43 protein-coding genes (2 of these 43 running past the window's edge) are annotated in these 57,671 nt (G+C 47.8%); 41 read left to right on the plus strand and 2 right to left on the minus strand.

Annotation, left to right across the window (positions count from 1 at the left end):
* The 13 genes from AC3WTJ_RS01685 to AC3WTJ_RS01745 form a co-directional block, all read left to right on the plus strand.
* On the plus strand, positions 1–1,427 hold the 3' portion of the coding sequence (locus tag AC3WTJ_RS01685; RefSeq protein ID WP_492520268.1) for a helix-turn-helix domain-containing protein. The gene continues 817 nt to the left of window position 1, outside the view; only the last 1,427 of its 2,244 coding nucleotides appear in the window; the start codon falls outside the window, past its left edge; it ends in the stop codon at positions 1,425–1,427.
* Between the two features lie 222 nt (positions 1,428–1,649).
* Positions 1,650–1,799: a hypothetical protein gene (locus AC3WTJ_RS01690; protein ID WP_492520269.1), complete on the plus strand. Its 150-nt coding sequence runs from the start codon at positions 1,650–1,652 to the stop codon at positions 1,797–1,799.
* 122 nt (positions 1,800–1,921) lie between these two features.
* Positions 1,922–3,361 (plus strand): extracellular solute-binding protein, encoded by a 1,440-nt coding sequence (locus AC3WTJ_RS01695; RefSeq protein ID WP_492520270.1) that lies wholly within the window; start codon positions 1,922–1,924, stop codon positions 3,359–3,361.
* Between the two features lie 86 nt (positions 3,362–3,447).
* A complete protein-coding gene (locus AC3WTJ_RS01700; RefSeq protein ID WP_492520271.1) occupies positions 3,448–4,335 on the plus strand; it encodes a carbohydrate ABC transporter permease in 888 nt (295 codons plus the stop codon).
* Positions 4,336–4,353: 18 nt separating this feature from the next.
* On the plus strand, positions 4,354–5,184 hold the full coding sequence (locus tag AC3WTJ_RS01705; protein WP_492520272.1) for a carbohydrate ABC transporter permease: 831 nt from the start codon (positions 4,354–4,356) through the stop codon (positions 5,182–5,184).
* Between the two features lie 32 nt (positions 5,185–5,216).
* On the plus strand, positions 5,217–6,233 hold the full coding sequence (locus tag AC3WTJ_RS01710; protein ID WP_492520273.1) for a Gfo/Idh/MocA family protein: 1,017 nt from the start codon (positions 5,217–5,219) through the stop codon (positions 6,231–6,233).
* 42 nt (positions 6,234–6,275) lie between these two features.
* Positions 6,276–7,067 (plus strand): phytanoyl-CoA dioxygenase family protein, encoded by a 792-nt coding sequence (locus AC3WTJ_RS01715; RefSeq protein WP_492520274.1) that lies wholly within the window; start codon positions 6,276–6,278, stop codon positions 7,065–7,067.
* 28 nt (positions 7,068–7,095) lie between these two features.
* Complete coding sequence (locus tag AC3WTJ_RS01720; protein ID WP_492520275.1) at positions 7,096–8,055, plus strand: aldo/keto reductase; 960 nt, start codon at positions 7,096–7,098, stop codon at positions 8,053–8,055.
* A 42-nt stretch (positions 8,056–8,097) separates the two neighbouring features.
* Positions 8,098–9,372 carry a histidinol dehydrogenase gene (hisD, locus tag AC3WTJ_RS01725; protein WP_492520276.1) on the plus strand — a complete coding sequence of 425 codons (1,275 nt, stop codon included), beginning with the start codon at positions 8,098–8,100 and terminating at the stop codon, positions 9,370–9,372.
* Positions 9,373–9,951: 579 nt separating this feature from the next.
* A complete protein-coding gene (locus AC3WTJ_RS01730; protein ID WP_492520277.1) occupies positions 9,952–10,152 on the plus strand; it encodes a hypothetical protein in 201 nt (66 codons plus the stop codon).
* Between the two features lie 223 nt (positions 10,153–10,375).
* The gene (locus AC3WTJ_RS01735; protein ID WP_492520278.1) at positions 10,376–10,909 is read left to right on the plus strand and encodes a matrixin family metalloprotease; all 534 of its coding nucleotides are present in this window, start codon (positions 10,376–10,378) and stop codon (positions 10,907–10,909) included.
* Between the two features lie 17 nt (positions 10,910–10,926).
* Complete coding sequence (locus AC3WTJ_RS01740; protein ID WP_492520279.1) at positions 10,927–11,475, plus strand: hypothetical protein; 549 nt, start codon at positions 10,927–10,929, stop codon at positions 11,473–11,475.
* 63 nt (positions 11,476–11,538) lie between these two features.
* Positions 11,539–11,763, plus strand: a complete 225-nt coding sequence (locus tag AC3WTJ_RS01745; RefSeq protein ID WP_492520280.1) for a hypothetical protein — start codon at positions 11,539–11,541, stop codon at positions 11,761–11,763.
* 175 nt (positions 11,764–11,938) lie between these two features.
* Here AC3WTJ_RS01745 and AC3WTJ_RS01750 read toward each other — a convergent pair whose 3' ends face one another.
* On the minus strand, positions 11,939–12,778 hold the full coding sequence (locus tag AC3WTJ_RS01750; protein ID WP_492520281.1) for an AraC family transcriptional regulator: 840 nt from the start codon (positions 12,776–12,778) through the stop codon (positions 11,939–11,941).
* A 193-nt stretch (positions 12,779–12,971) separates the two neighbouring features.
* Between AC3WTJ_RS01750 and AC3WTJ_RS01755 the strand changes: the two genes are divergently transcribed.
* The 18 genes from AC3WTJ_RS01755 (at position 12,972) to AC3WTJ_RS01840 (ending at position 42,898) form a co-directional block, all read left to right on the plus strand.
* On the plus strand, positions 12,972–13,802 hold the full coding sequence (locus tag AC3WTJ_RS01755) for a phytanoyl-CoA dioxygenase family protein (protein WP_492520282.1): 831 nt from the start codon (positions 12,972–12,974) through the stop codon (positions 13,800–13,802).
* A 180-nt stretch (positions 13,803–13,982) separates the two neighbouring features.
* Complete coding sequence (locus tag AC3WTJ_RS01760; protein WP_492520283.1) at positions 13,983–16,235, plus strand: helix-turn-helix domain-containing protein; 2,253 nt, start codon at positions 13,983–13,985, stop codon at positions 16,233–16,235.
* 326 nt (positions 16,236–16,561) lie between these two features.
* Positions 16,562–17,404 (plus strand): ABC transporter permease, encoded by an 843-nt coding sequence (locus tag AC3WTJ_RS01765; RefSeq protein WP_397369573.1) that lies wholly within the window; start codon positions 16,562–16,564, stop codon positions 17,402–17,404.
* Between the two features lie 12 nt (positions 17,405–17,416).
* Complete coding sequence (locus AC3WTJ_RS01770) at positions 17,417–18,289, plus strand: carbohydrate ABC transporter permease (protein WP_492520284.1); 873 nt, start codon at positions 17,417–17,419, stop codon at positions 18,287–18,289.
* A gap of 50 nt (positions 18,290–18,339) precedes the next feature.
* On the plus strand, positions 18,340–19,896 hold the full coding sequence (locus tag AC3WTJ_RS01775) for an extracellular solute-binding protein (RefSeq protein ID WP_492520285.1): 1,557 nt from the start codon (positions 18,340–18,342) through the stop codon (positions 19,894–19,896).
* A gap of 243 nt (positions 19,897–20,139) precedes the next feature.
* The gene (locus AC3WTJ_RS01780) at positions 20,140–23,445 is read left to right on the plus strand and encodes a glycosyl hydrolase (RefSeq protein WP_492520286.1); all 3,306 of its coding nucleotides are present in this window, start codon (positions 20,140–20,142) and stop codon (positions 23,443–23,445) included.
* 7 nt (positions 23,446–23,452) lie between these two features.
* Entirely contained in the window at positions 23,453–24,985 is a 1,533-nt protein-coding gene (locus AC3WTJ_RS01785; RefSeq protein ID WP_492520287.1) for a sulfatase family protein, read from the plus strand.
* A gap of 281 nt (positions 24,986–25,266) precedes the next feature.
* Positions 25,267–26,211, plus strand: a complete 945-nt coding sequence (locus AC3WTJ_RS01790) for an ABC transporter permease (protein ID WP_492520950.1) — start codon at positions 25,267–25,269, stop codon at positions 26,209–26,211.
* Positions 26,212–26,265: 54 nt separating this feature from the next.
* Positions 26,266–27,132 carry a carbohydrate ABC transporter permease gene (locus AC3WTJ_RS01795; RefSeq protein WP_127452493.1) on the plus strand — a complete coding sequence of 289 codons (867 nt, stop codon included), beginning with the start codon at positions 26,266–26,268 and terminating at the stop codon, positions 27,130–27,132.
* A 73-nt stretch (positions 27,133–27,205) separates the two neighbouring features.
* The gene (locus AC3WTJ_RS01800) at positions 27,206–29,569 is read left to right on the plus strand and encodes a helix-turn-helix domain-containing protein (protein ID WP_492520288.1); all 2,364 of its coding nucleotides are present in this window, start codon (positions 27,206–27,208) and stop codon (positions 29,567–29,569) included.
* Positions 29,570–29,741: 172 nt separating this feature from the next.
* Positions 29,742–31,304: a type 2 periplasmic-binding domain-containing protein gene (locus AC3WTJ_RS01805; RefSeq protein ID WP_492520289.1), complete on the plus strand. Its 1,563-nt coding sequence runs from the start codon at positions 29,742–29,744 to the stop codon at positions 31,302–31,304.
* 68 nt (positions 31,305–31,372) lie between these two features.
* On the plus strand, positions 31,373–33,541 hold the full coding sequence (locus AC3WTJ_RS01810; protein ID WP_492520290.1) for a glycoside hydrolase family 88/105 protein: 2,169 nt from the start codon (positions 31,373–31,375) through the stop codon (positions 33,539–33,541).
* Between the two features lie 370 nt (positions 33,542–33,911).
* On the plus strand, positions 33,912–34,799 hold the full coding sequence (locus AC3WTJ_RS01815) for an ABC transporter permease (protein WP_492520951.1): 888 nt from the start codon (positions 33,912–33,914) through the stop codon (positions 34,797–34,799).
* A 17-nt stretch (positions 34,800–34,816) separates the two neighbouring features.
* Entirely contained in the window at positions 34,817–35,692 is an 876-nt protein-coding gene (locus AC3WTJ_RS01820) for a carbohydrate ABC transporter permease (protein WP_492520952.1), read from the plus strand.
* 83 nt (positions 35,693–35,775) lie between these two features.
* The gene (locus AC3WTJ_RS01825) at positions 35,776–37,416 is read left to right on the plus strand and encodes an extracellular solute-binding protein (RefSeq protein WP_492520291.1); all 1,641 of its coding nucleotides are present in this window, start codon (positions 35,776–35,778) and stop codon (positions 37,414–37,416) included.
* A gap of 106 nt (positions 37,417–37,522) precedes the next feature.
* Positions 37,523–39,748, plus strand: a complete 2,226-nt coding sequence (locus AC3WTJ_RS01830; protein WP_492520292.1) for a helix-turn-helix domain-containing protein — start codon at positions 37,523–37,525, stop codon at positions 39,746–39,748.
* 45 nt (positions 39,749–39,793) lie between these two features.
* Positions 39,794–41,986 (plus strand): family 78 glycoside hydrolase catalytic domain, encoded by a 2,193-nt coding sequence (locus AC3WTJ_RS01835; RefSeq protein ID WP_492520293.1) that lies wholly within the window; start codon positions 39,794–39,796, stop codon positions 41,984–41,986.
* Between the two features lie 27 nt (positions 41,987–42,013).
* Positions 42,014–42,898, plus strand: coding sequence for a helix-turn-helix domain-containing protein (locus AC3WTJ_RS01840; RefSeq protein ID WP_492520294.1), 885 nt, complete (start codon positions 42,014–42,016; stop codon positions 42,896–42,898).
* On the opposite strand, the gene AC3WTJ_RS01845 is transcribed toward AC3WTJ_RS01840, so the two are convergent.
* On the minus strand, positions 42,889–43,728 hold the full coding sequence (locus tag AC3WTJ_RS01845; protein WP_492520295.1) for a phytanoyl-CoA dioxygenase family protein: 840 nt from the start codon (positions 43,726–43,728) through the stop codon (positions 42,889–42,891). The two genes, AC3WTJ_RS01840 and AC3WTJ_RS01845, sit on opposite strands and share 10 nt — an antisense overlap.
* Before the next feature lie 267 nt (positions 43,729–43,995).
* On the opposite strand from AC3WTJ_RS01845, the gene AC3WTJ_RS01850 reads away from it, so the two are divergent.
* The 10 genes from AC3WTJ_RS01850 to AC3WTJ_RS01895 all read left to right on the plus strand — a co-directional run.
* Entirely contained in the window at positions 43,996–45,318 is a 1,323-nt protein-coding gene (locus tag AC3WTJ_RS01850) for an extracellular solute-binding protein (RefSeq protein ID WP_492520296.1), read from the plus strand.
* Positions 45,319–45,397: 79 nt separating this feature from the next.
* On the plus strand, positions 45,398–46,273 hold the full coding sequence (locus tag AC3WTJ_RS01855; RefSeq protein ID WP_492520297.1) for a carbohydrate ABC transporter permease: 876 nt from the start codon (positions 45,398–45,400) through the stop codon (positions 46,271–46,273).
* A 21-nt stretch (positions 46,274–46,294) separates the two neighbouring features.
* Complete coding sequence (locus AC3WTJ_RS01860) at positions 46,295–47,125, plus strand: carbohydrate ABC transporter permease (protein ID WP_492520298.1); 831 nt, start codon at positions 46,295–46,297, stop codon at positions 47,123–47,125.
* Positions 47,126–47,176: 51 nt separating this feature from the next.
* Positions 47,177–48,970, plus strand: coding sequence for a cache domain-containing sensor histidine kinase (locus tag AC3WTJ_RS01865; RefSeq protein ID WP_492520299.1), 1,794 nt, complete (start codon positions 47,177–47,179; stop codon positions 48,968–48,970).
* Positions 48,960–50,534, plus strand: coding sequence for a response regulator transcription factor (locus tag AC3WTJ_RS01870; RefSeq protein ID WP_492520300.1), 1,575 nt, complete (start codon positions 48,960–48,962; stop codon positions 50,532–50,534). Before AC3WTJ_RS01865 ends, AC3WTJ_RS01870 begins: the two co-directional genes overlap by 11 nt.
* A gap of 52 nt (positions 50,535–50,586) precedes the next feature.
* The gene (locus tag AC3WTJ_RS01875) at positions 50,587–52,896 is read left to right on the plus strand and encodes a glycoside hydrolase family 3 N-terminal domain-containing protein (RefSeq protein WP_492520301.1); all 2,310 of its coding nucleotides are present in this window, start codon (positions 50,587–50,589) and stop codon (positions 52,894–52,896) included.
* Positions 52,897–53,034: 138 nt separating this feature from the next.
* Positions 53,035–54,051 carry a glycoside hydrolase family 130 protein gene (locus AC3WTJ_RS01880; RefSeq protein ID WP_492520302.1) on the plus strand — a complete coding sequence of 339 codons (1,017 nt, stop codon included), beginning with the start codon at positions 53,035–53,037 and terminating at the stop codon, positions 54,049–54,051.
* Positions 54,052–54,482: 431 nt separating this feature from the next.
* Positions 54,483–56,018 (plus strand): type 2 periplasmic-binding domain-containing protein, encoded by a 1,536-nt coding sequence (locus AC3WTJ_RS01885; RefSeq protein ID WP_492520303.1) that lies wholly within the window; start codon positions 54,483–54,485, stop codon positions 56,016–56,018.
* Positions 56,019–56,044: 26 nt separating this feature from the next.
* Entirely contained in the window at positions 56,045–57,007 is a 963-nt protein-coding gene (locus tag AC3WTJ_RS01890) for an ABC transporter permease (protein ID WP_492520304.1), read from the plus strand.
* A 1-nt stretch (position 57,008) separates the two neighbouring features.
* Positions 57,009–57,671 carry the 5' portion of a carbohydrate ABC transporter permease gene (locus AC3WTJ_RS01895; RefSeq protein WP_492520305.1) on the plus strand. The gene runs 207 nt beyond the window's last position, so only the first 663 of its 870 coding nucleotides appear in the window; it begins with the start codon at positions 57,009–57,011; its stop codon lies off the right edge, out of view.

Below are 57,671 nucleotides of genomic sequence, written 5' to 3' on the forward strand. Positions count from 1 at the left end.
ATCCGTTGACGAACTGGACATTTGTTCATACGATTCCAGAAAGCTTGCTGCTTAAGGATTTGAAGCAAATAAACAATTTATGGATCACTTTTCTAGGCCTATCCCTTGCGCTCATGGTCATTGTTTCTGTGTTTATCTCCAGGACGATTTCCATGCCGATGCGCAAAATGATTCGCATGCTCCGGCATGTCGAACAGGGCAATTTAAATTTGAAATTCCAACCTTTATATAAAGATGAGCTGGGTGATCTTGGCCGTGCGTTCAATCATATGATTGATAAAGTTCGCGAGGGCGAGCCGCTCATGCGGGAGAAGCTGGTCCGTTCCCTCATCGAAGGAAGCATGACGGAGACGGAGGCGCAGATGTTCGAAGAACGGCTCGGTTTCCGCCTCAGCAGCACTTCGTTTCGCGTTGTTCTCTTGCACGTACACGGAGGTAATGAGAAAGAAATGCTGGACCGGGCGGAATCGATCATCCATGAATTCGAAAATTGGCATGAGATGATCAGCATTTATTTGTCGAGCGAACAATATTGTTTAATTTTTAACGGTACCAATGACGAAGTGTTCAATAAAATCAATGTGCTGATTGCCGTGTTGAAAGAAAGGCTTGGCCTGCACATGTATGCGTTCGTCGGCAATCAATATGAACATGTTAATTTGATCAAAACCTCGTTCGAGGAAGCCAAAACACTGCTAAATTATCTGGTTGGCGAAAGCATGGATGAACAGACCAATGTCTTCTTCGCCGGAGATGCCTGGAAGCTGCAGTACCCTGAAGCGTACGAAAATAAGCTCCTATATTACATGGAGCAGCGTGATATCGATAACTGTTCAGCTGTGATGGAAGAGCTGATTGTCTATGCGAGAGCCAGCCATCTTGTGCCGCACGTGCTGTATGCGTTAATGGCCTCGCTCTACAATCACTTATATAAGCTGCTCATTAAATCAGGACAATCTGCGGTACTCAGTAAAAGCTGGTTCGGCGATGTGCAGGAAAAGCTGTTGTCGCAGCCGCTGGAGAAAAACGGCAGGCAGTTCATCGCGTTGGTCAGAGAACACTTAAGCCCGAATGTTCAGGAAGAGAAAAAGCCTAGCAGAAGCATTCTCAAATCACTGCAAATCATTAACGAGCAATACAGCGATGTGGGACTGGGGATTGATTCGGTCGTCGAGCAGATCGGCCTGAACGCCAACTATTTCAGCCAATTATTCAAAAAGGAAGTTGGCGTCGGGTTTACGGACTATGTTGGTCAAGTGCGCATGGAACAAGCCAAACGGCTTTTGGAGGAACCGGCCAACAAAATCAAGGATATCGCGCTGCAGGTCGGATTTATGAATCCGCACTATTTCAGTATTTGGTTCAAAGACAATACCGGACTGTCGCCTTCGCAGTATCGCAAGCAGCTTTTAGGGCAAATCGGGTAATCATACAGCCGCCTATACACCTTTGTTATTTTAAGAAACAGGTCGAATTCCTTATATTTGCTTGTGAGGCTAACGAAATCTAAGGTGATCTAATGAATTTCACCTACGCAAGGTTAGAGGGCCTGTGCTACCTTGTGGGTAGATCACACTATCGATGTTGACAGAGCTGTGCAGATGGATTCACAGAGGGGTTCAACAATCTGATCACACAAGGAGGGCTCTATGAAAGTGATGACGATTTATGCGCACCCCGCCGATACGATTACGAATTGCGGAGGTACGCTGGCGCTTCACGCGAAGCGCGGGGATGAAGTCGTTGCTCAACGAAACGCATTCGCATTTGCCATTAACGGAAGCTGCGCAAAAAAGTGATTTGTTAATGAGGCATCTCTCTTATTCAACCATGAGTATTCGTGAGATGTTTCCCCTTACTTAACATCGTTATCCGCATATCCATCCAAATCGCTTTACATAGGAGAAGGGGGCCGACGGGAATGATCCGTAAAATGAATAAGTATTCATTTAAATCATGGTTTGTAGCAGCAGGTGTATCGCTTCTCATGGCGACGACCGTAGGGTGCAGTACAGATGGGGGTTCCAGCAAACCGTCGCCGACAACGGCTCCCGCAGGCAGCGCGAGTCCGGCGGCGGCAGCGTCGCAAGCCCCGAAGGAAGATCCGAAGATTGAACTGACGGTCTGGGCAGCGCCGAACGGTACCTACAAGCCGGGGCAGAAGGCCGGTGACTGGTTCAAGGAGGATTTGCTTCCGGAATGGAACAAAATCCACCCGAACGTCAAGGTAAACATCGAGCTCATCCCTTTCGACGGCATTAACGAGAAGGTCACGACAGCAATTGCTTCCAAGTCGGCGCCTAACGTCTTCCTGGACTATCCGGGACGTACTTTGGCCTATGGGCAAATGGGTGCGTTAGCTTCCCTGGAGGATATTATTCCTGCAGATGATCTGGCTCAAGTGAAGAAGAGTGCGGATATGATGAAAATGGTTTCGGTAGGCGGCACCGTCGTGACGATGCCCTACTACTCGACTCAGCTCGGATTGATCCTGGATAAATCCTTGTGGAAAGAGGCCGGCGCTGAAAACCTGCTTCCGCAAGATGAGTACAGGACATGGACGCCGGACCAATTCAAAGCGGCATTGAAAGCCGTGGCGAACAAAGAGAAGGGCGTATACGGACTGACGTTGTTCGCTCTGAACGAACAAGGCGATCAGATTTATAACAACATTATCTCCGGCTACGGGGTCAAATTGTTTAATGCGGATTACACGAAATATACGGCAGGGGAAAGCCCGGAGTCGGAAAAAGCGTTAACGTTCTTCAAATCGCTGGTTGATGAAGGGCTTGTCACACCGCATCCGGAAACGTTGACCTCTACGAACGCATTGGACTATTGGAAGCAGCGGAAAAACGGGATGGTCGTTGCATCGGCCGCCCACTCGGATATTATCAAAAACGGTTTGAAAGACGGAAGCGTCAGCGGACCGCATGAGTACATGTACGTCAATTTCCCTTCGACAACCCCAGGGCAAGCGGCGTTAAAGTCGGAAGTCGGTTTCGGAGTCGTGTTCAAAAATGCGGATGCCGTCAAAGAAGAATGGGCGAAAAAATTCCTCTATTGGACGATGAAGGATAATACCGTTTTCCAAACAGCCATGAAGTCCTTCAACCCGCTCGGCAAAGCGCCTGCATGGACCGAAAGCGACCCTGAGCTGCAGTTCCTTGCCAAGCTGGCAACGAAAACGAAGGAATGGCCGGTGATTGATCCAGGTTGGGGAATCAAAGGGTATCCGGAGATGAGAGCCGCGATGTTCCCCGAAATTCAAAAGCTGTTTATCGGTATGTCGACGCCTAAGCAAACGATAGATACCATTTCGAAGAAATTTAACGACACCATCGCCAAATACAATAAGTAAACGATGCGGCAGGATGGCTATAGTCACGTTGTAGTCACCTGCCGTCATTTCCTTATCCTCTTAGCGGTAAAAGGAAGGAGCAGCCAATGAAACCGAGTACATTCAGCAGCATCCGTTTGCGCAGAGAAATCAGCGGTTGGCTATTCGTCCTGCCCATGTTGTTGTTTTTTCTGCTATTTGTTGTGTATCCCATTCTCAAAGCGATCAAAAGCAGCTTTTACGGCTTTGATTATACCAAGTACTATTGGACCGGGCTTGATAATTACCGCACGATTTTCACAGATCCCCTTTTCTGGAAGTCCATTCTTAATACATTGGAATTTGTCTTGTATCTGGTTCCATCCATTACCGTGATTGCCCTGATGATAGCGGTTACATTGCATGCCTATCCGAAGAGAATGCAATCGTTTTTCAAAGCCGCCTTCTATATTCCTGGCGTTACCTCGATCGTCTCCCTGACTTTAGTGTGGCAGTACATCTACAATGGACAGTTCGGCCTTGGCAATTATATCTTGGGCCAAGTCGGCCTGCAGCCGGTGAATTGGCTGGGAGTCCATTCTGCGACACTGGCTTTATCTCTAATTGTGCTTACGATCTCTGTGGGGTCAGCGGTTGTTGTATTTTCTGCTGCACTCGGCGGAATTCCCAAGGATTATTATGAATCTGCTGCACTGGATGGTGCAAAGCCGGGGAAGATGTTCCTCCAGATTACACTTCCAATGCTTAAGCCGACCTTGCTATATGTCGTGGTAACGGGAACAATCGGTGCTTTCCAAGTATTTGCGATTATTTTGATCATGACAGGCGGGGGGCCGGCCTACCGGACAACGACGATTATGATGCTGATTTATCAGCAGGCGTTCGTGAACATGAATTTTGGTATTGCGAATGCGATGGGGATTGTTCTGTGCGTCCTAATCAGCTTGATTGCTTATGTGCAGTTCAAATTTCTTAAATCGGATATTGAATACTAAGGAAGGGGGGAGACGAAGATGCCGAATAAAAAATCACCGCTATGGGGAGGCCATATTTTTCTCTGGCTACTCACTTTGTTCTTCCTCTGGCCCTTTTATTGGATGGTCAGCGGTTCCTTCAAGAATCTGAAGGTTGCCCTGCAAATCCCGCCAGAATGGATACCGGTTCATCCTACTTTTCAAAATTATGCGTCGTTATTCAAGAACAGTCCGGTGTTCACCTGGTTCTATAACAGCATGTTCATCTCGCTAATCGCCACATTGCTAGTTATTGCGGTGAGCTCCTTGTCCGCTTTCGCGTTAGCCAAAATTCCATTTACAGGCTCAAAATGGTTGTTCACGGTGATGATCGCTGCCATGACGATTCCACACACGGTGTTATTTATCCCGCTATTTCAGTTGTTAAATGATTTTAGTCTCATTAATACCCGGTGGGGAGTGTTACTGCCGGTCGTTGGCTGGCCGTACGGCGTGTTCTTGTTGAAGCAGTTCATGGCTTCGCTGCCGACGGAATTGACAGAAGCTGCGAAAATCGACGGCTCCGGCGAGTGGCAGACGTTCTGGCACATCATCCTGCCGCTTGCCAAACCTGGCATTGGGGTGCTTGCCATCTTTACATTTGTGAACACGTGGAACGACTATGTGTGGCAAGTCATCGTGCTGAACGGGGAGAAAATGTTTACCTTGCCGGTAGGCATTAAGGTTGCCCAGAAAATATCGGAGCTCGAAACGAATTATGGCATTGCGATGGCCGGGGCGATGTTCGCTACGCTTCCTGTGCTGATCATTTTTCTCTATTTCCAAAAGTACTTTACGGAAGGCATTACTTTAGGCGCTTTAAAGGGTTGATGGTGGGAGGAGACAGAAAGAGGGGATTCCTGGTGTTTCAGGCAGCCGTGATCGGACTTGGCAAGATTGGATTAACCTTTGACATCCCTTTTCAAGGAAGAGCGTACAGCCATTCCATGGCCTATCTTTTGCATCCGGAGATTGAGCTGGCAGCTGCTGTCGGTAGAAGGTGGGAACAGGCGGAACAACTGGCTAAGGTTGCTCCGAAGACGAAGTTTTATTTGGATTCGGACTTGTCTGCCATGCTGAGTCAGCAACCTTTGGATCTCATCAGCATTTGCACACCGCCTACTGTTCGGTATGAACTGCTGCAAACCGTGCTGGAGCAATCCAGCAGCAGGCTCATCTTTCTTGAAAAGCCCGTTGCGAACAGTAGGGAGGAAGCGGAGCGGATCATGTCCTTGTGCAAGCAGCATAGCGATCGGACGGTCGTTGTCAACTTGTCCAGAAGATGGAGCGAAGGAGCGTTACAGGTCCGAGAATCCGTCGAGAAAGGGACGTACGGGAAGGTGAAAAAGATCCATTTGCGATACAGCCGTGGCATCTACAATACAGGTTCGCATCTGTTCGATATGGTACGGTATTTGGCCGGGGCGATCGAGCACGTGCAAGTGGTTGAGCGGGTTGCGACCAACTTGGATGCTGTGGAGGATTGGACCTATTCCTTCTTTTTTACGGTAGATGCAGGTTCAATTACAGGTTATGCGGAGGCGTTTGATGACCGGCTTTATAACCTTTTTGACATTGTGCTGTACTTGGAAAAAGGGGTTATCGAGATGGTCAAAGGCGGAGATGAAATCCGCTATTCCACGACAGAACCGCATCCCGTGCAACCGGGAATCAAGCAGCTGGTGCATGAACGAACGGAGACGGGCATGCTCAGTAAATCGAGCAACATGCAAAATGCGGTTGACCACCTTGTTCATGTATTAAAAGCAGGCGTGGAGCCGATATGCAGACTTGCGGATGGCATGGACCCGCTTTATGTAGCGGAGGCACTGAATCAATCCTATGCCAGCGGCAAATCGGTGAGAGTGCGTTGTCACTGACGGGGGACCGTTCATTTTTCCTGGGAGAAGGGAGTACTTCGGATGGGATTGAATCAATTAACCGCCGAGCAGCAGCAGTTCTATGAAGTTCACGGGTATTTATTAGGCCTTCCCGTCGTTTTTTCAAGCGAAGAAGTGAAGGAACTGCAAAAGGGGTATGAGCAGCTAACGGCTTTATTGCAGGGGGACGAGAATCCGTCGGACATTATGGGGTGGCATAAGACGAGCCGGTGGCTGTATGACATTTGTGCCCATCCGCAAATTATTCATTATGTTGAAGGTGCGCTGGGCAGCGACTTTTACCTGGCAGCAAGCGAGTTTATTACGAAATCGCCGCATTCGGACAAAGTGGTGCCATGGCATCAGGATTCCTATTATTGGTCTACGGCGCTAAACAACACCGTCACAGTGTGGCTGGCTTTCACAGATGTGGATGAGGCTAACGGCGCTATGAAAGTGATTCCGGGAACGCATACAGCAGGTGTGATTCAGCATAAAATTGCTGGCGATGACGCGATTTTGTCTTTCGAACTCAATCAGGGGACCTTCAGCGAAAAGGATGCGGTCTCGATGATCATTCCCGCAGGCGGTATTTCCATGCATGTCGATACGCTCATACACGGTTCCGGTCCCAACACTTCCGATCGCTGGCGAATCGGCTTCGTTATCCGCTACTCCAAGACGATGGTACAATGGGATCCGCAAACGTATCCTAATTTTGAAATGTATATGATGAGAGGAAAAGACGAATACGGGTACCATCCGCAGGGAAACTTGCCTGTGGAAGCTTTTGGGCGTCCGCCTTATGCGAAACGGATGCGTAAACGAGAATAATAGGAAACATCGCCTAGAAGAAAGCGAGATGAGTCTTATTCGAACCGACAATGAACAGTGGACGGCCGCAATTTCTCCGTTGACGCTTGGAACCGTCCAATTGGGTATGCCCTATGGCATTGCAAACCGGCTGGGGCAGCCGGATGAGGAAATGGCGGGGCGCATTTTGAATGCTGCCATGGACGGAGGCATTACGTGTCTCGACACAGCGAGTGCCTACGGGAGTGCGGAGCAGGTGCTCGGCCGTTATTTTCAACAGCAAACGCGTGCAGCCACGATTATCACGAAGTTCACTTTACAAGTAAATCGTGAAACGACGGTGTCCGACTTGGAAGCGCAAATCGAAGACAGTGTGAACCGTTCCATGGAGCGGCTTCAGACCGATTGTTTGCCTGCTGTCCTGCTGCATCGGCCGAATGTGCTCGGTCAATTCGGCAGCCAAGTGACAGAGCTGCTGTTGAGGCAGGTCAAGCGGGGGAATATCGGCACCCTCGGTGCTTCGCTGCTTTCCTTTGATGCGCAGGAATTCGAGGAGAATTGGCGGGAACTGCAGCATGATTGCTACGAGCTTGTCCAGGTGCCTATCAATGTTATGGATCGCCGAATGTTTGCGAACGGGACTTTTGATCAGCTCACTCGCTCGAATAAAAAGCTGTTTGCAAGAAGCATTTATTTGCAAGGTTTGTTCTTCATGAAGCCGGGGGCGCTGCAAGAGCGGCTGAAGCCGGCAGAGCCATGGCTTGCCCGTTTGCAGGAGTTCGCTGAGCAGGAAGGCATGTCTGTGGCGGAATTTGCTTTTTCCTACATTCACCACATGCCTGGTATTGCGAGCATTGTCTTCGGAGCCGAAACACCGGACCAGGTGAGCGCAAATATTGCGCTTTTGAATACGCCTGCCATCCGTGAGAAGACACTGCATGCGCTGGCGCAAGCATTTGCACAAGTACCTGATTATGTGATCACGCCTAACCTGTGGGAAGGCAAGTGACAGCTGACATTCAATTGAATTCGAAACATGGAGGAGAGCGGCGTGGGTATCTATTTGAAAAAAGGGGATGTCGGCCAGACATCTTATATCGCTAGTGAAGAGGCTGTCTACCGTACCGTGAAAGAAGTTATTCAGGACATTGCGATTGGCCAAGACGAAGCGGTCCGAACCCTATCGGAAAAGTTCGATCATTGGTCGCCTGAGCATTTCCGATTGAGTGCGGAGCAAATTGGGGACATCATCGCCCGCGTACCGGAGCAAGTGCAGGCGGATATTCGATTCGCGCAGCAGCAAATTCGCAATTTTGCCGAAAAGCAATTAGCAACGATGCAGGACCTGGAAGTGGAAACCTTGCCCGGCGTTATTCTTGGTCATAAACACATTCCTGTTGCCAGCGTGGGTTGTTATATCCCCGGTGGACGATATCCGATGGTTGCATCTGCGCATATGAGTATCCTCACGGCTAAAGTGGCCGGAGTCAAGCGAGTTATTGCTTGCACGCCACCGATTAAAGGCGAAATACCGGCAGCAACGATATGCGCGATGGCGTTCGCCGGAGCTGATGAAATCTACGTCCTTGGCGGGATTCAGGCTATGGCAGCAATGGCGCTTGGGACAGAAACGATTCGTCCCGTCGATATGCTTGTAGGGCCTGGGAATGCTTACGTGGCTGAGGCCAAACGCCAGTTGTTCGGGAAAGTCGGCATCGACCTGATTGCCGGTCCGACGGAAGTTCTCGTCATCGCCGACCATACGGCGGATGCGGAAATGGTCGCCGTGGATCTGCTTGGTCAGGCGGAACATGGTCCTACCTCCCCGGCTGCCTTGATCACGACTTCCGAGTCCCTAGCCAGGGAGACACTGCTTGAGATTGAAAGGCAGCTTCAAGTACTCCCTACCGCAGACATCGCAGGTGTCGCATGGCGGGATTACGGTACCGTGCTGGTCGTTGACAGCATAGAGGAAGCGCTCATCGAAGCTGATAAGCTCGCTTACGAGCATGTAGAAGTATTGACGGAACAACCGGACTACTTCCTGGCGAACATGACCAACTTCGGAGCGTTATTTCTCGGTCCCGAAACCAACGTAGCTTATGGGGATAAAGCCATTGGCACGAATCATACGTTACCCACCAAAGGGGCTGCAAGATATACGGGCGGGCTTTGGGTAGGCAAATTTTTGAAAACGTGCACGTATCAACGCTGTACGAAGGACGCCAGCAAATTGGTTGGCGAATATGTCTCCAGGCTGTGTGACATTGAGAACTTCATGGGCCATAAGGAACAGGCGGATCTGCGTGTGCGCCGTTATGGGTGAAGTCCTCTTGAGGAAGGCGCAAGCGTCGAGCCATATTATACGCCTAATGAAGTGCTGCGCAAGTTCAATTTTTTGGTGAAAAGCGAGGCATAGGTTTACGCCGATTATCGCGAGGAGCTCTCACTCAAGTAGATTGTTTCTACTGGGGAGGGCTTTTTTTTGGTTTTATCAGCTGGAAGGGAACTACAGTCCGCTATCGCCTGGAAAAAACGCATTTTCCACGTGGAAGGGGAACTACGGTCCGCTAATTTGCCAGTTTGACCTGAAAAAGGCGTCGTGGAGAACAAATAAGGGCCTGTAGTTCCGCTCGGCGAGGAAATTGCTCGTTTTTCTTCAAATAGAGGACTCTAGTTCCCTTAGAGTGAGCGCTTAGGTGGGTTCCCGCTAATAAGGTTTGGGAGTTCCGATGCTTTTCTGCCGAGTGGAGGGATTATTTCTTAGAGACGCATCCTCATCACTTACCGGTTTCACCAAGGCAGGAAGGGGTGGCTTGGCGCTTGGACGCAGAACTTTTTCGTTGCGCTTATGGAAGTTTGCTCAGCTATCGCCAAGGAGCGAAAGGAACAGTCGACGCGTATCATGCCGATAGATTTTGACCGCAGTCGGTTATCTGATCTAGGCTACTCCGGCTCGGTACAGTTCGAAGACGGTGAAATTTATGTCGTCAACTACATCGTCGAAGATGCGCCAAATGAGCAAATTCGTGGGCATAGTTTAAGGGAAAGGGATTTTATGCTGAGCGGGGAGCAAAAATATTGTTCTTGCTACACGAATTATTAAGAACCGTAAATCCAAATGGATTACGATTCTTTAAGTTCAGGAAAATTACATTTTGATAATCCCCATTAAACCGACAAATTATATAATAGATTTCCAAATGAAAATAATTGTTTACATATATTGTAATTAAATGGTAGATTATTGGTAGGAGTTAGCTGCGCAGCAATCTACTGGTAAAATAATAAATAACTTTTTTATTACTAGTATTTAGGAGGAAAATAGGGTGAACATTAGAAAAATTATTATTTCAACAGCCATATTCATTGTAGCTTTTGGTTCTACTAATGCATTTGCATACACTTATTTAGGTGGAAAACATCCATTTAAAAATTTAGTGGGAGTCGTTAAAACAGGGCTTAAATTCCCTTATAGTTCAATCTTTTTTGACTCCTTGCAGGATTGGAACAATTCAGGTGCAGGTATAAACATTACAATATCCTATGGTGGTGGTGGCGACATTTATATTGGTGGAAGCAATTATGGCAATGTTGGTTGGAATGCTCAAAATACTAACTTCCGTGAATATGTTTGGTGGGGGAACTACACAAGCTCAGCAATTGATGTCAACTATACCAACATGGATGGGCGATTGAGAGAATGGAATAAGTCAACCCTTAGTCATGAACTAGGTCACTCTCTTGGTCTTGATGATATTAATAACCCTGCTACAATAATGCACAATACTGGAAACCCTACACGTACTGTTACAACGCCTCAATCGGATGACGTAACTGGAATTAGTTTATTATATAATTAGAAAAGGAGTGAATAATCATGACTTTATCTCTAAATAAAAATAGAATTACTCTCGGATTAATCATTGCGATCTGCCTATCTGCACTACTAATCTATTTATTAAACATACCCGTTTTAACATTTAACAGTCATGGCGAGTTATCTGAATCATTTTCCACAATAGACGAACTCAAACAGAAGGCTGAGGTCATTGTTGAAGTCAATATATCTGATGCGAAAGCGGAAGTGTATAATGATGTTGTGTTTACTTTCTCGAATGCCGAAGTAAAAAAGATTTATAAAGGGGAATTACAGAATAAAACTTCTTTAAATATACTTGAAACTGGTGGAGTTCATAATAATATAGAGCACACATTCGAAGGGGAAAAAACGTTAAAGAAAAAGGATACTGCTATCTTATTTCTCGAAAAATATAATGGACCGGTCACAAAAGAAGCCTATGTTATACTTGGCATGTATCAAGGTAAGTTCAAACTAGATAAGTCAGGAGCAATCATTGGTAAAAACAAAGAATTACCAACTGATCTAAATGCAATAACAAACAAACAAAATCTTAATCTAGAATAAGAACTGATGAAAATGATAATATAACAGCAAGAGTCTGCTCCAGGTTCTTATCCCTCTCAAATTATGTGGGGGGATATAGTTTATGGTGTATCTACAGAAGCTGTACAATCAAAGGATATCGGTGAAGAAATAGGTGAAATAAGAAAAAAAGTAAGCCCTGTACCTAAAAATAATGGTGAAGCAAACGACACTGAAGTAGGGAGCAAATTATATAAAATAGTTGGTGTTGATCAACAGAAGTCTATTGCTATTAAAAAAAATGATATATATGTAAAAGCGGCAAAATAAAAATGGATTAATAATCTAAAATTTAAACTGATGAAAAATAGTATAACAGTAGAACCAGTCTAACACGTTTTTCGTGTTAAACTGGTTCTTTGTCTTAAAGAGAGAGTAAAACGAAAAGCTTGTTCGCACAAAACAACGTACTTTGGTTGTACAAGTTATATTTTCTTAACTCTAGTCACTCATCAAAATCAATACCCTGCATAAGCTTAGAATCCCCATAATTACTTTTCGCCGGCCGCCCTTTATAACGAAAACTGGACGGAGGAGCGCCATTGTGAGCTTTGAACATTTTGCTGAAATGGTAGACGTCGGTAAAACCAAGTGCGCTTGAAACCTCCGTAATGTTCATCGAGGTCTCGGACAGGAGAAATCGTGCCCGTTCCATGCGGACTCGCGTGATGTACTCCCTTAAGGAAAATCCGGTGTATTTCATGAACAGTTGGCTCAAATAGCGCGGAGAAACATTGACGTTTTCGGCGAGGCTCGCTACGGTGACGGCCTTTTCGCCGATTTGGTCGCGGAGCTCATCCATTACTTTGTGGATGAGCTGTTTGTGCATATGGGAGACCGGCGACGAAGCACCGCTTTTTTGCTGGCGCAGCATATGCAGGAGAACAAGACGCACGAGCAGGTCGAATTCTTCTTGCTGCTGGTCTTCTTCCCGAAGCTGCAATTCAACAATGCGCTGCAGGCATGTTTCCGGTACAATCGTGTCCTCTAATCGCACATGTCTTTCGGGAAGCTCAACTTCCAGACCCGGTTGGATGATAAAATGGATGAAAATGACGGTTAGCCGGTGCTCGAGTTCCTGCGTGGCCTTCACTTGATCGCCGGGTCGGATTAAGAAGCATGAGCCTTTGGAAATTGGGTAGCTTACGCCGTTGATCGTAATTTGCCCTCGTCCTTCTATGGCATACCATAGGTCGTAATCGGGCATGGGGGTTAGACGAGACCATTCCCAACCTGGCTCACAACGAGATTTTCCCACGGAGCCATTGTAAATGAAAGTGATCATCGCAAACCCTCCTTCAAGTGACGTTTGGTTTCCATTTAAACATAAGCGCAGGCTGTTAGCAACGAATTTGTGAATATCTGACACATGCAGATTTGTACAAAAAAGTCGCTCCTTGGTCCATTTTCATTCAGGATGATAAACGTTATTGTTAGTGTAATGGATGTAGATTTATCACTCTTGAAGGAGGGTTTCAATGAGTACAAATGTACAAAATTCAGAAGATATTAACCAACGCATGTACCGTTTTGACAATGTGCATCAGCCATTAGCTTCGATCAATGATTTTACGGACGAGCAAGTCAAACAGTATAAGAAAGCTGGATTCATGGCCATAGAGCAAATATTAACGGACCAAGAAGTCGGGCAGTCGATTGCTGCTGTTATGGATAACATTCATAACCGTAATACCAAGGTCAAGCTGCAATTTACCAAACCGCAGAGTGAGCTAAAGACCGATGAGGAACGAGAGTTTGCGGTAAGAAAACTTTTCAACTTCGTGGAGTTTGATGAGTCGCTGCGATCGATCGCCTATCATCCCGCTATTCTATCCGTGGTGGAACGCCTCTTGGGCGAAGAAGCTAATCTTGTGCAGGACCAGGCTTTGCTCAAGCCACCCTTCGGGGGAGCGGAAAAGCCGTGGCACCAAGATATGGCCTACAACAACTTGACATGGAAAAAGCCGGTGGTTGGCGTTTGGATTGCACTCGACGAGGCGGGACTCGACAACGGCTGCATGCACGTCATCCCACGTTCCCACATGGATGGAGCCACACCGCATTACGCGGTTCGAGATTGGCAAATCTGTGATGCGAACGTGCCGGTAGAGAAGGACGTGGCCGTTCCACTCCAACCGGGCGGAATTCTGTTCTTCCATGGCCTGTTGTATCACGGCACGCCGAATAATCATTCTTCCAAACGCCGGCGGTCGCTGCAATTTCACTATGCCCCTAAATCGGCAGAGAAGATGTCAGCGGGGGAATACAAACGGATTTTTACAAATGAGATGACTTCTGCAGAATGTTAATTGACTCCAAACATCGGATCAACTTCCGGTGTTTTTTTGCGTCTTGTCCATGGTGTTCCAAACAGGATTCGACAACAATTTTCACTCTAATCGACTATGCTAAATAAATGGAAATTGGCGGAAAATTAACGTATTCTGCTTGTTGTCAATCAAGTTATAGGTGCAGGAGGACTGATTTTGATGAAAATGAGCTGGTATCATCGCATGCTGCTGTCTTACGCTCCTCTATTTTTCGTTGTCATTTCCGTCTTAATTTTTTCTTTTTTCTCGATATTAAACAACTCCGCACAAAAACAAATCGCGATGACGGATGACTCTATTGCGAGAAAGGTCATGCAGGCCGTCGACGCGAATCTGAAGGCTTCCGAACAAATGACGATCAAAGAAATTTTTACAGATGAGAAGCTAAAAGATTTCTATACGTATACGACCGGTGATAAAACGCTATTTGATTACTTTGTCATTTCCCATAAGCTGGATGATTTCTCTTCCTTGCTGCCTTTTTCCAGCTCTATTTATATGTACAACGAACAATCTGGGAAAATTTTATCCAGAAACGGGTTATCCGACTTGGATCAGTTTGGGGACCGTGACTTTCTTCTTGCTGCTTATCATTCGAAGACGGCGCCGGCTGGGTGGACGAGTCCGAGAAGCTATCGCGAATTCATTCATGATTCAAGTGAGGAACAAGTGGTGTCATTAGTCAAATTTTTCCCATTAGATGATATCAAACAGGGAGCTGTCGTGGTCAACATCCGCGTTAGGGCATTAGTTGGATTTATCAAAGATTTGACGCGATACGATGCCGGTTTCATTCGATTGCTTACTGCTAACCTGGAGCCTTTTGATCGAAACATGGCGCTGCAGAGCCAAAGCACTTCCGTACAAGAGCTAAAGAGGGAACGGATTTTCTCTGACTATACAGGGTGGCTGTATATGCCAGGCGGACAAAGAGATCAGAAATTATCGTTGATGTCCCAATTTAGTGATCTTTGGATCATAGTGGGCATAGCGACGATCATCATTGGCGTGTTTTGGTTTACATTTATTACCCACCGACATTACAAGCCCATTCAGTCTATCGCGGTAAGGATCAATGATTACACGAAACGAAAAAGCAGCGAGCTGGCAGGGGTCAACGAGCTGAAATTTATCGAATTGGCCATCGATAACTTGTTGGAAAGGACGAGCCAGTACGAAAAACTGCATAAAGATGATCTACTGATTCGTAGAAGGCAGGTGCTGGTCGATTGGTTGGAAGGCCATAGGCTGATGAACGAAACGGAGTGGAGGAAAGAAACAACGAGATTACAGCTCCCCTCCCAGTTCGACAGACTGGCGGTGGCGGTGATGGAAATCGATCGCTATGCTCATTTTATTAGCGACTATAGCTCGAGTGACCAGTATTTGCTTAAATTTGTCGTTAGCAATGTCCTTCAGGAGGTTGCCCAGAACGAAGGGATTTTTGTTTGGAATGAATGGGTGGAGCCACAGCAAATGGCTGTCATGTTTTACTTGAATGATAGCCAGGAACATAATGGCGATAAGGTCTATGATTTCATGAAAAAACTGCAGGATTGGATTCTGGCTAATCTTGAATTTACGGTGTCCGTTGGCATCGGGCCGGAGACCCAGACACTTGGAGGCATACCGCAAAGCTATGCGGAAGCCAAAAAACATTTGTCTTACAAGCCGGTTTTTGGCTTAGGTTCACTGATTGGCAGCAGAGATGTACATGCGAAAACGGAAGGCCGGATTTTCCCTCATCTGCAATCGGTTCGCACCATCGTCAAATCGTTCCGGACGGACGACGGGCAATGGCAGACGCATATGATTTCGCTTTTTCATGCGCTAAAGAAGGGCCGGTTCTCCCAAGGGGATATCAACCATATTTCCAATTATTTAATTTATCATTTGAATAAAGAGCTGATGGAAATGACGGGAGAGGCACAGGAACTGTGGACCACGGAGTATAAGCCGGTGCTCGAAGCCTTAGTGGAGCACTCTGAAAAGCTGGAAGAATGGCATGAGCGGTTGGTTATGCTGCTTTCCGAACTTGAGCCCCGAGTGCGAGCCGCCCGCTACGCAAGGAACAGTCATGAACTCATCTGCCAAGTCAAAGTGTATATCGAAACGAATTATTACGACTGCGATTTATCCTTAAACAGGATAAGCGACCATTTTGAAATGAATCCCCGGTATTTAAGCAAGCTGTTTAAAGAGGAGTTCGGGGAGAAATTTATTGATTATTTGGTGCGGATTCGTTTGGAGGAAGCTCAAAGATTACTCCTTATGACCGATTTACCGGTACAAACGATTGCTGAACGGGTTGGCTATGTTCACGTCATTTCCTTTCACCGGGCTTTCAAAAATGCGCTCGGCATTCCACCAGGGGATTTTCGTAAAAAAACAGAGGTAAACAGCAAGGGATAAGCGGATTGGACACGTTTAAATAGAAAACAGCAAGCGCTTTCACCTTTTTATTCGGAAATGTTAAGGTGTGAGAAAAGGTTAGGACTTAGGAACAATCACTTTTCTTACATTTCGATAAGCGGCGATTCATGTTAATTGAACGTTGTCCAAACTTGGATTATTGTGGGAAGACAATGACGCAAAGGAGGGATCATATGCCTGGTAACGAACCTGCAATGGATAAGACGCTGGTCGCTCAGTACACTATTCGCTCGTCAGTCTTGAAGAAAAGCAAAAGGTTTATCGCGAGTCAGGATTGGCAGTTATACGCGCTGTTATTTTTGCCCATGTTGTATTTCCTGATCTTCAAGTATATCCCGATGTATGGGGTAACGATCGCTTTCAAAGAGTTTAATATGTTCCAGGGAGTATGGAAGAGTCCTTGGGTAGGCCTGGATGCTTTTCGTGAAATATTCCTTATGAAGGATTTCTACAAGGTGCTGCGAAACACGGTGCTGCTTAATCTATTGGATCTGTTAGTATCCTTCCCGGCACCTATCGTTTTGGCTGTGTTATTGAACGAAATTCGCATCAAATGGTTTAAGAAGGGTGCACAAACGATCTTATATCTGCCTCATTTTATCTCATGGGTCATTATCGGAGGGATGGTTTATCAGCTGCTTTCCACGAATACAGGGTTGGTAAACATATTATTGAAGTCCTCAGGAGTGAAAGCGATTCCATTTCTGACGGAGCCTGTCTATTGGGTGATCACTTATGTGGGATCAGGCGTGTGGCAAAATGCCGGTTGGGGAACCATCATTTATTTGGCGGCTCTAGCGGGCATTAATAAAGAGTTGTATGAAGCCGCGGAGGTGGACGGAGCAGGGCGTCTGCGTAAGATATGGAACATCACGCTTCCCGGAATCAAACCAACGATTATGATTTTGCTAATCATCAATATTGGGCACATGGCGAGCATCGGTTTTGAACGTCCCTTTGTTCTGGGAAATCCGCTAGTTACTGACGTGTCGGATGTTATAAGTACCTTTGTGTATAAAGTTGGGGTACAATCCGCCCGTTTCACAATCGCTACGGCCATTGGATTATTTCAGGCTGTCGTCGGACTGATTTTCCTGTTGTCATCAAACTATATTTCCAAAAAAGTGACCGACCAAGGCATTTGGTAAGGAGGGCGTCAAATGAGAGTTAGTGCAAGCGACAAGATTATCGATAGCTTCATCATCCTGCTTGTAACCGTGGCGTCCTTTATTTGCCTTGTTCCTATCCTTCACTTGATTGCCGTCTCGTTAAGTTCCAACGCGGCGATTTTATCGAACAAGGTGACGGTATTCCCGGTAGAGTGGAACACACTGGCTTATGAATCGGTTTTCAAGGATGCCAAGATGATCAGCTCATTATTTTTTACAATTATACTTGTGGTTGTTTTTACAGTAGTGTGCATGATCATGACGATTTGCGCAGCCTATCCGCTGACGAAGAAAAAGCTGAAAGGCCGGGACTTCTTTTTGATTATCATCGTATTTACGATGTTTTTCAGCGGGGGATTAATTCCGGAATATTTGCTTGTAAAATCGTTAAAGCTGACGAACACCATCTGGTCGTTAGTACTGCCCGGCATGATTAACGCTTTTTATCTAATCATTCTGAAGTCCTTCTTCAGCTCCATTCCCGAAGAACTGGAAGAGTCTGCACGGATTGACGGAAGCTCGCATTTCGGAACGTTATTTCGCATTGTGTTACCGCTTTCATTGCCTGTGTTGGCGACATTAAGCTTGTTCTATGCGGTAGGGCGTTGGAACGGGTTCATGGATGCGCTCTTCTATATTACCAATCAAGATTTATATCCGATTCAGCTGAAGTTGTACCAATTGGTCATCAGCAATCAAATGAGCGACGCGACGGCAACGGAAGGGATGAACGCTTTGGCTCCGATTCCCGAGAGTCTGAAAGCGGCAAGCATTATGTTCGCCACGATTCCGATTTTGCTCGTATATCCTTGGCTTCAACGGTACTTTATTTCCGGGATTATGATTGGCGCAGTGAAGGGTTGAAAGATGCTAACGATGAGTCCCATTCCACATGAAAAAGGGAGATGAATGATTTGCGCAATCAAAAATCGCTTATCCGGACAATTAACAGTTCACTCGCGGCCATTTTATTGGCAGGTGTGGTGACGGCTTGCTCCAGCTCAGATGGTGCAAAGGAAAGCGGGGCTAAGGGAGATCCCGTAACGCTGAAAATAGAGCTTTTCGACCGTGGCAATACGCCGCCTGGCGCTCCACCGCTTACGGAAAGTTACTTTGTCAAATACATGCAGGAAAAGTTTGGCGATCCGAATAATATCAAGCTGCAGTTTGTCACCGTTCCGCGAACAGAGGAAGTGCCGAAACTGAACGTGCTGATGTCGGCTAATGAGGCGCCTGATATTATTTTTACCTATAGTGATCCCGCTGTTCAGAATTGGGTGAAGCAAGGAGGGCTGACTGAACTTAGTGATTTGCTCAACCAGCATGGTGCGAATTTGAAAAAGTATCTAGGAGATAAGCTTCTCAGCTATGGTAACTTTGATGGCAAGCAGTACACCATCCCGGCGAAAAGAATTATTATCGCCAGCTCGACGCCAATCATCCGCCAGGACTGGCTGGACAAGCTGGGGATGAAACCACCTGCAACGACCGATGAATTCTACACGGTGTTGAAAGCATTTAAGGAGAAAGATCCGGGCAATACGGGAGGCAAGGTTATTCCTTACGGTATTCGCTATAACAATAACCTTGATCCTCTGGTCCGCACGTTTTGGAAGAAAATGACGGAGGAAGAATATTACTCGCTTCCGGATTTGATGAAACCGGGCAATAAAGAAGGGTATAAGTTTTTGAACAAGCTGTATAACGAAGGTTTGATTAGCCCTGATTTTGCCCTGGATAAGGACGGTAAAAAGTTTCAAGCTGATCTGGTGAACGGATTGATCGGCTTTGCGATCACCAATACGAACGAACCTGTCTATCAGTCTTATTACTCCACCCTGCAGAAGAATGTTCCGAGTGCTACGCTGCTGCCTGTAGATCCGTTCACGAACTATGAAGGCAAACATGTGAAGCAGATTTACCACCCGCTGTCTGCTCATCTCATGATACCGAAAGCTAGCAAAAGATCTGTTGAAGCCATTAAGTTTCTGAACTGGATGTCGGATTATAAGGTGATTTTCGACTTGCAGAACGGAACGGAAGGGGTTACTTACAAGAAGGGCGATGACGGCATTCCGGTTATTTTGGACTCAGATGATGCGAAAAAGGTGATGTACAATTATTTGGATTACAGCATGCTCATCAATGGTAAAGATATGGGCGATCAGGAAAAAACGTTAAAAGCAAACGCGGCTGATCCCAAATATAAGGATTTCACGATGAATAGTATCAAGGTTGGCGATCAGGACGGGCAGCTGCCGGCGCGTTTTGACAGACCGATCGAAGCCCAAATTAAATACAATCAAACCTTGGGTGATAAAGCCATTGAGATTTTTGTGAAGACGGTAACGGCAAAACCGGCGGATTTCGATAAACTTTACGACGATATGGTTGCGGATTATATGAAAACCGGCGGTAAAGAGGTCATGGACGAACAGAAGAAAGTGTATCAGGAAATGAAAAAGAAGTAATTGCTGTGTAAACGAATACAACAAGGCTGCCAGGAATTTTGGCAGCCTTATTACGTATGTTGCAGGTAAGTTTGGCTTGAATTCATTGATTTCGCAAGGATGTGCAAACCGGGCAAGATAGTTGCAGAGCGAATTAGGCACGTCAAAATAGTGCGATTGTTAGGGCAAAGTTACTTCCTTTATAGTGATCAATAGATGGAAGCAATATTTTCATATACGTACATGCCGAGGAGATGAACTTAGATGGCTCAGTTTAATATGCAGTCTTTTGCACAGCCGGAAGCGGAATATCGCATTCATCCGTTTTGGTTTTGGAATGGTGAAATGGACGACGAGCAGATTCGTTATCAGATTGATGAAATGGCGGACAAGGGGTTGGGGGGATTTTTCGTCTGTGCGAGGCAGGGGTTGGAGATTCCTTACTTATCCGATGCCTGGTTTCAAAAAGTACGCGTAGCGGTCGAAGCGGCCGAACGCCGCAATTTGCAGGTGTGGCTCTACGACGAGTACCCGTATCCGAGTGGAATCGCCGGCGGCGAGGTGACGTTGGAGCATCCCGAGGCCAAGCACTATACACTGGAGCATCGGGCCGAGCGGGTGCAGGGCGGAGAGCATGTGTCCATGGAGCTGCCGTGGGCGCGTATTTTGTATGCAAAAGCGATTCCTGTCAACTCGAACGGTGACAAGCTGTGGGACGAGGCGGTGGATGTCCGTTCATCCATCGGGAACTTCCAGGCGGAGCCGATTTTTCAGAAAGCGGGCTTGACGAGTTATAACCAAAAGCGGTTCTTTACGTACCGTACGATTCAGAAGATGGAGTGGACGGCGCCCCCTGGTGATTGGGAAGTACTGATCATGCAGGAGAAGGAAATCGAGGATTTCAAATATTACGGGACGTTCGTCGATCCTTGCCATCATGAGGCAATGGCGACGTTTATTCGATTAACGCACGACAAGTATGCGCAGCACTTGGGCGAATATTTCGGCGGCACGATCAAGGGCATGTTTACCGACGAGATCGGGCTCTTGGGCAAGCTGCCGTGGTCGCCGCAGCTGCCGGCTTTTTTCATGGAGCAGAACGGATATGACTTGCGGGAACATCTGCATGCGCTTCTGTATGAAGAAGGGGAGCAGTCGGCTCGTATCCGTTATGATTACTATCAAGCGATTCATGAGCTTCTGCTCAGCTCCTATCATAAGCAGGTGCATGATTGGTGTGAACGGTTTGGGCTTCAATACGTAACTGAAGTGCCGTCCGTACGGCATACGACACAGCGGTACAGCCATGTGCCCGGTGGAGATACCGCGCATGAAAAGCTTGGGCGTTCGCTGGACTGGATTTTGAATAATCAGGCGGAAAGCTTTCGTTCCAGCGCCAAAATGGTCAGCTCCATTGCGCGCCAGTTCGGCCGCGAGCGCAACTTGATTGAGTGCTTCCACAGTGTCGGATGGTCCATGACGCTTCAGGACGCGAAGTGGATGATTGATCGTATGGCTGCGCAAGGCACGAACTTTTTTAACTTCCATGCTTTTTTCTATACGCTGGATGCGCTGATGAAGCATGACGCGCCGCCTTCTCAGTTCCTGCAAAATCCATATTGGCCGCATTTCAGGCAGCTCGGCGATTATGTCGGCCGGATCAGTTATGTCATGAGCTGCGGCGAAGCGGACATTCGTACAGCGGTGCTTCAACCGACAACATCGCTGTGGGCCTACATGGGCAATCCCTTCCACCATTTTGATTATGGCGGTAAGAACACGGATGAGAAGCGTAAGCTTGACGACTTGAAGGCCTGGTGGACGCGTATTTGCAACGAACTGACCTACAGCGGCAGAGATTACGATCATTTGGATACAGGGCTGCTCGCGGAAGCGGTGGTGGAGGACGGCAGGATAAGGCTGGGCAATGCCAGCTATACCAATGTGATCGTGCCGCCAATGACGAATCTGGAAAGTGGCGCATGGGCGAAGCTGGAACTGTTCCTTGCACAAGGTGGAACGGTCATCAGCATGGGGCAATTGCCGTATCAAGCGATTGAAACGAATGGCTTGGACGCAGCTTCCGCAGCGAGCGTGTTCGGTTTGCAGCAGCCTAGCGGAGAGCATTTCTGGAACGAAGGCGCCGCATCAGCGCCGGTGTGGTCCAAAGGCGCTGCGAGCGCGTATCATTTGCCATTCGCAGCAACGGCTGACGAAGCTGCAGTGCTGGGCAGTCTGTCTATGCTGCTTGAAGAGCTTCATCCGCTGGCGGTGAAGCTTGAACCGGCATACGGCGGACGGAGTATTCTCCTGCAAACTCGGCAAATCGATGCGGACAGTTTCCTTGTTTTCATAAGCAATCAAGAAGAGGCTGAGCGTGATTTGTCTTTGCAAATTTCAACCGCTCTCTGGGAGGAGAGTGTGGGTCATGCGGCTCTGTTTACAGAGCTATCCTTGGATCGCGGCGACGAGGCGCCTGTGCAGGCTGAACTTGTGGCTAGCGGCTGGACGCTGCCGGTCTTCCTGGGTGGCTACGAGTCCAGACTTTTCTGTATCACGCGGAGTAGAGCTGTGCAAACCTTGCCAGACCAACCTTGGCAGCTCACCGTCGATGCGTCGGAATCGACCTTATGGACCATGCAAACCGATGAGGATAACGCGGTTCGGCTCGATGCGTTTCACCTCTCGATTCCTGGTGTGAACAGCTTGGCATCTGGAGCGGAGGAGGACGCGCCCGTTGTGCAGGTCAAAACGTTCATTGACCAATGTGCGGACTTGACGGCTTCGACGAAACTGCCGGTACAGATGAGCCAATTGTTCGGAACGCCGATGCGCATCAGTATGGCTTATCCGCTTGTGGCCCGGTATTCTACAGCCATCGTCGTGGACAACCAACTGGATCGGGTGTTTCTTGTGATGGATCAAGGAGCGCTTTCCGGAGAAGGCTCGATTTCAATTAACGGCCATCGTCTTCAGAAAGTGGATTTCGCGAGACACGTTTTGTATGACTACATGAACGTAGGTTGCGAAATTACAGCGTATCTGCAGCCTGGTGTCAATGAAATTTCAGTTGAGGTGACGATCGAGCAGGATTGGCATGGTTTGATCGATGCGCTGTATCTAACGGGCAGCTTCCAAGCCGGCTTTGACGCCGAACAGCGTCCTGTCTTGAAACGTCCGGTCGTCCAGGAGCATCCGCTCGCGGCAAGTCCATATGCAGGTTATCCGCATTTTGCCGGAACGATGACCTTCAGCCGTGAGCTTCAGCTTGGCCAATTGCCCGATGGGGATATCTTCGAGCTTACCTTTGAAGGACTGGATCGCGAGTTCCACGACGTGGCGGAAGTGCTGGTGAACAAGGTGTCACTTGGCGCCCGTACTTGGATGCCGTACCGCTTCAGCGGCCCTGCTTCCATACTGACGGAAGGTACGAACCGTATTGAAGTTCGCGTGACCAACACGTTAATCGGCTTGCTGGAAGGGAAATATTTTGATTATGCGAAGCACGAATTGAAGCCGGCTTACACAGCCCAGCGGGTGCAGTCCTACCAGAACCCGGAAGGAGAGTAAGACGTTCATGCCAAACAACACAGAACAAGCAACGAGCAAACCCAATATTATCTTCTTCATGACGGATCAGCAGCGCTGGGATTGTATCGGTGCCTACAACAAGCATATCCATACGCCGAACATCGATAAACTGACGGCGCAGGGAATCACATACAGCCAAGCGGTATGTCAGGCGCCGATGTGCGTGCCTAGCCGCACCTCGATGATGTTCGGCTATTATCCCTCGCAGCTCGGTGTGCGAACCAATCACGGCGGCTTGTACGACGAAGACAAGCTGCCGAGCGATCCGCTTCCGGAATTGATGCGAAAAGCCGGGTACCAAACCGCAGGCTTCGGGAAAACCCACTGGAACCACGGAGTGAATAATCCGGTTCCCTCAGCACGCGGCTTCGAAGTACGGGCTGTCGGACTGTCGCGTGACAGCGGACATTATGAGGATGGCGCTGTCATGATGGGGGATGCCGAGCCGGAGGGGCTCGCCGCTTATTATGAAGAAACGAAAGATTACGGTGGCGGCGAGGAGAATTCTAAAGGGTATATCGGCTGCACGAGTCAAATACCGAATCATTGGCACCGTGACGGATGGGTGGCGGAGCAATGTTTGAATTTTATTGATGAGGGGCTGGACGCGTCGCGCCCGCTGTTTCTCTATCTTTCCTTCTTGAAACCGCATGCCGGCTTCAACGTCCCGAAGGAATTCGAGGATCTATACGATCTCAACGAGATCCCGGATATTGCTCAGCCGCCATGGGAGCTTGAGCAGAATACGCATCTGGCCGCGACCGACGCCGTGAATGAGAGCAGCCAGAGCAACTATTGGGAGAAGCGGCATGTCTGGGAAGCGATGACGCCGGAGGAGCGCAAGCGGACCACGCTTCGCTATTGGGCGAATTGCTCCTGGCTTGACGATTACTTGGGTAAGGCTATGGAGCGGTTGGAGCGGCAAGGGCGGCTGGACAATGCTTTGATCGTCTTCGTCTCCGACCATGGCGAGATGATGGGCGAGAGACAGCATCGCTTCAGCAAATATTGTTTGTATGATAGCAGTGTCCGTGTACCGATGATCTTAGCCGGAAGTTATTTGACACCAAGGGTACGCGGGTCTGTGGATGACCGGCCTGCTGAGTTGGTGGATCTCGTGCCGACCTTATCCAGGGTAGCGGGATTGCCGGTCAATCCGCAGTTGCCCGGGCTTGATCTACTGGGCGAGACGCAGCGTCTTGGGACCTTCTGCGAATTCCATGGCAAAGGAGCGCAGCCGCATCATTCGGCGCCTGCCTTAATGTGGAGAAAACAGGATTATAAATTGATCCTGTACATGCCTGGTAAGCTCGGAGAGGCGATTGGCCGAATCGGCGAGTTTCAAGGAGAGCTGTATGATCTGGCGGCAGATCCTAACGAATGGCATAACGTGTATGACGATGAGCATTATGCGAGAATCCGTGAACGCATGACGGGGGAGCTTCTGATGCATTTGGCATGCGTCTGGTCCCGCGGCCCGGTCTTTTATGACCGGCATGGGCTTGCGGCAATGGTATAACAATGAGGGGCGGCCCATGTGTCATAACTGACCAGGGGCTGCCCCTTTTTGCTCGTATCGGAACGTATATCCCTGTTGTGGCGCGCTTTTCACCCGTTTGCACAAGATTGTCTCAATCGGCAAAATAGTCTCACCTTCCGTTCCGGTTGCGACAAAATTGCCTTAAACCCGAACAATATTGTCTGATTGTAAACGGTAAGATTTTATTCTAAGTTGTTAAGCATACGAGAAACAAATGAGAAAGGGGAATGGAGAGGATGGCACTCATGCAACCGGAATCTATGGCATCTGACCAATTAGTGAAGTCCCGAGAATGGCATAAGAGGGGCATTATAAGAGATCTAAGGCGGGATAAATATTTGTATTTGCTTGGCCTGCCAGGCGCATTGTTTTTTCTAATATTCAAATTTGCCCCGATGTGGGGCGTCGTCATTTCATTTCAAAACTTTTCGCCGTTTGCCGGCATAACGGGCAGCGAATGGGTGGGGTTCGAGCATTTCGAACGATTTTTTACCAATCCGGACTTTATGCTGCTTTTCCGGAATACGATGGCCATTAATTTGCTGAACCTCGTGCTCTTTTTCCCGCTGCCCATAGTGCTTTCATTGCTCTTGAACGAGCTTCGCAGCGTGGTGTATCAGCGGGTCATTCAATCGATCGTCTACATGCCGCACTTTTTGTCATGGGTCATTATTTCCGGCTTGACGTTCCTCATGTTTGCCAAAGGTGAAGGATTGGTCAACAAAGTTCTGGAAGGACTGGGCTTGGCCAGGATTGATTTTTTAACGAATCCGGATACGTTCTGGGGCATGTTGACCTTGCAATCGATCTGGAAGGAATGCGGTTGGGGGACGATTCTGTTTCTGGCCGCGATGGCAAGCATTGACCCAGGGGTCTATGAAGCCGCTAAAATTGATGGGGCAAGCCGACTTCGCCAAATGTGGCATATTACCCTGCCGGCGATCCGCAACGTAATCATTACACTGCTCATTTTGCGCCTCGGGCATATGCTCGATGTTGGCTTTGAGCAGGTATTCCTGATGTACAATGGCGCCGTTTCCCATGTGGCAGAAGTATTCGATACCTATGTGTACCGGGTCGGTATTCAACAAGGCGAGTTTAGCTACAGTACCGCTGCCGGTTTGTTCAAATCGATTGTAGGCTTGGTGTTGGTCGTAGTGGCAAACTGGATTTCGAAAAAAATGGGCGAAGAAGGGGTTTACTAGCGTCCATATCAATAGAGAGACATAGCTATAGCAATGTCCTTAGGAGGGAATTATATGAAAGAAGGATTGGGAAACCGGTTGTTTAACATAGGGAATATCGTATTGCTGGGTCTGGTCGGCATCATCACCTTTTTCCCGCTGTATTATGTGTTTGTCGTTTCCTTTACCGATCCCACGGAATATTTGAAGGAAAGCTTCGTGCTCTTTCCGAAGGTGTGGTCGCTTGAATCGTATAAATTTCTGATGGCGACAGGCGCATTTCCGAAATCGATTGGAGTAAGCGTCTACGTGACTCTAGTCGGTACAGCACTCAGCTTGATATTCACTGCTTCCTTGGCGTATACGTTATCCAGAAAAAGGTTACGCGGTAGACGATTCGCCCTGATCGCGATTCTAATCACCATATTGTTTAATCCTGGTATGATCCCGAACTATATGCTGGTACGTAATTTGCACCTCATCGATAGCCTGTGGTCGCTCATTTTACCGGCACTTGCGAGCGGTTGGAACGTCATTTTGATGAAAGGCTTTTTCGATAGTATCCCCGCCGAGCTGGAAGAATCCGCTTCGATGGACGGGTGCAACGACTTGTCGACCTTTTTTCGGATTATATTGCCGTTGTCGCTTCCTTCGCTGGCTGCATTCGGGTTGTTTTATGCGGTCGCTTACTGGAACCAGTTCTTTAATGCCTTGATTTATATTAACGATGCCAGCAAATGGCCGCTGCAAGTGATGCTGCAAAACATTTTGCTCAATGCGAATAACACGGATCTGCGGATGGATGTTTCCTCGGTACCGCCTCCTTCTGAAACATTAAAAATGGCTGCGGTCATTGTTGCAACGGTTCCCATTTTGGTGGTATATCCTTTCTTGCAAAAGCATTTTGCCAAAGGTGCCATGGTAGGATCAGTCAAAGGGTAACGACCCGAAGGGGAGGGATTCCAGCTCTAGATGTCGAATCGTGTAAAAAAATAGGTATTGGAAGGTGAGCATCTTGACTGGAATTTGGGGCGCGTTACTCGGCTATTTTCAAAAATATAAATATAACAATCGCTTCTTCTGGAAAAGCCTTGCGATGATTCTCATTATGGCAAGCATTCCCGGGCTCATTACCGGCCTCAGTATTTATTGGATCGCCACGAACAATGTGGAGGAAGAGCTTCAGGGACTTCACCAGAATCAGATTAGTAATCGGGCGGCGAATATCGACGACCAGCTTGCTTTTCTCGAAATGACGGTATCGCATTGGGCGTTCGACTCCAAGTTCGACGATAAATTGAAGACGCTTAACTTTGCCTATAATTACGAGACGGTTCAGGATATGTACCGGACCCTGTTGTCTCTTGAGAGCTCGCATCCTTTTCTGCAGAAAGTAGAGCTGTTTCTGGACAAGCCGCGTCCGCTCGTCTTCACAACGGAACGGTATAAATTTCTAAGTGAATCGGTTGATGTCGAGAATTACGAGACCTTGCTTAAGCATGATAAGTCGATGTTCTGGACGTTTCCGAAGATTCAAGGAACGAGCAAGCAGGAGCTTACGATTGTGAATAAAATTCCCGGCGACAGCACCGAACCCTTCGGTGCTCTTGTTGCCACATTGAATCAGGACAACTTGTTAAAGGTGCTAAAAACGCTAACTCCTTATGATGAGGGCGTCACGATGCTGTTCAATGAGGAGGACAATTGGAATTTATCCAGCAGCAGCGGGGCGGAAGGATCGAAACTCGATCAAGCGCTTAAACAAGCCTACATGAAGCATCAAGCGGATTTAGGGGAAGCAGCGGTGAACGACGCGAAGCCTGAATCGTTGTTATTTGATTATCAAAAGGTTTCGTATTCGGTTTCGTACGGCCATTTTAATCGGCTGGGCCAGAAGTGGGTATATATCTCCGCCGCGCCGCTATCGTCCATTACGGCCCCGGTTGTTTCCATTTCCAAGTGGATATTGATTATCAGTTTCTCTGGTCTATTCATAGCGCTGCTGCTCTCTTGGTTCGTCTCCCGCCGCATCTATCATCCCGTACAACGGCTGCTGACCCTGCTGTCCGGTGAAAAGAATGATGAGGTGAAGGACGAATTCGCCATGATCGAGAAGCACTGGCAGCATATGTCCAAGGAAACGGAGACGATGCGGGACAAACTTAAAGAGCAAATGCCGCTTTTGCGCGAGGGCTTTTTCCTCCAGCTGGCGCAAGGCTACTTGATTTCTCTGCAAGAGAGCGACTTGAAGGAGCGGATGAAGCGCTATGGCTGGGAAACGGAGCAGCGTCAATTTGTAGCGCTTGTGATTCAATTGACGGGTTTTGCCAACCTGGAGGGAAGGTTCTCGCAAGGCGATGAAAGTCTCGTGACGTTCGCCGCCGCCAACATTATCGATGAGTTGTTCACCAGCCAATATGAACAAGCGGAAATCATGAATTTCCATAACTTTTCGATTGGGGTTCTGCTATCCTTTCCCGCAGCTCACCCGTTAACCTGGCTAGAGGATGATTTGGAGCAGGCGTGTCAAGAAATCATTCTCGCGATAAACCGAATTCTGAAAATGCAGGTTACGATATCGGTCAGCAAATGGGTTCACAACGTGAAACAAATTCCACATTTGTTCGAGGAAGTGAAGCAAGCGTTGGTATATCGAGATCTGCTTGACGAGAATCAGATTATTAAGACGGAGCAGCTTTCCAAGCTCAATGTCTTCAAGGAAACCGGTTACCCGTTCACCTTGGATAAAGAAATTATTCATACGATTCGTAACGGTCAGGAGTCAGACGCTGTTGATTTGATCGGCCAATTCATGAAGGAATTGGCGGCGAACGGCTCGACCGAATTTATGCTTCAGCAAGGCATGCTGCAGCTCTTGGGCAGCATTCGGTATGCGTCCTTGCAATCCGGGATGAATCCCGTGCAGCTGTTCGGCAGTGTGAACTTGTTCGAGCAGCTTGCGCAAATCAAAGAGCCTGAGCAAATGCTCAAGTGGTTTCAGCACAAAGTGATTGCGGTTTTCGTTCAGGAGATGATCTCCCGGCAGGATTATCATTTCAAGCAGATCATCGAGCAAGTCATCGCTCATTTACGCGAGCAGTACATGACGCAATTATCGCTCGAATCGTGCGCCGATTTATTCGGCACAAGTCCATATACGTTAAGCAGGGCTTTTAAGCAGATAACCGGGATTAATTTTATTGATTTCCTGACGAATATTCGGATTAGCAACGCCAAGTCTTTGCTTGTCGAAACGGATATGAAGATCAACGAAGTCGCCGATGCGATCGGCTATCAGCATAGTTATTTCAATCGGCTTTTCAAAAAGTACGAAGGCATTACACCAAGTCAATTTCGCGAGGTAAACCGCACGGAATAAGGGATTAGAGCCTTCATGCATCGAAGTGCAAGCTGCAAGATAGTCCTAGAATGGCTGAAATGGCGGTACAAAAAAGTCCGATTGTCGATCAAAGTGGAATGTACTATTGTCAACCTTGTGCTCTGTTAAGGCGTTCGATACACAGAAGTTCATAACAAGGGAGGATCACAAAATGAAAGTAAGAAAAAGCAAAAAAGTTGTCTTGGGCTCAATGATACTGATGCTGGCATTATCCAGTGTCGTGGCTGCATGCGGGAACAAAGCGGATACGGGAAAAAGTAATGCCGCAGGCGGGACGGAAGCACCGCTTGAAGTGAACATCATGACGATCTTGCTTACGCCGTCTCCGGCCGCAGATGATAACAAAATCAAACAGGCGATTGAAAAAGCGACAAACTCCAAAATGAAAATTCAATGGGTGTCCGGTAACAACTATACGGATAAGTTGAATGTGACATTGGCATCCGGCGATATTCCTGATTTGATCACGATTAACGATCCGTTCACGTCAGTTTTCCGTAATTCCGTATCGCAAGGCGCTTTCTGGGATTTGACTCCTTACATCAAAGATTATCCGAACTTGAATTCCAAAATCTCCAAAACGGCTTGGGACCTGACGAAAATGCAGGATGGCAAAAACTACGGGATCCCGCGTCCTCGCCCGGCTGAAGCCGACTCCTTCTTCATTATTCGCAAGGATTGGCTCGACAATCTCGGGATGCAGGTGCCAACAACAACCGACGAGCTGTACACAGTTATGAAAGCCTTTGCGGAGAAAGATCCGGATAAAAACGGCAAAAACGATACAACCGCACTCGCGGCCTTCATGACGCCTCCGGCCGATATGGGAACGCTTGCGATGATTGAGAACAGCTTCACAGGCGCGAACGTGAAAAACGATAAATGGAAGCTGGTCGACGGCAAAATCGTCAATACCGCGCTGCTGCCTGAAACTCGCACTTCCATTGAATACTTGACTAAAATGTACAAAGATAAGCTGCTGCCGGAAGATTTCGCTTCCTACAAGCTGTCACAGGCAGCGGACCTGTTCAATGGCGGTAAAGCGGGCATCATTATGGATAAAGCGGGCACGATGAACGATCACTACGAATTGTTGAAAAAAATCGATCCGAACATGAAGCCAACGGATTTCTACCCGTTGACCAATATGAATGGATACAATCCGAAAGGCCCTGGCTTCTCCGGTATGGTTTCTATCCCGAAATCCGTGCCTGAAGCGAAAATGAAACGCATCTTGAAAATGGTCGATACGTGGATGAATGACGATGTATTCGCTATTCAGCAATACGGCATTGAAGGTGTGGATTACACGGTGAAAGATGGCCAAAAGGTGATTAACACCGAGCAGTTGGCCAAAGATAACGGTCCTGACTTTAACCAAATTGTCTATGTAGCCGATCCATATGCGAGCTCTACGAAGGTATACTTCCCGAAAGAAGCAAACGATCTGTTTATGAAAATCCAAGATGATCGTGCCAAAACAAGCGTAGCCGATATCAGTATCGGTCTGTACTCGCCAACAGCGCAAAAGCTGCTGCCTGAGTTTGAGAAAAAAGTACAAGATTTGAAAACAAAAATCATTCTGGGCCGTGAGCCGATTACCGCTTGGGACGATTTCGTGACAAAAGCTAAAACAGATGCTGATTTGGCGAAAATGAGCCAAGAGATGACGGATGCGTACCAAAAACGCAGCGCTGGCGCAGCGGCTAAATAGAAATTAAATCTGGCAGGGGGCGGGGAAACTTCGCCCCTTTCTGCATTGGAATGGGAGAGGAAGAGACCATGGCTGAGCGTTATATTGACATCAATGAGAGCATTTATACGAAATGTGGCGACCGCGTAAGCGAAATATTAGCTACAGTAGCCGACAGATATGTAGGCAACAACCCACCTCATCCGATGGCATACCGAGCTTTTTGTACTAATGGCATATTGAAGAATCACGATTATAGTTATGACTTTCATTTTGTAAATCGGTTTCCCGAGATTCAGAACGGACAGATTGTTTACGCATGGTCGCAATATTGGAGTGACGTGGAGACGCCGCTCAATTTCATCTTGCACTGCTATGGTCCGCTCATTTTGTATGCGAATGGGCAACTCATCTATAAAGCGAATATCGCCGATGAACTGAATCCCAAACGCAGAACAGTCGTGACGATTCAGATGAAGAAAGGCTGGAATCATTTGGTGTTCCAGTTTACCAAGACGGAAGCGGGCTGTGGAGGTTCTCTGGGGCCAGGCTCCTATAAGAGCAACCCGATCCATTTCCTCGCACCTTCACCCGAGCGATTCGGCCACGAAGGCTGGATCTACACCGCTCCGCAGGATCATGTGTGGAGCGAGCTCCCGGGTGAGGGAAGCACGGAAGGAGATCACGGCATTGCTTGGTATCCCAAGCTGGCGTGGAGTGATGCCGAGCAGGCGAAAAATCCGGTAGCCCGCATCTTTGGCGAACTGAACGAGGGGTACGCACTCGCGTGGACGAAGCTTCGTTCCTTTTCGGCTGAACCCCGGCAGGTTGAGTTGAGCGGTCATGCGGAAGGAAGCCTTGCGTTTTATGTGGATGGGAAACTGCAAGCGAGCACTGACAAAGCAGGCGCTTTCCATGCCGTGGTGAAGTTAGCGTACGGTGAGCATAACCTCGTCATTCAATGTTATGGTGCGAACGGGAGCGCAGGCTTTCGTCTGGACCCGCTTTCGGCAGGCATTGAGCTTGTAGAGCCTTATCCCGTACATGGGGCGAAGGACGCGTGGCTGTATCTAGGGCCGTTCGGTGCAGAGGACGTGATGCCTGATGTTGAAGCTTCGCTGTTTGCCTTGGTGGAGACGCAGGAGGGTGGAACGTTCTGGCGTCTGGATCAGCCAAACACGTGGGTGCGGCCGTTCACGGAGAATGCCTTGTTCGGCAAGTGGAACTATCCGCTTGGCGTGACGATGTACGGGATGCTGCAGACCGGTAAACTGCTCGGTCGCGACGATTTGCTGCAATATGTCTACAAGCATATTGAAACATGCACGCGGCTCTACACCTATGCGGGCTGGGATAAAGCCCAGTACGGCGCCTCGGGTGTGCTGAACACGCTGGCGACACTGGACAGCTTGGATGATTGCGGCTCGTTCGGAGCAACGATGCTGCTGGCGCTGCAAGATCAGCCGCTCCAAGGCGCTGAGCGGATTGCCGATGTGATTGCGAATTATATTAGCAATCAGCAGGATCGATTGCCTGATGGATCGCTGTACCGCAAGCCGAAGCATGTGGATTTCCCGAACGCGACGCTGTGGTGTGACGATTTGTACATGAGCGTGCCGTACATGTGCCGCAGCTACCAGCGGACTGGTGAGATCCGTTATCTGGAGGATGCAGCCAATCAATTCATCCAATTTAAGAAAAAGTTGTACATCCCTGAGCTGCAAATCATGTCTCACGTCTATGACTTCGGGATCGACAAACCTACGAAAATCGCTTGGGGCCGCGGTAATGGCTGGGTCATTTTCTCTTTGTCCGAATTATTGGCCGTGTTGCCTGACGACCATGCTCAGCGCAACGAGCTGGTACAATTCTTCAATGAACTGAGCGAAGGTTACTTGCGCCTGCAAGGGGAGAACGGCCTGTGGCACCAAGTGCTGACAGAACCTGCTTCGTATGAGGAAACCTCGTGTACCTCCATGTTCTTGTATGCATTTGCTCGCGGCGTCAGATATGGCTGGCTGACAGAAACGGAGAAATATATCGCAGCGATTCATAAAGGCTGGAATGGGATGGCCCGCATCTCCATCGATAAATTCGGCAACGTGTACGGTGTGTGCCGCGGTTCGGGATATTCGTATAGCGTTGGCTACTATAAAGACGATCTCTCCTGGCTGTTAAATGATACGCACGGCATCGGTATTGTGCTGCTTGCCGGCATTGAAGTGCTGCAGCTGGAGCGTCATTTGGGCTCATCTTGACAGCGTTCTTGAAGCGGTATTATTGCGTTCTTTCCCAGTAACGGGTAGCGTTCTTGAAGCGTTCTCTCATATCAACCCCCCTCCAGACGAGACATGGAGGGGGTTTTTGGTCTTTGCTGCTTTTCCCACATTGAAAAAGTTGAGGTATGTGAAAAAGGTGAGATTGAATGGGGATGTAAGAAATGTGATCTACTCGGAAATGTGTGAATTGTGAGGGCGGAGAACACGAGATAAGATAAATCCAGAGTTTGGCAAGGCGATTCAAGGTTATTGAACGGAACATCAAATGATGAGGAAGGTGAGACAAATAGAAAAGCTGCTCAATACGACAGTATCTGAAAAGCTCAATAGGAGACGGGGATTCGATCGCATGCGTTTCCGGCAAAACGTCCCCATTATGCTTATGTTTTTACCGGCGCTAGCCTTTTTTCTTATCTTTCGATATGCGCCTATCGGAGGCCTGGTTATTGCCTTTAAAGCGTACAATTTTGGCGATGGCGTATTCGGAAGTCCCTGGGTAGGCTTCAAAAACTTCGAGATTCTGTTCTCGCAACCTCAAATGCTGCGAATTATCCGCAACACGATTATTCTAAGCTTCCTACAAATTGTTGTCGGATTTCCGTTCCCCATTATCTTAGCCATTCTTTTGAACGAAGCGAGGAAGTTGTGGTTTAAAAAACTGGTGCAAACCCTTGTGTATTTGCCTCATTTTCTGAACTGGGTCATCATTGGCGGTATTATTGCCCTCGTGTTTGCCCAGGAAAAAGGGTTTCTGAATCACTTTGTTACCCAGTGGTCAGATACACCTTATCCTTTTTTGTACAAAGAGAACAGTTGGATCGCGATATTTGTAGGCAGTGGGATATGGAAAGAAGCAGGTTGGAACGCCATCATTTATTTGGCCGCTCTTGCTGCTGTTGACCCGTCGCTGTATGAAGCGGCCAGCATGGATGGGGCAGGCAAGTTAAGGCAAATTTGGAGCATTACACTACCGGCCATATTACCGACCATTGCGATCATGTTTGTGCTATCGGTTGGCCACTTCATGGAGGTCAGCTTCGACCAAATTTATGTGCTGCAAAATTCAGCGGTATCCGCAGTCTCGGATGTCATCTCAACCTGGAATTTTCGGGTGGGCATTAATGGCGGACAGTTTAGTCTGGCTACGGCAATGGGCTTTTTCGAGTCGATGGTGGCCTTATTGCTCGTCATTGCAGCCAACGTAATTGCCAAACGAACAGGCAACAGTCTTTGGTAGAAAAGGAGGGTATTCTCATTAAAGCTTCGTCTACAGAAAAGATCTTCTACTTGACCAATTATGTCCTTCTTGGGGTTATTGCTGTCAGCTGCTTACTCCCCATGCTGCATATGCTTGCTTTGTCTCTCAGTACCAATGATGCCATCTTATCCGGATTTGTCAGCTTATGGCCGATCGGATGGAATTTCGAGACGTACCATAAGCTTTTTACAGGCACACGCATTTTGCAAGCGGCTCGGAATAGTGTCGAGCTGACAGCGGTCGGAACGTTCCTTAGCATGCTTTTCACCCTATTAGGGGCATACCCCTTATCGAGAAAGTTTATGTACGGCCGAAAGTTTTTCACCATGCTGATCGTGTTTACGATGATTTTCAATGGAGGATTAATTCCCACGTATCTTGTTATCAAATCACTCGGTTTGGTTAATACCTACGGTGCACTTTGGCTGCCTGGACTCATAAGCGTCTATAACATGCTGGTCATGCGTTCATTTTTTAACGGCTTTCCAGAGGAGATTGAAGAGGCCGCCCGCATTGATGGCTGTGGAGAGATCAGGCTAATGCTTCAGATTATTTTGCCGCTTTCCTTGCCGGTACTCGCCGCACTTACGCTTTTCTACGGTGTTGGCTACTGGAACTCCTTTTTCAGTGTCATGATTTACATCAACGATTCCAGTAAGAATACGCTTGCTGTACTTATTCAGCAAATGATTTCCAGCCAGCAATTGCTGCAGGAAATTGCAAATACGTCTTCGGAAGACCTTACATCCATCACACCGGAGTCGATTAAAGCGGCAGGGGTATTTGTCATGATCGTACCCATGCTGATCTTATATCCTTTTCTGCAAAAGTATTTTGTGAAAGGCGTCATGATTGGTTCTGTTAAAGGATAGGCCTGCACATCTTATTTTCTGACAAGTCTGCTCTTCCTAAAAGAAGAATGCTTGTATACAATACTAAACAGGAGGGTTCTTATATGAACAAAAAAGCGCTAGTCATCTCCACGGTTGCGTTGACGCTTGCGGCAACGTCACTGGCAGGCTGCTCCGACAGTAAGACGGGAGAAGCTCAACAAACAACAACGACACCTGCTACTTCGGCATCTGCGCGTGCCATGTCCCTCTCGATGTCGTTTTATGATCGGGGAACGATTGCACCTGATCTCGGGACCGCCGAAAACAACATTTGGACGAAATTCATCCAGGATAAAACCGGAATCAATTTAAAGATATCCCCTGTCCCGCGTGCAGAATCCGTTAACAAGCTGAATACTCTTGTCGCGTCAGGGTCAGCGCCGGATGTTATTTTAGAATACGATGTCGGGTTCCGCAATCAACTGTATTTACAAAAACAGATCATGCCCATCGGAGATTTGATTGAAAAAAATAGCACGACATACAAGCAGCTGCTAAATAAATTTCCTCTGCTCAAAAAGCTGAGCACGAGGGATGACGGGAAAATTTATGATTTGGGCCGTATTCTTGGCTATGTGCCCTATAGTTATACGGTGATTAGGCAGGATTGGCTCGATAAGATGAAACTATCGGCGCCAAAAACGGCGGATGAATTGTTTCAAGTTGCGAAAGCGTTTGCAACGCAAGATCCTGACGGCAACGGCAAAAAGGATACATACGGCTTGAATATGGCCGGAGGCGGCAGCTTAATCGATCCTATGTTCCAGAATGTGACCTGGATTCTCAAAGACGGCAAATGGGTGAAGGATTGGGATCGGGCCGAGGCTGCGAACGCTTTCCGCAAGAAACTTTTCGATGAAGGCATCGTCGATAAAGATTTTCTGACCGATAAGAATGGAAAGAAAGCCGAGCAAGATTTTGTAACAGGTAAAATAGGGATCTATACAGCTGCAGGCTCATACAAAGTGTTTACGTCTCAATATGAAACCTTGCGTAAAAATGTCCCGGATGCCAAGCTGGTGGCCATCGCACTGCCGTCCAGCCAATTTGGCAGCTTTTCGCCAGATTTCAATCCACCGGTGCAGTTGACGGGTGTCTTGAACGCCAAAACGAAAGATCCTGAAGCGGCCATCAAAATGATTGATTATTTGAGCTCACCGGAATGGGTCAAAACGACCTATAGCGGCATTGAAGGCACACATTACAAAGTTGAAAATAACAAAGAAGTTCCGATTAATGCGGAGAAAAATAAGAAGGAGCTTGACTGGTTAGGCGACTTCCGTATGTTAGGCGGCCAATACGTTTATAACGAGTTTGATACGACGATGAAGGGCTTTGATCAAAGCAATCCGCTTCAGAAGGAGTTTTACGATCTCGGCAAGGACGTTTTCAGCTTGAACATTACAAAGGACCGCCCGTTAGCCAGCATCACGCTTGGCGGGTTCATGCCTGCACTTCCTGCTGACATGCAGTTCATCTCCAAGAACTTGCTTGATTCCACCAGCAACCCAATTGGGGACTTATGGAATAAAGCGATTGTAAGCGGTTCTTCGTATACTTCAGCTCAAGCCAAACAGGATGCGATCAATCTATGGAAAAAATCAGATGGCGATAAGCTAGAGGCCTGGTATCAGGACTGGTATACGAAAAATAAGGATACGATGGTTAGCCAAAACGATTTACTTTCCATGAATTTTAACTAAAAGAGTATGGAGAATGCTGTCGGTAGATTTCTGCCGACAGCCTTGTTCGTACCGTCCCTAATAGACGGTTTCGCCGTTTCATTTCGATGCCCGAGGAGAGCATGCCATGTTCAAGAAACATTCTTGGTTTTACCGTTTGGTCACCACCTACCTGCCAATTGTCTATTTGCTTGTATTCATCTTGTTTTTTGTTTTCTTCATGACAATGAATAAGCAGTCCCAAACGCAAACTGTGAGTGCTAATGAAGCATTTACGCGATACACCATGCTTCAGCTTAACTCGATTCTTGGCAACATCGATCAGAATGTGAATGCGGCAACCGTTAATAACAGGGAGTTTAATCAGTACATGTTTCAGCTTCACGATTCTGATGTTAACCCGTATTTGCTGCGCAGCAAGGTGGCGGAACTTTTCAGGCAGGTTCAGGCGGGTTTTCCCTTCATTCAATCCATTTACTTTTATCGCAATATCGATAGGACGGTGCTCGGCACGGAGATGTACCTGCCACTTGCTGAATTTGGGGATCGCGATTTCGTTCAGGAGCAGATGAAGCAGCCGCTTCCAAGCATTTGGACGAATGTAAGAACCTATAAAGTTCTTCCTTCTCAACCTTATGACGCTCAAGTTGTATCCCTCGTGAAAAAGGTCCCTTTTCTGACGGAGCCAAGCGGCATCCTTATCGTGAATATCGATGTTTCGAGTCTGGCCTCTTGGCTGCAAAGCATCTCTGTAAGCTCAATTAGTTCAATTACCTTAGTCGATCAGGCAGGACAATTAATCGGGCAAAGTAAAGTGAAAGCGAATAAGGACATCCTTAACTTGAAGTTTGAGGAGACAGGGTGGACGTTCAACAGCGGAATAAAAGAATCCTACCATTATGGCTTTTTTTCCGAGCTCTATTATAGTTGGATCATTATTGGAGTTGTGATGGTTCTGATTGCTTCAGCCTTAATTATCTACTTGTCCAAACGTTATGCAAGACCGATTGATGCGAGTATGAGCCGAATATCCGATTATTTAAACGTCAGGCAGCCGGGCGGAGAATTGATTTCGGTCGTCGATGCGGCTGTAGACAAAATTATTGATTTCGCTGATCGTTATCAGTCCGAGAGTAATTTAAATTTGCCTTATCGTCAAAAATACTTTTTTCAAGAACTTCTGACAGGAGATCGTCCCATCAGTCAAGACGAATTGACCGAAGAGATGCATAATTTTGGTTACCCTTGTAATTGGCTTTCATTCAATACGGCCAAATTGGAGATTGATAGAATTAGCGATTTTACAGAAAACTACTCCACGCGAGATCAGGTGCTGCTGAAATTCGTCTTGTCGAACGTGTTGAAAGAAACCGCTGAGCAGTATGGGATAGGCATTTGGAGTGAATGGATATCTGTGGATAAAATGAGTATTCTGTTTGGCGCGGACGGCGAACTTTCAATGAGTGATATTAGTGCCATTTGTGAGAGTATGCGGGCGTGGGTCGAAGCCAATCTTGCCTTCACGGTAACGATCGGCGTTGGGAAAATGACGGAGCGTTCGGAGGACATCGGTGAGTCCTACGAGCAGGCTGTTAAGGCTGTACAATACCGCTCCTCATTGGGAAATAATCGGGTTATTCACTATGAGGTCATTGCGCGGCAGACGGAAACCGAGTTGTTTGATATTTTACAGTTAATCCGTACGATCGTTCAGTTGTATAAAAGCGGAAACGAAGAATGGTATAACCAGTTCGATTTCCTGTTCAAAGCGATCAATCGCGAATTGTATACCCGGGATGAGTTGAAGAACCTGCTTTACTATATGACCTTTACTTTCACGCGTGAACTGTCTGAATTTCCCAGTGAGTATACCGAGTCATGGCGGGTGGAGGGACTCGTTCCTATTTCCCAGGCAATTGACCGATTTGAAACGATGGACGATATCAAAAAAGTACTGTCGGAACGGCTCAGCACCGTTGCCGAGTTATGGAAGCAGCTGCGTGAGACTAAAAGTCACAGGCTGCTGATTCACGATGTGAAAGCCTACATTGACGCCCATTACGCAAATGCAGACTTGTCCCTGCAGCTGCTTGCCGAACAATTTTCATTAAGTAAAAATTACGTCAGCCGCTTATTTAAAGAGGAGACAGGTGAAAATTTTATCGATTATTTAACAGCGCTGCGTATCTTTCATTCGAAGCAGCTTCTCGAAGAAACGGGCACGTCGATTCAGGATATCGCCGGACTCGTTGGTTATGAGCATTATTTTTCGTTTAACCGGGCGTTTAAGAAGTTGACCGGCTTCCCTCCGAGCGACTTTCGGAAGAAACGTTTCACTGACAAAATACTGTAATACGGAATATAGCGTGTATCTATAATTGAAGAGGAGAGGGTTCGGTTGTCAGCACAGTGGCAGGCAGATTGGTTGACTGAGGATTCATTTATCAATCTAAATAAGCATTATCTCTACCATAAAGAGCTGGAAGCAGGTGAAGATGAACCCCATCGGATCGATTTGCAGCATCACCATTGGTATGTCAGAAACGTATTTATGCTGGATGAACAGAGCTTGGATGAGAAGGAAATCTGGCTTCATCTCACGGCGGATGATTATTACAAGCTGTATATAAACGGCGAGTTCGTTTGTCAGGGGCCGGCGCAAAGCGATGCGAATCATTACTATTTCAATAGTATCCATGTTGCTTCAAGTTTAAAGGCCGGGGAAAATGTCATTGCCATTCATGTTTATTATCAAGGGTTGTTAAATCGTGCTTATAACAGCGCCGATTACCGGCAAGGTGTGCTGGCAGAACTGTGGGCAGGCGAGAATTTGCTGGTGAAAACAGATCGTACTTGGAAAGCGAAGCGGGTATACGATAATCGGCCCGGTGCGGCTTTTGGATATGACACGCAATTTACCGAGCATTTGGACGCAAGGCAATCGGAGAGAGGGTGGACAGAAGTCGGGTATGACGATTCCGATTGGCTGCAAGCGAAAGCTGCGGAGACAATCGATTATACGTTTGTTCAACAGCCGACTCCGGTGCTTGACGTCTATCGGAAGCAGCCTTCGAGTGTCCGACAATTGGGACCCGGTCACTATCTGATCGATTTCGGAGGAGAACTGACGGGCCAATTCGCGATGATTGCACATGGTAAGGCAGGAGAAGAAGTCCAGATATGGTCCGGGGAAGAACTGCTGCCGGGGGAGCTGGCTGTACGTTACGAAATGCGCTGCAATTGCCTTTACCATGATCAGTGGATCTTATCCGGTGAGATCGACTCCTTCCTAACGTATGATTACAAGGCTTTCCGTTATGTGGAAGTGCAAGGGTCGGAGGAAGCTTTGAACCCGGAATCGTTTCATGCCATCGTCAGACATTATCCCTTTGATGAACAAAGCTGTTTGCTTCATACCTCGGATGAGCGGATGAATCAAATTTTTGACATATGTAAAAATGGTGTCCAATACGGCTCGCAGGAAAATTTCGTGGATTGTCCCAGCAGGGAGAAAGGCCAATACTTGGGCGACAATACGATTATCGGCCACTCGCATATGCTGCTGAGCGGGGATTTACGGTTATATCGCAAGGCGATTGAACAATTTGGACGCAGTTCTTTCGTCTGTGGCGGGCTTATGGCCGTTGTGCCGGGACATTTCATGCAGGAAATAGCTGATTTTTCTTTACAGTGGCCGATGCAAGTCATGACGTATTTCAATTACAGTGGCGATAAAGCCTTTCTTCAAGAGATGTACCCGTATGCGGAAGGGTTGCTGCAGCATTTTGAGAAATTTGAGCGTGAAGATGGATTGCTGGAGGGGGTTGCGGATAAATGGAATCTTGTCGATTGGCCGCAAGGATTGCGAGATAACTATGATTTCGAACTAACCAAGCCGATTGGCCCTGGCTGTCATAATGTCATCAATGCCTTATATATCGGCTGTGTGCGTACGGTGAACGAGATGCGGGATTTACTGGGCGTCACTTATGAGAATCGGCTGCCGAAATTAAAGAAAAGCTTCTTGGACGCCTTCTATGATGAGAAGAAAGCTTTGTTTAAAGATTCCGAGGAAAGTAGGCATCATGCTCTGCACGCCAATGTTCTTCCTTTATTATTCGGCATCGCCCCTGATCAATCCGTCGTGGCTATCGTCGACATGATCCGAACCAAACGATTCGCTTGCGGCGTTTATTTTTCCTACTTCGTCATGAAGGCACTTGCAGAGGCGAAAGAGTATGAATTGATCTACGGTTTGCTTTCGTCTGAGGATGAACATTCTTGGGGGAATATGCTGAAAGAAGGAGCAACGACATGCTTCGAGGCGTGGGGGAAGGATCAGAAATGGAACACCAGCCTATGCCATCCTTGGGCAAGCGGACCCGTTCCTGTGCTGATTGAAGACATGATAGGACTCAAGCCTGCCAAGCCGGGTTGGGAAGAAATTGCATTTTATCCGCAGCTTCCTGCATCTTGGACATCGTTTTCTCTGCAGGTACAAGTTCCAACCGGAAAGATTCAGCTCAGTTACAACAACGGGGTGTGGACCGAAAGCTTCCCACCTGGTATCACGGTTAAAAGAGCGGAGTAGCCGAACAGACGTAGAGGGGGCTAAATTATGGTTAATCATACCAATGACCGCTTTCTGGAAAGCGATGTTTTTCCATTCTACGCAGCCCCCTTCGACCTCCCGGCAGGACGGTACGTAGCTCCGCACAGCCACGAATTTGTCGAATTCGTCTACATCGTCGAGGGTAGCGGCATGCATACTTATAAAGGGATTGAACACAGGCTTCACACAGGAGATGCGTTCATCATTGAACCCGGCATGGAACATTCCTACAGAGTGGGGGAGAATGAACGGCTTCTTGTCTATAATGTTTTGTTTCATCCGTCCCTGATTTTTCATGAGTTGGAAAAGTTGAAGGAAGACGCTTCTTTTTTTGATTTTTATTATGTCGTTCCCTTTATGCGCCAATCGGTCAAAGATCAGCCTTCGCTATGGCTGTCCCCAGTCGAGCAGAGCGTATTCAAGTCATTGCTCGACGAAATTGTTCGGGAATTTACGGTGAAAGACCATGGTTACCGATCGATGATCCGATCCAAGCTAGTGGAATGTTTCGTTTTTCTAAGCCGCTGCAACCGCAAGAACAACGAAAGCGTAAGGCTTGCGAGTCCATCAGAAAAGCAGGCGATGGAACAAATCGCCCGCTTTATTGAACGTCATCTGGAGAAGCAGCTTAAGCTGGCCGAGGTTAGCCGTCTGTGCGGGATGAGTGTCTCCACCTTCAAGGCCAAGTTTAAAGCGAATACAGGACGTACGTTTCTGGAATACCGCAATGAAATGCGAATTATGGCCGCCAAACGGCTGTTGGTCCAGACGGAACTCAAAATGATAGCGATCGCCCAAGAGGTCGGCTTTGAAGACGTCAGCTTATTCAATCGCACGTTCCGGCATTGGACCGGCATGTCTCCCAGCCAATATCGAAAGGATCAGCTCTGAGCCGGGATTTTGGCAAGCAGCGGGAACATAGGCCCGCGCAGCGGTTCCTCAGGCGTATAGGTCTGCCCATCCAAAACCATGTGAGGTTTCCCATTAAACGTAGTACCGTCCGGCATATAGATGATGGCGTAAGCGCGTCTAGGCTTGTCGGTTTTATTCGCATGCGCATAATGAAAGGTAAGTCCGTCATGAAATGTGCAGCTGCCCGCTTTCAGAGGTACGACGACAGGCTTCCGTTCAGCTATTTCGGTTCCTTGAACAAAGTCGAAAATATTAACCGGATCATGCAACGAGATATTCGTTAACTTCCCCACCTTGTGAGATTTCGGCACGAACATCATACAGCCGTTATTCTCATCCACATCATCGAGCGCAATCCAGATGCTCATGCAGCCGTCCTCATTCATCGGCCACTTCGGAGAGTCTTGATGCCATGGCGTGGCATTCGTGTCACCGGGCATTTTCCATAACGCATGATCGTGGAAAAAACGGATTCCTTTCGCACCTGTCAAACGTAAGGCAATTTCCGCAAATCGGGGGTGAAAGGCGAAGGTCGCCATGCCGCCGTGATCTCTCCAGGTGTTCACCTTCTGATTAAGGACTCTGGCGTATGCTGGATTGTCTTTGCCTGTTTTCACCGATAAGCCTTCTTTCGCACTCATCGACTCCTCCATATATTCGCGTAATGCGGCAAGCTCATCCCCATCCAGCAAATCATCGACTTGAACAAATCCATTTTCCCGATAAAATTCAATCTGATCCTGAGAGATGTAGCGGTCTGCCGGGTGTTGGCCGAATGGCTGTTCCTTCATGGCGATCGTCCTTTCCATATTGGTTTGGCATTCCTTGATAAGATAAGTATAGAAGCATCGTTCTGTTGGAACTAGGAGGATTCGCCGATGATTCAGGCAGATTAGCTGAGGATCATGTAAGGTTGGAACATGCAAATTTGAAAGCGCTCCGCATTTTAGTGGCATATTTCGGATATTATCAAAATTTCGTAGGATATTAGATTCATTTCATAGGAACTATAATCTAAAGGAATAGTAAATGGGCATTAAAAACTAGGACAAAATACGCAGAGATGAGGGTTGAAAATGGAGAGTCGTAAGATTAAAAAATCATTATTGATCGGCATGGTTACCATGCTTGCGACGGTTGGCGTTGCTTGCGGTAAAAAGGAAGGCGCAGCAACTACTGGAGGAGCATCGGCAACAGCAGCAGCGGGCGAAACCGTGACTTTGACGATGATGCATCCCTGGACGTCGCCGAATGTCGATAATGACGCTTATAAGGCGAGAATCGAAGAATTTGAGAAAAAGTTCCCGAATATTAAAATCAAACAGGACGGGGTGCCGTCTGCCCAGTATAAGACAAAGCTTCGCACGCTTGCAGCTGGAAACAACCTGTCCGATATTAATGTCGTGTGGCCGGGAGCTGATATTACGCCTCTTGTTGCCGGAAATCTGTTAATGCCGATCGACTCCATTATGGACAACTGGAAAAACGTCCTTCCTGAAGATGCGCTAGCCGGCATGAAAGTAGACGGGAAGCAGTATGCCATTCCGACCAAGCAATCATTCGTCGACATTATTTATTACAACAAAGAAATGTTTGCAAAAGTGGGCTATACCGAGTTTCCAAAAACGTACGACAACTTTATCGATGCGATCAAAAAGCTGAAAGCTGCGGGAATGACTCCGATAGCAATGGGCAATAAAGAGAAATGGCCGCTTCAATCTTCCTATATGTCCATCATTGGGGATCGTTTTGTTGGCAGCGATTTCTTGAATCAGGTATTGAATAAGCAAGCTAAATTTACGGATCCCGAGTATGTGAAAGCGCTTGGCGTCATTGAAGAACTAACCAAACTGTCCGCTTTCAACACAGACATGAACAATATGGATTCGGTTCAGGCGCAAGATTATTTTATCCAAGGCAAAGCGGCTATGCATATTTCATCTTCTACAGTTGACGGTAGAGTCCGTATCAACAATAAGGAAGGGGATAAATTCGGTATCGCCCTGTTCCCTAGTGTTGCTGGCGGTAAGGGGAACCCTGAGAAAAGCGCAGGCGTCGTTCAATACGGTATCTCCATCAGCAACGGATTGGATGAGAAAAAGAAAGCGGCAGCCATCGAATTCTTGAAATTTTTCGTCGGAGAAGATTTGTACAAGACTTTGATTAGTAAAGGCGTCGTTGTCCCTGCGAAAGTTGAAATTCCGCAAGATGCGAGCCCTTATTTAAAAGAGATGATGGCGCTTACGGGTAAAGGAATCGCTCCGGTATTCGACAGCGTGATCCCTGCACAAGTGGTCGATGTCATGCAAAACGGCCTACAGGCTCTAACCGTAGGCAAAGGTTCCGCGGAGCAACTGGCTAAAGATCTGCAGAGTGCAATTGATAATCTTAAAAAGTAAATGAGTTAGGCAAGAAAACTCGAGGGTTCGAGTTTTCTTCCCTTTTTAAGGGGCAAATTTGGGAAAAGGAGGAAATGCCATGCATACGCTCAAGGGAACGAAGTTCTCCATTTTCATCGGGCTGCTGCCCGCGCTTGTCATTTATTTAGGCATCGCCGTCGTACCGATCGGCTTGTCGCTTTACTACTCCGCCATGAACTGGGACGGTATTTCGCCCATGACGTTCATCGGGCTTGATAATTTCATCGAAATTATGAAAGATCCGATTTTTTGGAATTCACTCAAAAACAATATTTTCATTATGATTGCGGGTATCGTAGGAACGATCCCATTCGGGTTGCTTCTGGCGCTGCTGCTCAATAAGAAACTGAAAGGTTCAGGTTTCTTCCGCACGGTTGGTTTTCTACCCGTCGTTATCTCTTCCGTCATCGTTTCCTTGATTTGGGGAATGATCTATAATACGGAATACGGCATGCTCAATTCCGTTCTCGGACTCTTTGGTTTGGACAAGTTGAAGCAAAACTGGCTTGGAAGCACCGAGTGGTCCATGCTGTCGATCAGCATCACTTATATATGGCAAAACTGCGGCTTGTATATGGTTATCTTGCTTGCCGCTTTGCAAAATATACCGGCCGAAGTCAACGAGGCGGCTCATATGGACGGAGCTACCGGCCTGAAGAAAACATTTCTCATCACGATTCCAATGATTCGGGATACGCTTGTCGTCGCTGTTGTGTACAGCATCAGCGGTTCCTTCCGTGTCTTCGACCTGATTCAGGTCATGACGGGCGGTGGACCGGCCCATTATACAGAAGTCATGACGATCTATATGTATAACAATGCATTCGTAAACATGCGTTTCGGTTACGGAAGTGCGGTATCCATTCTGATCCTTGTATTCAGCCTGATTGTGGTCACTGTCGTGAATAAATTAGGCATGGAAAAAAAGAGCTGAAGAAGGAGGAGTTGAAGCCGAATGGAACGGATAGGAAAAATTAAGCATGTCATCATTTACGCGTTTTTAATCTTGTTTGCCGTTATTAATCTATTACCGCTTTTTTGGATGGTGGTCGATTCCTTCAAGAGCGAGCAGGAATATGCTGCGAACCCGTTCTCGCTGCCGACCGTACTACACTTCAGCAATTATGCGAAGGCGTGGGAAGTGGCGAATATGGGGACATATTACAAAAACAGCATCATCATTACGGCTGTCTCCGTTATTGTCACGGTTTTGCTTGGAGCGTTGGCCTCTTATTTTTTATCCCGGTTCGAGTTTAAGCTGAGGGGAATCACTTATGGAATTTTCTTGCTCGGCATGTTAATTCCGATTCATGCGACCTTAATTCCGATCTTTCATATTATGCAAAAGTTGAGGCTGCTCGATACGAGTCTATCGCTCATTTTGCCGTATACCGCCTTTCATTTATCGCTGACAATCTTTATACTTGAAGGGTTTATGAGAGGTTTTCCAAAAGATATGGAAGAATCCGCCGTTATGGACGGATGTGGCGTTTTTCGTATTTTTTGGTACATCATCCTGCCGATTACGAGACCTGCCATGGCAACGGTCATCATCTTGAATTTCGTTTATAATTGGAATGAATACTTGTTTGCACTTGTATTGATCAATTCCAGCGAATTGAAAACTTTGCCGCTCGGACTCGCTAATTTCGTCGGCATTGAAACGGCGAGCCTTACACTGCAGATGGCTGCGCTCACGATCGCTCTGATTCCGATCATCCTTTTCTATTTGATTCTTCAGAAGCAGCTTGTGAACGGCATGACAGCAGGTGCGGTCAAGGGATAAGCAGAAGCAGATGCGGTAACAACCGACTTTGGCCATGAGGAGAAAAGTACAATGCGGGCTCGTTTGTGGAAGTTCGGAAACTTCAGCTTGAAGCGGAAAGCGTTCCTCATATTTTTGCTGTTTGTTACTTTGCCTACATTCGGAGTCGGAGTTCTCGTTCAGCATCAGTTTAGTCGCATCTTGACCCAGCAATTCGTTGAATCCACCAAAAGGAGTCTCGATACCGTTACGAATCAGCTGACGGAAGAAACGAAGATGGTGGAGGATATCGCGGATTATATGATATTTAGCCCTGATATCCGCAATTTTTTGCACCCGTCGGGTTTATGGATGACAGGAGAACAGACGGAGCTCTATAAGGAGAATATCGAGGGTTTTCTTACGTTTCAATTAATGTCCAAAAATTATATCAAGTCGATCATGATTCAAGGCTTGAACGAAAATCGAATCCATATGGGGGAGCCGGTCAGCGGGAATGAGAACGAATGGCTTCAGCGCGCAGCGCAGCGCAAAGGCGGTTTGGTCTGGAGCGAAGCATATCCGGTTACAAGTGATTGGTACGGGCCAACGAAGGTCATTTCCTTGTTCCGGATTATCAATTCGTTCGATGAAATTACGCAGCCCCTGGGCAAACTCATTATCCGTCTTGATGCGTCAAGCATCGTGAATTTACTGAAAAGCGGTATTTTCAAAGAAACCGGAATTATCTTTATTGTGGGCAGAGAGGGGAATTTAATCCTCACTTCGGATGAGAAGGTGACCGGCGAGCGGGATACAGACAAGGCGCTGCTCGATACACTGCGCAAGCATGGCGGGGATACGTTCACTTATGAGCTGGACGGAGCCTCTTATCTCACGTTTCATCAGTCGATGGAAAATACCGGATGGCAAGTTGTCGCTATGGTTCCCGAGGCTACGATGAACGAAAATACAGCCGGTTTAAAATTTATCATGCTGCTGATTATCGTCGCGACGCTGATCCTCGGGTTAGCGGCGTTGATTGGATTCCACTACACGATCATTCTTCCGATTTTGCGGTTAAAACGGGAAACGGGTCGTGTGAAGCAGGGCGACTTTACGGTCCGAGTACCGATTGAGTCGCACGATGAAATTTCCGAGCTGAACAGGCAGTTTAACGGTATGGTGATGACGATCCAAGAACTCATTGAATATAAATACAAGCTGGAGCTTAGACAGCGGGAATCCGAGCTGAAGCTGCTGCAAAAACAGATGGACCCTCATTTTTTATACAATACCTTAGATATGATTCGCTGGACCGCCCGACTGGAGAAAGCTTCCCGGACTAGCCAGCTTATCGAGATGTTATCCAAGTTTTTTCGCTCCAGCCTGGGCCGGGAACAAGACAGATCAACCATTCAGCAGGAGCTGGAATTCGTCCAATCTTATTTGTTTCTTCAACAGAAGCGCTTAGGCGGCAAGCTGGAGTACTCCCTGCTAGCGGAAGCACATATCGCTGATGCGGCTATTTTGAAGCTGACCATTCAGCCGCTTGTGGAAAATTTCCTGAAGCATGGTCTAGATAGCGGTCAACCACGTAATTTCATTAAAGTGAAATGCTATCAAGTTAATCAGGATATATGGATTGACGTGCAGGATAACGGCAGAGGACTCAGCCACGAGCAGATCGCAGAGATTCGGGAATCGCTCACAAGATCAGGCTATAGTGATCATCGGGGAGCGATGGCGAATATTCACGAGCGTTTGTCAATTGTATTCGGAGCGGGATACGGGCTGGAAATTGTTGAGGCTTCTGTAGAAGGGACCTGGATTCGTTTAATCATTCCTTATGAATCGCAGAACGGCGGTGAATGGCATGAACGTTAAAATGTTAATTGTCGATGATGAGCCGATAATTTGCGAAGGCTTAAGATACACGATCCCTTGGGAGGAGCTTGGCGTTCAAGTGATCGGGGAGGCATATAACGGTACGGAAGCGCTTCGGCTTGCTGAGGAGCACAAGGTGAATTTGGTGCTGACCGACATTCGGATGAACGGGATGGACGGCCTGGAGCTTGCTGAGCATCTCATGTCAGCCTTGCCTAATGTCCGAATCGTGATTATAAGCGGATACGAGGATTTTGCGTATGCCAGACAGGCGGTTCGACTAGGTGTATCCGATTACTTGCTCAAGCCGGTGGATATAGACGAATTGCTGAGACTCGTCCGCAACATTGTGGCCAAGGTGCGCAAGGAAGCGGAGCAGGTCAATCGTGACAACGAGAACAGAATGATGTGGCTTTCCAATGTCGTTCGAGGCGTCAACTCTTCTTACGATTTATCGAGCGTCATGCCAGCTCTTCAACCTGGGGCTCAATTCCGGATAATTGCTACACAGATGAACCGTTATTACCAATGGTTTTCGGTGACATCATCTGCCGAGCATAAATCGCTTCAGGAAGCATGGATGACCCATGTTCACCTCTCGCTTGAAAAGCATGCGATCCATTGTTTATCGGTATTCGATCATGCCAATTTACTTTTCACACTATGCGTGGATACATCGAACCGGCTCACCACGGAACTTGCGTGGAACGAAGCAATAGATGAGATGTTGCAGGCTTGGCAAGGTCCGGAATCGCTGTACGGCAGCATTTCGACTGCCTATGACTCGCTTGCCGACACGGCAGAACACTGTGGCGAGGCCAGGCTACTGTTGAATTATCATGTGTTGGATGACCAGGCCATATTAACAGTGGAATTTAAAGATCAGGCTGACCGTAAGCGCGATGGGGTTCCGGAACATTTTCCCGGCGCTGAAATGGTGCAAAATTTGATGCATGCTCTGTTTCGGTATGATCTAGCAGAAATTGAAACGCTGATCGCCGACATCTTCGGGTTTTTCCGAAGTCGCGGTTATTTGTTGGACGAGACGGCTATCGCGTACGGCGAAATCCGTGTTCTGCTGCAGCAGCGGCTTAGGGAGAGTGGGATCAAAGATTTGGATGCTTTGAATAGAGCTCCATTGGATTTAGATGCACTTAACTCTTATGCGGCTATAAGCCAAATTGCGAAGGAAGATTTGACGGCCGTCCTTACATTAATCGAGATGAGCGGAATTTCCAAGCCTTATTGGATTATCGAAAAAGCGAAAAAATATATCTTTGAGCACAACGGGAGCGCATTGAAGGCGGCTGATGTGGCAGCCTGGCTGAAAATTACGCCCAGCTATTTTAGCTATATTTTCAAACAGAGCACTGGAAAAAGCTTCACGGAGTACGTCAACCAGTTTCGTATCGAGCAGGCCAAACAGCTGCTTTTACAAACGCATGACAAGGTATACGAGATCGCCGACAAAGTGGGTTATAAGGAGTATAAATACTTTGTTTCAATCTTTAAGTCGTATACTGGCATGACGCCGACAGAATATCGCGATCTAAATACGACTTGAGAATCGGTTCGCAACTTGCTACTTATGACAAGAAAAGAGTGTGAATTTGGGGATGGAGAAATATAGAAACCCGCAACTTCCCATCGAAGAACGGGTGGACGATCTGTTGTCGCGCATGACGTTAAAGGAGAAGGTCGGCCAGCTTAATCAGAAGATGTACGGTTGGGAAGCTTATCGCCGAACGGAACAGGGCATCGAATTGACGGATGCGTTCAAGAAGGAAGTGGCATTCGGCGACGGTATGGGCGCATTGTACGGTTTGTTTCGCGCCGATCCTTGGTCCGCGGTCACTTATGAGAACGGCATTCCGGCAGGCGAAAGCTCGAAAATCGCCAATAAGGTGCAGCGGTATGTCATCGAGAATACCCGGCTGGGCATTCCTGTCCTGCTGTCGGAAGAGTGTCCCCACGGTCACCAGGCATTGGACGGAACACTGCTGCCTGTCAATATCGGTGCGGGATCGACCTGGAATCCTGAGCTGATCGAGCAAGCATATGCTCATGCGGCGGAAGAAATTAGGGCGCGGGGCGCACATCTTGCGCTGGTATCCGCGCTCGACATTTTGTACGAACCACGCTGGGGACGGTCGGAGGAATGCTACGGCGAAGATCCGTACCATGCTTCACGCATGACCGAAGCCGTCGTACGGGGCTTACAAGGCCGGACGCCGGAAGAGTTATCGCGACCGGACAAAGTTGTCGCATTGCTGAAGCACTTAAGCGCGCAAGGCGCTTGCGTTGGTGGACGCAATGCTGGTCCGGCGAATATTGGGGAACGAGAGCTGCGGGAAATTCATCTGCAGGGCATGAAGGCTGGGGTCGAAGCGGGAGCGATGGGGTGTATGGCCGCTTACAACGAAATTGACGGTGTGCCGTGCCATATGAATACGAAGCTGTTGACCGGCATTCTGCGTGAAGAATGGGGTTTTGAGGGCATCGTCATGGCGGACGGAGAAGCGGTGGACCGGCTCGTCCAACAGACGGCCGATTCGGAGTCGGCTGCATCCGCCGCGTTAGCCGCTGGCGTCGATCTCAGCTTGTGGGATAAGGCATTCACTACACTAGAGAATGCGGTTATGAATGGGGTAACGGATGAAGAGCGAATCGACCGGGCCGTTCGCCGTGTGCTTCGGCTTAAGTTCTTATTGGGACTGTTCGACCAGCCTTATACGGACGAAACTGTGGCTGCACGCGTCATTGGCAACGAAGCGTTTCGCCGTACCAATCTTCAGGTTGCCCGGGAGTCGGCCGTTTTACTCAAAAATGAGGGGAATCAACTCCCGTTAAGTAAAACGTTGAAACGCATCGCCGTCATCGGGCCGAATGCGCATCAGCTGTATAACCAGCTAGGCGATTATACGTCCACACAGCGGGAAGGCACAGGTACAACGGTGCTGGAAGGCATTCGCATGGCCGCTGGAAGCGGGACGGAGGTCGTCTACGCGAAAGGCTGCGGCATTCGCGACGAGTCGACAGCCGGCTTCGCAGAGGCGATCAACGCCGCCAAAGATTCGGATGTGGCCGTTCTTGTATTGGGAGGAAGCAGCGCTCGCCGCTTCGATCAGGGGTTTGATACGAACGGGGCTGCGATCATTACGGCAGGCAATCCCTCCGAGATGGACTGCGGGGAAGGCGTCGATCTGTCCGATCTGCGGCTCGGAGGCGTACAGGAGCAGCTTGTGAAGGAGATCGCCGCGACGGGAACGCCGGTCATCGCCGTTTTGATCCAAGGGCGGCCGCATGCGTTAACCGGCATCGTGGATGCTTGTCATGCCATTCTTTGCGGATGGTATCCGGGCCAGGAAGGCGGACAGGCGATCGGCGAAATCTTGTTCGGAGATGTCAATCCGAGCGGCCGGTTGCCTGTATCGCTGCCGCGGTCAACCGCGCAGCTTCCGGTATATTACAACCAGAAGGACCCCGGTCGAAAGCGCGTTTATCGCGATATGACCTCAGACCCGCTGTACCCGTTCGGATATGGTCTCAGCTATACGACGTTCAATTACGGACAACCTCGCCTCCTTCAAACGAATGTCTCTACAACAGAATTAGGGAACGAATGTTCTGTTGTGATCGAGGTTGACATTGAAAATACAGGCGCATTGACAGGAACTGAGGTTGTTCAGCTCTACATCAAAGACATGGAAGCGAGCGTTACCCGGCGTATCATCGAATGCAAAGGATTCCAGAAAGTGGAGCTGGCTCCTGGTGAGCAGAAGACCGTCATCTTCCACCTTGGTTTCGAGGAACTGGCCATCTGGGATGCCGGAATGGCATTCAAAGTAGAGCCGGGAAATGTGAAAATCAGGGTCGGAAGCGACTCGCAGCACACGGCCGAAACGATGCTTCACATCACACGTTAGTTTTTCGGACGGCATTCATAAAAATCTGGATATTTTCTAAACTTTCACGGATATGAGGCGTTCACTGGACAGTTATATAATGAGGTGAACGGCAAGACATAATGGACAACAGACAATTATTGATCAGGAGGCACCACCATGAAAATCACAAGACATCCCGCTAACCCAATCGTGGTTCCGGGCATATACGACTGGCGTAAAGTGACGGTCTTTAATCCGGCCGTCATTATCGACAACGACAAGTTCTACATGATTGAGCGTACGGCAGAATCTTTGACGCCTTGCAAAAACTTCCTAGGACTCTTGGAAAGTGATGACGGCGTTAATTTCCGCCATGTGGTGGATCAACCGATCGTTACGCCGGACATGCTCGGATTTCCGTACGGCAGCGTACAGGACCCGCGTGTCGTGAAAATCGACGATACGTTTTACTTGAACTATGCATTGCGTCCTTGCGCGATGAGCTACTATCCGACCGGAGCCGGCATTCCGGAACGTTCAGTTCCGACATATCCGGACGGTTGGGGAGAGAAGCCAGAGCACTGGCTCACCCGTTCCGGGATCATGACGTCGAAGGATCTCATTAACTGGGAGTACCTGTGCGATACGACTCCGCTTGATATTAATGACCGGGACAACATCCTGTTCCCTGAGAAAATTAACGGCAAGTATGTACTGCTGCGCCGTCCGGAAGAGTATATCGGCGAGAAGTACGGCACGGAAAAAGCGGCGATGTGGATCACCTATTCCGACAACCTGATCGACTGGGAAGAGCCGAAATTGCTCGCCAAAGCGGAAAACGACGATTGGGAATTCAAGAAAATCGGCGGCTCCACACCTCCGATCAAAACAGATAAAGGCTGGCTAACGCTGTATCATGGTGTTGATAAAGATACCGTGTACAGAGTTGGGGCGCTGCTGCTCGATCTAGAGAATCCGGAGAAAATTATTGCCAGAACCCATAATTTCATCATGGAGCCGGAAACGTATTACGAGAAGTTTGGTTTCCAAATTCCAAACGTTATTTTCCCAACAGGCAATGTAGTGAAAGACGGACTTTTATATATTTATTATGGTGTTACGGACACAGCGATCGCTCTTGCGACGGTGCCGCTGGACGAATTGGTTGACTATATTTTGAACGAACCTAAATAATGTTTATTCGAACTGCTCTTTCAGCGATATTTTGGCTGGGGGGCAGTTTTTTATTGTGGCGATTCACAAGACTAATTTCCTCAGACCTAAAAACTATTGACGATTTAAAGGGAACTCGTTAGAATAAAACACAGTAACTGGATTGGAATTATAAGCTATCTACATATCCTTGTTGACCGGACCACCGGAGACACGCATGTTTAATTGGCGTAGTCTCCTTTTTTGTGTTTCGGCATGGAAAAGGAAGTTGCTACATAGATTAAAATCGAACCGGTTCCAATGTTGCAGCTTTGTTCCAAGGAGTTTGACCTCTGGGCAGCAGCGCTCTGAATGCAGCTCTTTTCGCCTAAGCCATCGGCAGCGGAATGAGAAGGAGGCAGCCAGCGGGGGATGCATATTTTATAAATCAATGCACGGGAGGCGTATTCAAAATGAAACAGTGGATTCCAATCACTTTAGCTGTTCTGTTGGCGACAGGGGCGGTTGCAGGGTGCTCCAGCGGCACAACGACGAGCCCGGAAACGAGTAAAGCAACAGCCGGTCCAAGCACGACGGATGATCTGAAGGATAAGCTGGAACTTAATATTATGGCAATCAGCTATGAAGGAGGGGGATGGCCGACAAACAATCCAATGATCGATTATCTCAATAAGAAATTTAATGTGGATCTTAAGTTCCAGTGGGTTTCACAGGATAACTATAAAGAGAAGATGAACGTGCTGGCCGCCTCAGGGGATTTTCCGGATTCGTTCCTGCTTATGAAAGATGACTTTTTGAAATGGCGGGATAAGGGTGTATTTCTTGACATCAAACCGTTTCTGAGCAAATATCCGAACTTGGCCAAACAACTAGGCGGTGAAGAACAGCTGCAATTTATGAGCCCGAAGGGCAAGTATTACAGCTTTCCTTATTATCAGATCGAAACCCAGACCTCGTTCGGCATTCGAAAAGACTGGCTGGATAAACTTAAACTCAAAATGCCGGCGACGGTAGATGAATTTTACGAAGTCACCAAAGCCTTCGCCAAGCAAGACCCTGACGGAAACGGGAAAAACGATACGTACGGTTTCTCGGTTTCGCTGGCACCGAATAAAACGGACTTCAAGCATATTGATCCGATTAAGGCGGCATTCGGTCTCGTCAATATTTGGGGGTTGAAGGATGGCAAGCTGATCAGCTGGCATACGCAGAATAAAGAGCTCAAGGACTTTGCCTCCTTTTTGAATAAAGCGTATACAGAGGGCGTGATGGACAAAGATTTTGCCATCAATAAGGTGAAGGACCCGCAGGACAAATACGAGGCGGGCAAAGTGGGTATCGATGATGTCGTGCCGAATGTGTTATATCAGACCATTGTTCCGAATGTGAAGAAAATCGATCCTAAAGCGGAAACCGTGCAGCTCCTGCCGCCAAAAGGGCCTACGGGACTGCAAGGAACAGCGACAAATTCAATAACCCAAAGAATCGTTATTAATTCCAAAATTGATCCGAAGAAGCAAGAAAGACTATTGAAGCTGTTTGATTATCTGGTGTCCGATGAAGGGAATATTTTGACGAAGAACGGGATCGAAGGGGTCCACTATAAAAAAGACGGCGACAAATATACGAAGCTGGATGCGTTCGATAAGGACCGTCCGATCCTGATTTCAGCGTGGTATTTGCGCAGATTCGACCTTAATACGCAAATTCGTCTCTGGGACGATAAAAAAACGGCTGACGACGTCAATCAATGGTTCAAAAACAGCGAACCGTTCAAATGGACGAATGTTGCGGCCGGATTGGAATCACCGACCGATGTCAAAAACGGAGCGACCATTGATCAGAAATTCATGACTGCTTTAATCAAAGTCATTATGGGCGAACAGCCGGTCGATTCTTTGGATCAAGCTGTGGAACAGTGGAAGAAGGACGGCGGCGACAAGATTACCCAAGAATATAACGAAGCTTATCAGAAATCTCAGCAATAACATGACATAGTTCAGAGGTAGATGAAATGAGAAGCGGAAAACACACAAATAGAGCCTCCCAAGCATATGTCTCTGCCCAAGCAAATAGGATTCGGCGGGTGAATTGGAAACGCGGTTTTCCTCTATACTTGATGATTTTCCCGGGTTTTTTATACTTTGTTATCTTCAAGTACATTCCAATGGGCGGATTGGTGATAGCATTTCAGGAATATGATCCGTTTGCGGGCTTTATTGAAAGTCCCTGGGTCGGTCTGGACCATTTCCAGCGTTTGTTTACGGATGCGGACTTTTGGACGCTGCTCCGAAATACGTTGATGCTGAGCGCGCTGAATTTGTTTTTGTTTTTTCCGGCACCGATCTTGTTCGCCATTCTGTTGAACGAGGCAAGGAAGTCATGGTTCCGAAGGATCGTGCAGACCGTTATTTATATGCCGCACTTTTTATCCTGGGTTGTTGTCGTCAGTATCACGGCGCTGCTGCTTGCGACACAGGACGGCGCGATCAACAATTTGCTTGCGGGCATGGGGTATGAGCGAATCGAATGGCTGACGAGCTCGGATTATTTTCGAGGCGTGTATGTGACCCAAAATATTTGGAAAGAAAGCGGCTGGAATGCCATTATTTTTCTGGCTGCCCTTGCGGCCGTAGATCCGACACTCTATGAGGCAGCCGTCGTAGACGGGGCGAACCGCTGGAGACAGGTGTGGCATATCACGCTGCCGGCGTTAAAATCGACGATTGTCATCCTATTTATTTTGCGGCTTGGCCAGATCATGGACCTTGGCTTTGAGCACATTCTGCTGCTGCAAAATCCGGTGAATCTGGATGTGGCGGACGTATTTGATACGTATGTTTACCGCAATGGCGTACTGCAGGGCAATTTCAGCTATTCCACAGCGGTAGGCATATTTAAATCGGTGATCGGGCTGCTGTTGATCGTCTTGGCCAACCGCTTGGCCAAAGCGTTCGGTCATGAGGGGGTGTACTAGGATGAAGGGCTTTCATATCCGCGATAAAGATCTCATGTTTACCTTTATATCCAAGGGGATATTGGTGATCAGCCTGATAGCCGTGATATTTCCGTTCTTATACGTGGTGCTGACCTCGTTCGCGCCAAGAGAAGAGATCGTTACACGCGGATTTTTTCTGATCCCTCATCAATGGACGATCAATGCGTACGGCTATCTGATGAACAGCGAGCAATTCGTTATTTCGTTCAAGAATGCGGTGTATATCACGCTCGTCGGCACGACGGTGAACATGGTGCTGACCTCTCTCATGGCCTATGGGCTTTCCAAGCCATGGCTGGGCGGAAGGCGGGTACTCAATTTCATGGTGCTGTTCACCATGTTATTTGGGGGAGGAATGATCCCGACATATCTGGTTGTCAAAAGCTTGCATCTGCTGAACAGCTATTGGGCGCTTTTCTTATCAGGAGCAATTGCACCGTTTCACTTAATCGTCATGCGCAGTTTTTTTCAGAATATACCGATAGAGCTGGAAGAATCCGCCCGTATTGACGGCTGTGGGGAGCTGCGGCTGTTCTGGCAAGTGATTCTGCCGCTTTCTTTACCGGCGGTAGCTACGTTAACACTCTTCTATGCGGTGCAGAACTGGAACGCCTACTTCAATGCTGTCATGTATTTGAACGAT

The organism is Paenibacillus sp. FW101-FHT12H11 (assembly GCF_058790355.1).

Coding starts and splice junctions, on each gene's coding strand:
- AC3WTJ_RS01690 (WP_492520269.1), top strand. CDS start 1,650: ATGAAAGTGATGACGATTTATGCGCACCCCGCCGATACGATTACGAAT.
- AC3WTJ_RS01695 (WP_492520270.1), top strand. CDS start 1,922: ATGATCCGTAAAATGAATAAGTATTCATTTAAATCATGGTTTGTAGCA.
- AC3WTJ_RS01700 (WP_492520271.1), top strand. CDS start 3,448: ATGAAACCGAGTACATTCAGCAGCATCCGTTTGCGCAGAGAAATCAGC.
- AC3WTJ_RS01705 (WP_492520272.1), top strand. CDS start 4,354: ATGCCGAATAAAAAATCACCGCTATGGGGAGGCCATATTTTTCTCTGG.
- AC3WTJ_RS01715 (WP_492520274.1), top strand. CDS start 6,276: ATGGGATTGAATCAATTAACCGCCGAGCAGCAGCAGTTCTATGAAGTT.
- AC3WTJ_RS01720 (WP_492520275.1), top strand. CDS start 7,096: ATGAGTCTTATTCGAACCGACAATGAACAGTGGACGGCCGCAATTTCT.
- AC3WTJ_RS01730 (WP_492520277.1), top strand. CDS start 9,952: ATGCCGATAGATTTTGACCGCAGTCGGTTATCTGATCTAGGCTACTCC.
- AC3WTJ_RS01740 (WP_492520279.1), top strand. CDS start 10,927: ATGACTTTATCTCTAAATAAAAATAGAATTACTCTCGGATTAATCATT.
- AC3WTJ_RS01745 (WP_492520280.1), top strand. CDS start 11,539: ATGTGGGGGGATATAGTTTATGGTGTATCTACAGAAGCTGTACAATCA.
- AC3WTJ_RS01750 (WP_492520281.1), bottom strand. CDS start 12,778: ATGATCACTTTCATTTACAATGGCTCCGTGGGAAAATCTCGTTGTGAG.
- AC3WTJ_RS01755 (WP_492520282.1), top strand. CDS start 12,972: ATGAGTACAAATGTACAAAATTCAGAAGATATTAACCAACGCATGTAC.
- AC3WTJ_RS01760 (WP_492520283.1), top strand. CDS start 13,983: ATGAAAATGAGCTGGTATCATCGCATGCTGCTGTCTTACGCTCCTCTA.
- AC3WTJ_RS01765 (WP_397369573.1), top strand. CDS start 16,562: ATGTTGTATTTCCTGATCTTCAAGTATATCCCGATGTATGGGGTAACG.
- AC3WTJ_RS01770 (WP_492520284.1), top strand. CDS start 17,417: ATGAGAGTTAGTGCAAGCGACAAGATTATCGATAGCTTCATCATCCTG.
- AC3WTJ_RS01780 (WP_492520286.1), top strand. CDS start 20,140: ATGGCTCAGTTTAATATGCAGTCTTTTGCACAGCCGGAAGCGGAATAT.
- AC3WTJ_RS01785 (WP_492520287.1), top strand. CDS start 23,453: ATGCCAAACAACACAGAACAAGCAACGAGCAAACCCAATATTATCTTC.
- AC3WTJ_RS01790 (WP_492520950.1), top strand. CDS start 25,267: ATGGCATCTGACCAATTAGTGAAGTCCCGAGAATGGCATAAGAGGGGC.
- AC3WTJ_RS01795 (WP_127452493.1), top strand. CDS start 26,266: ATGAAAGAAGGATTGGGAAACCGGTTGTTTAACATAGGGAATATCGTA.
- AC3WTJ_RS01805 (WP_492520289.1), top strand. CDS start 29,742: ATGAAAGTAAGAAAAAGCAAAAAAGTTGTCTTGGGCTCAATGATACTG.
- AC3WTJ_RS01810 (WP_492520290.1), top strand. CDS start 31,373: ATGGCTGAGCGTTATATTGACATCAATGAGAGCATTTATACGAAATGT.
- AC3WTJ_RS01815 (WP_492520951.1), top strand. CDS start 33,912: ATGCGTTTCCGGCAAAACGTCCCCATTATGCTTATGTTTTTACCGGCG.
- AC3WTJ_RS01825 (WP_492520291.1), top strand. CDS start 35,776: ATGAACAAAAAAGCGCTAGTCATCTCCACGGTTGCGTTGACGCTTGCG.
- AC3WTJ_RS01830 (WP_492520292.1), top strand. CDS start 37,523: ATGTTCAAGAAACATTCTTGGTTTTACCGTTTGGTCACCACCTACCTG.
- AC3WTJ_RS01840 (WP_492520294.1), top strand. CDS start 42,014: ATGGTTAATCATACCAATGACCGCTTTCTGGAAAGCGATGTTTTTCCA.
- AC3WTJ_RS01845 (WP_492520295.1), bottom strand. CDS start 43,728: ATGGAAAGGACGATCGCCATGAAGGAACAGCCATTCGGCCAACACCCG.
- AC3WTJ_RS01850 (WP_492520296.1), top strand. CDS start 43,996: ATGGAGAGTCGTAAGATTAAAAAATCATTATTGATCGGCATGGTTACC.
- AC3WTJ_RS01855 (WP_492520297.1), top strand. CDS start 45,398: ATGCATACGCTCAAGGGAACGAAGTTCTCCATTTTCATCGGGCTGCTG.
- AC3WTJ_RS01860 (WP_492520298.1), top strand. CDS start 46,295: ATGGAACGGATAGGAAAAATTAAGCATGTCATCATTTACGCGTTTTTA.
- AC3WTJ_RS01865 (WP_492520299.1), top strand. CDS start 47,177: ATGCGGGCTCGTTTGTGGAAGTTCGGAAACTTCAGCTTGAAGCGGAAA.
- AC3WTJ_RS01870 (WP_492520300.1), top strand. CDS start 48,960: ATGAACGTTAAAATGTTAATTGTCGATGATGAGCCGATAATTTGCGAA.
- AC3WTJ_RS01875 (WP_492520301.1), top strand. CDS start 50,587: ATGGAGAAATATAGAAACCCGCAACTTCCCATCGAAGAACGGGTGGAC.
- AC3WTJ_RS01880 (WP_492520302.1), top strand. CDS start 53,035: ATGAAAATCACAAGACATCCCGCTAACCCAATCGTGGTTCCGGGCATA.
- AC3WTJ_RS01885 (WP_492520303.1), top strand. CDS start 54,483: ATGAAACAGTGGATTCCAATCACTTTAGCTGTTCTGTTGGCGACAGGG.
- AC3WTJ_RS01890 (WP_492520304.1), top strand. CDS start 56,045: ATGAGAAGCGGAAAACACACAAATAGAGCCTCCCAAGCATATGTCTCT.